Source organism: Candidatus Enterococcus testudinis (genome assembly GCF_002140915.1).
GTDB lineage: Bacteria > Bacillota > Bacilli > Lactobacillales > Enterococcaceae > Enterococcus_D > Enterococcus_D testudinis.
The window spans coordinates 2,616,130-2,673,800 of record NZ_NGKU01000001.1 but is presented as its reverse complement, the minus strand read 5'-3'; the positions used below and the strand labels follow the sequence as shown (position 1 = coordinate 2,673,800).

General features: G+C 40.4%; 55 protein-coding genes and 1 pseudogene (1 of these 56 running past the window's edge). 45 read left to right on the top strand and 11 right to left on the bottom strand.

From position 1 onward, the window contains the following. The 6 genes from A5886_RS13020 to A5886_RS13000 all read left to right on the top strand — a co-directional run. On the top strand, positions 1-309 hold part of the coding region annotated (locus A5886_RS13020; protein WP_179190040.1) for a WxL domain-containing protein (this coding region is incomplete at its 5' end). Its footprint begins 864 nt before the window's first position; 309 of 1,173 annotated nt are visible. Positions 310-684: 375 nt separating this feature from the next. Then, positions 685-1,395, top strand: coding sequence for a class I SAM-dependent methyltransferase (locus A5886_RS13015; protein WP_086275526.1), 711 nt, complete (start codon positions 685-687; stop codon positions 1,393-1,395). 87 nt (positions 1,396-1,482) lie between these two features. Further along, positions 1,483-1,806, top strand: coding sequence for a periplasmic substrate-binding domain-containing protein (locus A5886_RS13010; protein ID WP_143353794.1), 324 nt, complete (start codon positions 1,483-1,485; stop codon positions 1,804-1,806). After that, a complete protein-coding gene (locus tag A5886_RS13005) occupies positions 1,806-2,015 on the top strand; it encodes a hypothetical protein (RefSeq protein ID WP_086275524.1) in 210 nt (69 codons plus the stop codon). Before A5886_RS13010 ends, A5886_RS13005 begins: the two co-directional genes overlap by 1 nt. Positions 2,016-2,022: 7 nt before the next feature. Beyond that, positions 2,023-2,157: a hypothetical protein gene (locus A5886_RS16100; RefSeq protein WP_256926224.1), complete on the top strand. Its 135-nt coding sequence runs from the start codon at positions 2,023-2,025 to the stop codon at positions 2,155-2,157. Further along, the gene (locus A5886_RS13000) at positions 2,150-2,827 is read left to right on the top strand and encodes an ABC transporter ATP-binding protein (protein ID WP_256926223.1); all 678 of its coding nucleotides are present in this window, start codon (positions 2,150-2,152) and stop codon (positions 2,825-2,827) included. Before A5886_RS16100 ends, A5886_RS13000 begins: the two co-directional genes overlap by 8 nt. Before the next feature lie 113 nt (positions 2,828-2,940). Here A5886_RS13000 and A5886_RS15910 read toward each other — a convergent pair whose 3' ends face one another. Beyond that, entirely contained in the window at positions 2,941-3,108 is a 168-nt protein-coding gene (locus A5886_RS15910; RefSeq protein WP_179190039.1) for a hypothetical protein, read from the bottom strand. 120 nt (positions 3,109-3,228) lie between these two features. Between A5886_RS15910 and A5886_RS12995 the strand changes: the two genes are divergently transcribed. Next, positions 3,229-4,110, top strand: a complete 882-nt coding sequence (locus A5886_RS12995) for a PhzF family phenazine biosynthesis protein (RefSeq protein WP_179190038.1) — start codon at positions 3,229-3,231, stop codon at positions 4,108-4,110. Between the two features lie 58 nt (positions 4,111-4,168). Further along, positions 4,169-4,561 (top strand): hypothetical protein, encoded by a 393-nt coding sequence (locus A5886_RS12990; protein ID WP_086275521.1) that lies wholly within the window; start codon positions 4,169-4,171, stop codon positions 4,559-4,561. A 99-nt stretch (positions 4,562-4,660) separates the two neighbouring features. Here A5886_RS12990 and A5886_RS12985 read toward each other — a convergent pair whose 3' ends face one another. Beyond that, positions 4,661-5,422 carry a MurR/RpiR family transcriptional regulator gene (locus A5886_RS12985; protein ID WP_086275520.1) on the bottom strand — a complete coding sequence of 254 codons (762 nt, stop codon included), beginning with the start codon at positions 5,420-5,422 and terminating at the stop codon, positions 4,661-4,663. A 169-nt stretch (positions 5,423-5,591) separates the two neighbouring features. Here A5886_RS12985 and A5886_RS12980 point away from each other — a divergent pair, with 169 nt between their 5' ends. The 4 genes from A5886_RS12980 to A5886_RS12965 all read left to right on the top strand — a co-directional run bounded on the left by A5886_RS12980 (position 5,592) and on the right by A5886_RS12965 (position 10,344). Continuing rightward, positions 5,592-7,175, top strand: coding sequence for an alpha-glucoside-specific PTS transporter subunit IIBC (locus A5886_RS12980; protein WP_086275519.1), 1,584 nt, complete (start codon positions 5,592-5,594; stop codon positions 7,173-7,175). A 40-nt stretch (positions 7,176-7,215) separates the two neighbouring features. Beyond that, entirely contained in the window at positions 7,216-8,547 is a 1,332-nt protein-coding gene (locus A5886_RS12975; protein ID WP_086275518.1) for a 6-phospho-alpha-glucosidase, read from the top strand. 162 nt (positions 8,548-8,709) lie between these two features. After that, positions 8,710-9,882 carry an MFS transporter gene (locus A5886_RS12970; protein WP_086275517.1) on the top strand — a complete coding sequence of 391 codons (1,173 nt, stop codon included), beginning with the start codon at positions 8,710-8,712 and terminating at the stop codon, positions 9,880-9,882. A 3-nt stretch (positions 9,883-9,885) separates the two neighbouring features. Then, positions 9,886-10,344, top strand: a complete 459-nt coding sequence (locus A5886_RS12965; protein ID WP_086275516.1) for a PTS sugar transporter subunit IIA — start codon at positions 9,886-9,888, stop codon at positions 10,342-10,344. A gap of 38 nt (positions 10,345-10,382) precedes the next feature. On the opposite strand, the gene A5886_RS12960 is transcribed toward A5886_RS12965, so the two are convergent. From A5886_RS12960 to A5886_RS12950, 3 genes are read right to left on the bottom strand one after another with little or no spacing between them, the layout of a single operon-like run. Next, entirely contained in the window at positions 10,383-11,156 is a 774-nt protein-coding gene (locus A5886_RS12960) for an ABC transporter permease (RefSeq protein ID WP_086275515.1), read from the bottom strand. Between the two features lie 4 nt (positions 11,157-11,160). Beyond that, on the bottom strand, positions 11,161-11,964 hold the full coding sequence (locus A5886_RS12955; protein WP_086275514.1) for an ABC transporter permease: 804 nt from the start codon (positions 11,962-11,964) through the stop codon (positions 11,161-11,163). Continuing rightward, complete coding sequence (locus A5886_RS12950) at positions 11,961-12,935, bottom strand: ABC transporter ATP-binding protein (protein ID WP_086275513.1); 975 nt, start codon at positions 12,933-12,935, stop codon at positions 11,961-11,963. The genes A5886_RS12955 and A5886_RS12950 overlap by 4 nt, the downstream gene beginning before the upstream one ends. Before the next feature lie 295 nt (positions 12,936-13,230). Here A5886_RS12950 and A5886_RS12945 point away from each other — a divergent pair, with 295 nt between their 5' ends. Further along, the gene (locus tag A5886_RS12945) at positions 13,231-13,896 is read left to right on the top strand and encodes a CPBP family intramembrane glutamic endopeptidase (RefSeq protein ID WP_086275512.1); all 666 of its coding nucleotides are present in this window, start codon (positions 13,231-13,233) and stop codon (positions 13,894-13,896) included. Between the two features lie 151 nt (positions 13,897-14,047). Here the strand turns inward: A5886_RS12945 and A5886_RS12940 are convergent, their stop codons facing one another. Then, entirely contained in the window at positions 14,048-14,191 is a 144-nt protein-coding gene (locus A5886_RS12940) for a putative holin-like toxin (RefSeq protein ID WP_256926222.1), read from the bottom strand. A 320-nt stretch (positions 14,192-14,511) separates the two neighbouring features. Here A5886_RS12940 and A5886_RS12935 point away from each other — a divergent pair, with 320 nt between their 5' ends. The 11 genes from A5886_RS12935 (at position 14,512) to A5886_RS12885 (ending at position 24,052) form a co-directional block, all read left to right on the top strand. Further along, positions 14,512-15,573, top strand: a complete 1,062-nt coding sequence (locus A5886_RS12935; protein ID WP_086275511.1) for a DUF1002 domain-containing protein — start codon at positions 14,512-14,514, stop codon at positions 15,571-15,573. 56 nt (positions 15,574-15,629) lie between these two features. After that, positions 15,630-16,004, top strand: coding sequence for a YccF domain-containing protein (locus tag A5886_RS12930; protein ID WP_086275510.1), 375 nt, complete (start codon positions 15,630-15,632; stop codon positions 16,002-16,004). A gap of 250 nt (positions 16,005-16,254) precedes the next feature. Then, positions 16,255-17,007: an amino acid ABC transporter permease gene (locus A5886_RS12925; protein WP_086275509.1), complete on the top strand. Its 753-nt coding sequence runs from the start codon at positions 16,255-16,257 to the stop codon at positions 17,005-17,007. Between the two features lie 35 nt (positions 17,008-17,042). Continuing rightward, a complete protein-coding gene (locus tag A5886_RS12920; RefSeq protein WP_086275508.1) occupies positions 17,043-17,855 on the top strand; it encodes a transporter substrate-binding domain-containing protein in 813 nt (270 codons plus the stop codon). Positions 17,856-17,867: 12 nt separating this feature from the next. After that, positions 17,868-18,578, top strand: coding sequence for an amino acid ABC transporter permease (locus A5886_RS12915; protein WP_086275507.1), 711 nt, complete (start codon positions 17,868-17,870; stop codon positions 18,576-18,578). Continuing rightward, positions 18,575-19,321 carry an amino acid ABC transporter ATP-binding protein gene (locus A5886_RS12910; RefSeq protein WP_086275506.1) on the top strand — a complete coding sequence of 249 codons (747 nt, stop codon included), beginning with the start codon at positions 18,575-18,577 and terminating at the stop codon, positions 19,319-19,321. The genes A5886_RS12915 and A5886_RS12910 overlap by 4 nt, the downstream gene beginning before the upstream one ends. Positions 19,322-19,344: 23 nt before the next feature. Beyond that, on the top strand, positions 19,345-20,565 hold the full coding sequence (locus tag A5886_RS12905; RefSeq protein WP_086275505.1) for an aminotransferase-like domain-containing protein: 1,221 nt from the start codon (positions 19,345-19,347) through the stop codon (positions 20,563-20,565). A gap of 11 nt (positions 20,566-20,576) precedes the next feature. After that, entirely contained in the window at positions 20,577-21,548 is a 972-nt protein-coding gene (locus A5886_RS12900; protein ID WP_086275504.1) for an NAD(P)-dependent oxidoreductase, read from the top strand. A 26-nt stretch (positions 21,549-21,574) separates the two neighbouring features. Further along, positions 21,575-22,327: an amino acid ABC transporter ATP-binding protein gene (locus tag A5886_RS12895; protein ID WP_086275503.1), complete on the top strand. Its 753-nt coding sequence runs from the start codon at positions 21,575-21,577 to the stop codon at positions 22,325-22,327. Positions 22,328-22,341: 14 nt separating this feature from the next. Further along, positions 22,342-23,511, top strand: coding sequence for an MFS transporter (locus tag A5886_RS12890; RefSeq protein WP_086275502.1), 1,170 nt, complete (start codon positions 22,342-22,344; stop codon positions 23,509-23,511). 94 nt (positions 23,512-23,605) lie between these two features. Then, positions 23,606-24,052: an Lrp/AsnC family transcriptional regulator gene (locus tag A5886_RS12885; protein ID WP_086275501.1), complete on the top strand. Its 447-nt coding sequence runs from the start codon at positions 23,606-23,608 to the stop codon at positions 24,050-24,052. A 66-nt stretch (positions 24,053-24,118) separates the two neighbouring features. Here the strand turns inward: A5886_RS12885 and A5886_RS12880 are convergent, their stop codons facing one another. Beyond that, positions 24,119-24,550, bottom strand: a complete 432-nt coding sequence (locus tag A5886_RS12880; RefSeq protein ID WP_086276061.1) for an Lrp/AsnC family transcriptional regulator — start codon at positions 24,548-24,550, stop codon at positions 24,119-24,121. Positions 24,551-24,708: 158 nt separating this feature from the next. On the opposite strand from A5886_RS12880, the gene A5886_RS12875 reads away from it, so the two are divergent. Beyond that, complete coding sequence (locus A5886_RS12875) at positions 24,709-26,052, top strand: aspartate ammonia-lyase (RefSeq protein WP_086275500.1); 1,344 nt, start codon at positions 24,709-24,711, stop codon at positions 26,050-26,052. A 102-nt stretch (positions 26,053-26,154) separates the two neighbouring features. Here the strand turns inward: A5886_RS12875 and A5886_RS12870 are convergent, their stop codons facing one another. Then, the gene (locus A5886_RS12870; protein ID WP_086275499.1) at positions 26,155-27,009 is read right to left on the bottom strand and encodes a MurR/RpiR family transcriptional regulator; all 855 of its coding nucleotides are present in this window, start codon (positions 27,007-27,009) and stop codon (positions 26,155-26,157) included. 158 nt (positions 27,010-27,167) lie between these two features. Between A5886_RS12870 and gnd the strand changes: the two genes are divergently transcribed. Next, positions 27,168-28,064: a phosphogluconate dehydrogenase (NAD(+)-dependent, decarboxylating) gene (gnd, locus tag A5886_RS12865; RefSeq protein WP_086275498.1), complete on the top strand. Its 897-nt coding sequence runs from the start codon at positions 27,168-27,170 to the stop codon at positions 28,062-28,064. 445 nt (positions 28,065-28,509) lie between these two features. Here the strand turns inward: gnd and A5886_RS12860 are convergent, their stop codons facing one another. Continuing rightward, entirely contained in the window at positions 28,510-29,289 is a 780-nt protein-coding gene (locus tag A5886_RS12860) for a helix-turn-helix transcriptional regulator (protein ID WP_086275497.1), read from the bottom strand. 259 nt (positions 29,290-29,548) lie between these two features. On the opposite strand from A5886_RS12860, the gene A5886_RS12855 reads away from it, so the two are divergent. The 4 genes from A5886_RS12855 (at position 29,549) to A5886_RS12840 (ending at position 34,360) form a co-directional block, all read left to right on the top strand. Then, entirely contained in the window at positions 29,549-31,165 is a 1,617-nt protein-coding gene (locus A5886_RS12855) for a glycoside hydrolase family 43 protein (RefSeq protein ID WP_086275496.1), read from the top strand. Further along, a complete protein-coding gene (locus tag A5886_RS12850; protein ID WP_086275495.1) occupies positions 31,162-32,487 on the top strand; it encodes an ABC transporter substrate-binding protein in 1,326 nt (441 codons plus the stop codon). The genes A5886_RS12855 and A5886_RS12850 overlap by 4 nt, the downstream gene beginning before the upstream one ends. 127 nt (positions 32,488-32,614) lie before the next feature. Further along, complete coding sequence (locus A5886_RS12845) at positions 32,615-33,526, top strand: carbohydrate ABC transporter permease (protein ID WP_086275494.1); 912 nt, start codon at positions 32,615-32,617, stop codon at positions 33,524-33,526. Further along, positions 33,527-34,360, top strand: a complete 834-nt coding sequence (locus tag A5886_RS12840; protein ID WP_086275493.1) for a carbohydrate ABC transporter permease — start codon at positions 33,527-33,529, stop codon at positions 34,358-34,360. A 52-nt stretch (positions 34,361-34,412) separates the two neighbouring features. On the opposite strand, the gene A5886_RS12835 is transcribed toward A5886_RS12840, so the two are convergent. Further along, complete coding sequence (locus A5886_RS12835) at positions 34,413-35,591, bottom strand: ROK family transcriptional regulator (protein WP_086275492.1); 1,179 nt, start codon at positions 35,589-35,591, stop codon at positions 34,413-34,415. Positions 35,592-35,819: 228 nt separating this feature from the next. On the opposite strand from A5886_RS12835, the gene xylB reads away from it, so the two are divergent. The 3 genes from xylB to A5886_RS12820 all read left to right on the top strand — a co-directional run bounded on the left by xylB (position 35,820) and on the right by A5886_RS12820 (position 39,659). After that, positions 35,820-37,322 (top strand): xylulokinase, encoded by a 1,503-nt coding sequence (xylB, locus tag A5886_RS12830; protein ID WP_086275491.1) that lies wholly within the window; start codon positions 35,820-35,822, stop codon positions 37,320-37,322. Between the two features lie 87 nt (positions 37,323-37,409). Further along, positions 37,410-38,717 (top strand): xylose isomerase, encoded by a 1,308-nt coding sequence (gene xylA / locus A5886_RS12825; protein ID WP_086275490.1) that lies wholly within the window; start codon positions 37,410-37,412, stop codon positions 38,715-38,717. 219 nt (positions 38,718-38,936) lie between these two features. Continuing rightward, positions 38,937-39,659 carry an alpha/beta hydrolase gene (locus tag A5886_RS12820; RefSeq protein ID WP_373404605.1) on the top strand — a complete coding sequence of 241 codons (723 nt, stop codon included), beginning with the start codon at positions 38,937-38,939 and terminating at the stop codon, positions 39,657-39,659. A 66-nt stretch (positions 39,660-39,725) separates the two neighbouring features. Here the strand turns inward: A5886_RS12820 and A5886_RS12815 are convergent, their stop codons facing one another. After that, on the bottom strand, positions 39,726-40,820 hold the full coding sequence (locus A5886_RS12815; RefSeq protein ID WP_086275488.1) for a GntR family transcriptional regulator: 1,095 nt from the start codon (positions 40,818-40,820) through the stop codon (positions 39,726-39,728). A 163-nt stretch (positions 40,821-40,983) separates the two neighbouring features. Between A5886_RS12815 and A5886_RS12810 the strand changes: the two genes are divergently transcribed. From A5886_RS12810 to A5886_RS15905, 12 genes and pseudogenes are all read left to right on the top strand, one after another. Then, positions 40,984-41,871, top strand: coding sequence for a carbohydrate ABC transporter permease (locus A5886_RS12810; protein ID WP_086275487.1), 888 nt, complete (start codon positions 40,984-40,986; stop codon positions 41,869-41,871). Between the two features lie 11 nt (positions 41,872-41,882). Then, positions 41,883-42,749 carry a carbohydrate ABC transporter permease gene (locus A5886_RS12805; RefSeq protein WP_086275486.1) on the top strand — a complete coding sequence of 289 codons (867 nt, stop codon included), beginning with the start codon at positions 41,883-41,885 and terminating at the stop codon, positions 42,747-42,749. A gap of 19 nt (positions 42,750-42,768) precedes the next feature. After that, positions 42,769-44,016 (top strand): ABC transporter substrate-binding protein, encoded by a 1,248-nt coding sequence (locus tag A5886_RS12800; RefSeq protein ID WP_086275485.1) that lies wholly within the window; start codon positions 42,769-42,771, stop codon positions 44,014-44,016. Continuing rightward, positions 44,016-45,068, top strand: a complete 1,053-nt coding sequence (locus tag A5886_RS12795) for a glycoside hydrolase family 76 protein (protein ID WP_086275484.1) — start codon at positions 44,016-44,018, stop codon at positions 45,066-45,068. Before A5886_RS12800 ends, A5886_RS12795 begins: the two co-directional genes overlap by 1 nt. A gap of 119 nt (positions 45,069-45,187) precedes the next feature. Further along, positions 45,188-46,477: a glycoside hydrolase family 125 protein gene (locus A5886_RS12790; protein ID WP_086276060.1), complete on the top strand. Its 1,290-nt coding sequence runs from the start codon at positions 45,188-45,190 to the stop codon at positions 46,475-46,477. 296 nt (positions 46,478-46,773) lie between these two features. Further along, positions 46,774-48,894, top strand: a complete 2,121-nt coding sequence (locus tag A5886_RS12785) for a glycoside hydrolase family 65 protein (RefSeq protein ID WP_086275483.1) — start codon at positions 46,774-46,776, stop codon at positions 48,892-48,894. Positions 48,895-48,994: 100 nt separating this feature from the next. After that, positions 48,995-50,335 carry a hypothetical protein gene (locus A5886_RS12780; RefSeq protein ID WP_086275482.1) on the top strand — a complete coding sequence of 447 codons (1,341 nt, stop codon included), beginning with the start codon at positions 48,995-48,997 and terminating at the stop codon, positions 50,333-50,335. 194 nt (positions 50,336-50,529) lie between these two features. Further along, the gene (guaD, locus tag A5886_RS12775; RefSeq protein WP_086275481.1) at positions 50,530-51,882 is read left to right on the top strand and encodes a guanine deaminase; all 1,353 of its coding nucleotides are present in this window, start codon (positions 50,530-50,532) and stop codon (positions 51,880-51,882) included. A gap of 49 nt (positions 51,883-51,931) precedes the next feature. Then, a complete protein-coding gene (locus A5886_RS12770) occupies positions 51,932-53,221 on the top strand; it encodes a uracil-xanthine permease family protein (RefSeq protein ID WP_086276059.1) in 1,290 nt (429 codons plus the stop codon). 343 nt (positions 53,222-53,564) lie between these two features. Further along, a complete protein-coding gene (gene apf, locus A5886_RS12765) occupies positions 53,565-54,185 on the top strand; it encodes an aggregation-promoting factor (RefSeq protein WP_086275480.1) in 621 nt (206 codons plus the stop codon). Positions 54,186-54,371: 186 nt separating this feature from the next. Beyond that, positions 54,372-55,796 carry an FAD-dependent oxidoreductase gene (locus tag A5886_RS12760; RefSeq protein ID WP_086275479.1) on the top strand — a complete coding sequence of 475 codons (1,425 nt, stop codon included), beginning with the start codon at positions 54,372-54,374 and terminating at the stop codon, positions 55,794-55,796. Then, positions 55,789-57,671, top strand: a pseudogene (locus A5886_RS15905) (hypothetical protein); the annotation flags it as partial. The gene A5886_RS12760 and the pseudogene A5886_RS15905, both read left to right, overlap by 8 nt.

Here is a 57,671-nt window from a genome sequence, read left to right as displayed (position 1 = left end):
GAGCAGATGATGACGAGCCAAGGGGAAGCGCTGACAGGTGCCGTGATCGAATTCACGCAAGGGAATCTAGTCAGTGTCCACAATCGAACACGGCCAAGTGAATATCTCTCAGACTTTCAATTGGTCCCCGGGAAAAGTACCCAGTTGATTAAAGCAGAGGCCAATCAAGGAATGGGGACTTGGCTCTATCCTTTTGGTGATACAGCTACACAAGACCAAAGCATTCAGCTGCATGTCCCAGCAAAAACCAACCCTCGTGCGCAAACCTACGAGGCAATATTGACATGGTCGCTGGAAATTGTCCCGTGATCCATCTGCAAGAAGCAGCTTTTTGAGATAGACTATTTTTGAGCGATACGTTTCAAGAACCCCACTCACAAACGACTGGGGTTCTTTGGTGTGCAATATACCCAACCGAATAGCATGTATAGCTATCTTATTTCGATAGATTTTTTTCTAAGAATAATTTTCATAATTGTTATTTAATAAACTGTATAAAACAGTTGGTCTGTACACATCATGAAAAAGAAATAAAGAAAAAACCGATTTATATTTGTTTTTCAGCAAGACTTATTTGCGGGATTGTAAAAAAAGTTTGACAGGGTCTATATCATTTGTTATTATTCATTTTTGTAAAATGTAATCATTACTATTTGTAAATTGATATAATTTGGAGGATATAACATGACAGACACATATGATCATTGGTGGTTAGAAGGAACAAACGGGAACCAAGAGATGGAAAATGACCATCAAGAAGCATGGGAAAATATCATTACTTTAATGGATCCTAACGATATTATGGGCAAATGTATATTGGATTTTGGCTGCAACCAAGGAGGCTTTTTGCGGAAATTGCATGATGCATTGCCGTTTACAAGTGGTGTTGGGATCGATTTAGCGAGTAAAGCTGTGGCAGTCGCCAATACACGGGTAGGAACCAAGCCAATCCGCTACGTCAACACAGGAGACGCAGTCTCTGTGGGCCAACGATTCGATACGGCAATCAGTACATCTGTCCTATATTTGATTGATGATTTAGACGCGCATTTTCAAATGATCAATGATGTTTTGGTGGATGGGGGCGTATACTATGCTTCATTTGCAGATCAAACGGATAACCCTAGTTTTGATTATATGAAACGTGTGATCGATGCGTATGGCGCAACCAAAATGCAAGGAAAAACCCTGAATGAGGTCGTGGATAGTTTGGTGGCACATGGTTTTTCTGTTGAACTGATCAAAGAATACACCAAACCAACCTATGAAGTGACGGACTACAAGAAGTTCTATCTATCTGTAGCGGATTTCATCCAGTCTTGTGAGAGTAGTTACTTGATCAAAGCAACAAAAGCATCAGTGAAAGGAAACTTGAGCGGAAGTGATCGAAAATAATTTGAAACAAGCGGTGTAAATGTAACGATCAATACCTTAGACAGTGAAAGTTACTATGATGTGTTATGGACATCCAAAGACTTCGATATGATTTTATATCGTACGTATACTGATGCGCTGCTGCCATATAATTTTTTGAACTCACTCTTTTATAACACGGCAGATAGCCATGGCGTGTTGGCTGATGATGAACGGCTTTCAACGTTGCTAAATACTTACGCGGCAGCTGCTACTGAAGCGGACCAACAAAGTATTTTCGATGATATTTTTAATGAATTATCAGACGAAACGTTGGCCACTCCTATCGATTATAAAGACGAGAACTTCGTCACAACAAGTAAAATCGAGGACTTCGTCTTTTCTGGTCTATCTGATGCGCCGATTGATTATCAACAATTAGTGGTGAAATAATGAATGTTCGCATCCTTTGTCGAAAGACGTGCCGCTTCTTGCTTAGTTTGCTGCTTTTTTCAGTGTTGCTATACGGGTTGCTGTATCTATCGACTGGGAATCCGGCAATCAGTTTGTTGAGAAAGTCTGGCACATCGAATATCACAACAGATGCACTGAATCAAACACGCCAAGCTTTGGGGTTGTACCATCTTTTTCATCACCCATGATCTCGACTTGGCCCGTAGGTTTAGTACCGATCTAGGGGTCGTCAAAGATGGCCAGCTGATCGAAACTGGAAACACAGATGCAATCATACACAATCCGCAGCAAAAATACACGAAAGAATTGATTGATATATTTGATGATTAATGAAACGATTTTACAAATAGAACAATTATCAAAAGCGTATAAACAAACGATTTTTCGTCATTTGTCCTTTCAAGTGGCACAAGGCGAGTGGTTAGGGATCGTTGGAGAAAACGGCAGCGGTAAATCCACATTGATGAAAATCATTGCTGGATTAGAAAAGGCTGATCATGGCGAAATCTATTTGCATGAACAAGCCCAGTCTCACTATACAAGAAGAGAATGGGCGCAGCAGATCCAATTGGTGACCCAATATTCTCGAAAGTCATTAGATCCGATGAAGACAGTGGCCCAAATTTTGCGGGAACCGTTGCAATTGTGGCACCTCGTTCCAGCTGAACAAGTGAAGGCGCGTATCGCTGCGATGCTCGTTACCTGTAATCTGCCAGCTGATATAGTGTCGGCCTATCCAGCTGCACTAAGCGGCGGACAGTACCAACGGGTGTCTTTGGCCCTCTCGTTACTGATTGAACCGGCCATTTTGATCTGCGATGAAATGACGGCAAGTTTAGACAAAATCAATGAACGTCATTTGTTCAAATTCTTACGTACCCAAAAGCAGATGACAGTGATACTCATCTCCCATGAAGGCGCGCTGATTGAGCGCCAGTGCGACCGCCAGTGCGACCGCCAGTGCGACCGCTGTATCAGAATGGCGGATTTTAGAGAGTGATTGTGTCTATAAGAGAAGAATGAAATTAAACAAACGACGGCTGCTTTTATAGAAAAGCAGTCGTCGTTTGCTTACACAAATCATGCAAATTTGTCGTTAACGTGATTTGTGTATCATAAATAATCCGGAAAAAAGAAAATCACTGACACCAGTACCAAACTAATCAAAATCAGTCCAGATAAAGACAAGAATAGCATGCCAAATCGTTTCTTTTGATAACTGATGCGTAATAGTATCAGGTCAAGAATCAAACATAAGATGAAAATAAGGGAAAAGCCCATAAAAGGTCCTCTTTTACTTTTTTTTCTATCTTATCAAAGAATCCAGTATTTTCCTAGGTGAAAAAAGTACTTTGACAAATTTGTATTCATCTGGTTAGATAGTCAAAAAGGAGTGGGATAATGGTCAATGTGAAACAATATGATGCTTTTACGACGGTTCCTGGCAAAGGAAATCCGGCGGGGGTTGTTTTGGCAGCGATAGGCCTCTCAGATACTGAGATGCAGTACATCGCGGCGGAAGCCGGATATAATGAAACGGCGTTTGTTTTGCCATCTGAAAAAGCAGACTATCGCTTTCGATATTTCACCCCTGGACATGAAATGAATCTATGTGGACATGGAACGATTGCTTGTATCCAAGCCTTGGTCGATGCGGGCTGGATCACAGCAGGAACAATCACGATCGACACCAACGCAGGGCTGTTACCCATCGTTGTGGATCTTGCTGGCGAAGAACCCATGATCACCATGCGTCAAGCTATACCACAATTTTTGCCATGGACAGGTGATTCAGCAGCTTTGTTGGCTGCAATTGGTCTAACGATTGAAGATCTTGATACGAGATATCCAATCGTTTATGGCAATACCGGTATTTGGACATTGCTCATTCCCATTAAGGAACGCCGTCGCTTTGCGGCTATGCAGTCTGATAATCCACTGTTTCCAGCGCTACTGGCTGAAGTACCCCGCGCGTCAGTCCATCCTTTCACACTTGATACCCAAAGTGCAGATACCAAGATGTACGGACGGCACTTTTCCTCTCCATACTCAGGCACCATCGAAGATCCAGTTACAGGGACGGCATCGGGTGTAATGGGTGCTTACTATAAGACCTATATCCAACCTGACTTGAAAACACCTGCCTGTTTAACGATTGAACAAGGACATGAAATCGGTAAAGCTGGCAAGGTCTATGTTCATGTAGAAGCGCTGCCGGAATTGTCGATAGCAATCTCAGGTACCGCGATTTATGTGAAAGATGTTAGTCTGAAAAATATGTGAGTTATAAGTATGAAAGTAGTTGCCACTGTCACTTCCCCCAGTCGAAGGAGTGAATCATGTGAAGCAAAAGAAAAAGAATATCCACATATCAGCAGTCAGTTGCGGTCTGCTTGTATGCGGGATCTTGTTGATCAGTTTGGTGATGCAGTCAAAAGAGGTGTCAGAGGAAATGTTGGTAGTCAAAGCAGGATACTATTGGTCGGGGATGATCGATGAGCGAGAAAGATTGACCATAGAGGAAGAAGCTGCGTATCTCGGGGATTATCTGACAATAACCGATGTCAACCAACGGGTATTTGATACGAGATACAATTGGGTTGAGGTCGGTGCTGTATCAGCACAACATGTCAAAAATGGCGATTACGTCCGAGTCTATTTTACTGGACCAATTCTTGAGCGTTATCCAGCTAAACTACATGGTGTCGTGCGGATGGATGTAGTAACAGAATAGTAAAGGGTATAACGATATCGTTCTAATGAAATAGAAACCACCAAAAGTATTTACCATGTTAATCGACAACATGGTAAATACTTTTGGTGGTTTCTAAATTTATATTAGGTGCTTTTTTTGCCAAGCATCATATTTTAACAATAAATATTCAATAACAAAGAAAAGAGCAGATGTCGTTTCAAATGAATACACAGCATTCTTGGTTGGATGAATTTCTGGATTCAGAACAAAAATTGTTTCGTCACATAGTTTTGATACCGTAGAGTTTCTGAGCTTAGTAATGCCAATTGTTTGTATATTGCGTTGCTTTAATTGCTTTGCTAGTTTAACAACTGTATTTGACTCACCATTTAATGTAATCAACAAGACCAAATCATGGGGTTGAATGACTTGATAAAACTGTTCGTTCATTGACACGCCGCCAAAGTCATATACGAGTAAGCCATTTGGTAAAAACAAAAGTTTCATATAATTTGAAACTAAGTTTTGTATATCTCCTGAGCCATAAATAAAAATGCGATTTGCGTTAGCTAACATAGTACATATCTTTGTGAAATCTTTCTTTTTTAGATTTTCTATGGTTTGGACATGATTAGAGAGGATCTCGCCTTCTATTTCTGATAGTAGTGCATTTTCCTGCATTAATTCGTTTTTCAAGTGGTATTTAAATTCAGAAAAACCATCAAATCCTATTTTCTGACAAAAGCGCATTATTGTAGTTCTCGATACTATACATTCTTTAGCTATTTCATTGATAGACATATTCAGACAATATTTCTTATGACTAGAGATATAGGACCAAATGAGCAAATCATTCTCTGTTAATTTTGACTGGTATGTGGTGATGCGGTCTTGTATCATGCGTGTCCTCCTTCTATATTCTTGTTGTGACGATTCACAATATATGTGAAATTTTTTTTTACTTTGTGATAAACTTTTAAATATTAGAAAAGGCTTTCATTGATTAATTTTAATAGTAAAATGAGAATCAGTAAAGCGCTGAACTAAAAAACGTGAAGGACGAAAAATTATGATGAAGAAAGTTCAAAGATTCGGTGGGGCGATGTTAGCACCAGTAATGCTGTTTTCTTTTTTTGGTATTGTTATTGGTTTTTCATTATTGTTCTCGAATCAAACGATCATGGGGGATATTGCAGCACCCGGTACACTTTGGTTTAAATTTTGGAATGTGATTGCAGCTGGGGGCTGGACACCATTTTTCCAATTACCAATATTATTTGTAGTAGGTCTGCCCATTAGCTTAGCCAAGAAGTACGCGGCTAGAGCATCAATGGAAGCGTTGGTTATCTATATTGCTTTTAATTACTTCGTAAATGCTATTTTAACTTTATGGCCTAATTCTTTTGGTGTCGATATTACACAAGCTGCGACTACTGGATCCGGTTTAACGACAATTGTAGGCATAGTTACATTAGATACAGGTATGTTGGGCGCATTGATTATATCAGGAATCGTAGTTTATCTCCACAATCGATTTTTTGAAACAGAATTGCCAGACGTGCTATCCAACTTCAGTGGGTCAGTTTTTGTGACGATGATTTCATTTTTTGTGATGGTACCTGTTGCTGCTATCATGTGCTTTGTTTGGCCAACTATTCAAGAAGGTATGAGAAGTATGCAAGGTTTCTTTATCAATTCCGGAAACTTTGGTGTTTTTATCTATCAGTTTTTGCAAAAACTATTGATTCCTACAGGGTTGCATCATTTTGTATATGCGCCATTTGCGTATGATAATGCAGTGGTAGAAGGGGGAATGGCTGCTTACTGGGCATCTCATATAGGCGATTTTCAGACAAGTGCACAAACATTGAAAGAGCTTTATCCATTTGGCGGATTTTCTTTATCAGGTATGTCTAAAGTATTTGGAACTACAGGATTGAGTTTGGCTATCATTCAAGCTGCTCGACCGGATAAAAAGAAAAAAGTGATTGCTTTGATTGCTCCGGCAGCATTGACAGCTATACTAACTGGAATTACAGAGCCAATTGAATTTACCTTTTTATTCATTGCGCCGGTTTTATGGGTCGTACATGCATTCTTAGACGCTTCTATTGCAACAATTTCTTATGCGTTTGGTGTAGTGGGAGATTTTGGTGGTGGATTGATTAATTGGTTAGGTTTAAATTGGTTGCCCTTATGGAAATTTCACAGTTCTACGTATATCACCCAAATCATTATTGGCCTACTATTTACAGCTATTTGGTATTTTGTGTTCACTTTCATGATTAAAAAATTTAACCTAAAAACACCTGGCAGAGAAGATGATACAGATACGATGCAACTTTATTCCAAGTCAGATTATGAAACAAAAAAAACTGAGAACAAAAGTAGCAAGAATATACCGAAGCACGTCAGACAAGCAGAGGCTTATATGGCTCTGGTTGGAGGAAAAGATAATGTGGTAGACGTCACTAATTGTGCCACTCGCTTACGTTTAACTGTTAAGGACACAAGTAAAGTTGCCCATACGTCTGAATTTCAAGCCGCTGGAGCTTCTGGTTTAGTGAATACTGGAAGTGGCGGTATTCAAATCATTGTGGGATTGACTGTTCCTACTGTTCGAGAATCATTTGAAGACTTAATGACTGAGTAATTCTTTTAAAAATTTGGAAATTTATTGGAGGAAAGAAAGTATGTCTAAGAAAGAAAGTTCAATTTTAATTGCGGGCGGAGGAAGTACGTACACACCATCATTGGTCATCATGCTATTAGAAGGACGGGAGAGGTTTCCTGTAAGAAAAATCAAGTTTTATGACAATGATGAAAAGCGACAGGAAATAGTTGCAAAAGCCTGTGAAATTATTATTTCTGAAAGAGCGCCCGAAATTGAATTTGAATATTCGATTGATCCTAAAAGTGCTTTTTCAGATGTAGATATAGTGATGGCGCAATTGAGAGTCGGAAAATATGCTATGCGTGAACAAGATGAAAAAATACCTTTCAAGCACAATGTTGTTGGACAAGAAACATGTGGACCTGGGGGCTTAGCTTATGGATTAAGATCAATCGGCCCAATTCTAGAAATGGTAGACTATATGGAAGAATATTCCCCAAACGCATGGCTGTTAAATTATTCTAATCCGGCTGCAGTAGTCGCAGAATCCACGAGAAGATTTCGTCCAAATTCTAAAATTATCAATATTTGTGATATGCCTGTTTGTTTGGAAGATATTATGGCGCGAGTGATTGGATTGAAAGATCGAAAATCGTTTGAAACCACCTATTTTGGTTTAAATCATTTTGGTTGGTGGACAAGTATTAAAGATCATGAGGGGAATGATTTAATGCCTCTTATCAGTAAACATGTAAAAAAATATGGATACACTGAACAAACCCAAAAAGGTCAGCATAAGGAAACAAGTTGGTTAGAGACGATGTTTGCAGCGAAAGAATTACATGAGATAGAGCCTGAATTCCTATCAAACACATATTTAAAGTATTATTTAATGTCAGACTCGACAGTCGATCATGCAAACAAAGAATATACGCGGGCCAATGAGATAATCGATGGTCGGGAAAAATTTGTTTTTAATGAATGTACGAGAATTATCAATGAAGGAACTGCAAAAGACACTACATTTGCATCGAATGAGCATGCTTCATTTATTACAGACTTGGCTTGTGCGTTAACCTTTAATACCAAAGAACGAATGATTTTAATCGTAGAGAATAACGGTGCTATTGAAAACTTCGATTCAGATGCGATGGTTGAGTTACCTTGTATAGTAGGGAAAGATGGTTACGAAGTTCTATCAATTGGCAAAATTCCTACTTTCCAAAAAGGGTTGATGGAACAGCAGATTGCTTCAGAAAAACTGGCTGTTGATGCATGGGAACAAGGCTCCTATCAAAAATTATGGCAAGCGTTTACTATGAACAAGACAGTCCCTAGTACACAAGTAGCGAAAGCTATTTTAGATGAGATGCTTCTAGTTAACGAACCATATTGGCCAACGTTAAAGTGAAATCTTCTCAAAATCGATTTCGAAAGGACACGTCTTCATAGGCGACTAACTGTAATTACTCGAGAAATATGTTTAAAAATAAAGGGAATTTTAAATGCGATAATCGATTTCTCGAGTAATTATTTTCTGGTGCACTTATGAAGCAAATACCATTAAAAAACCATGAAGAACAAATACAGTTTTCAAGTTATTTACTTTAGTCAATATGTAATTATGGCTATTCTAATGACGCAAATCGTTCCATTTCTGACTTTTCAAGGGTACAACGCTGTACAACGGGGATGGTTTCTCGCCTCTTACAGTATTACCACCATTGTCTTCCAAATTGCAGTTGGTTTCTATTCTGATAAAAGAAATGATTCAAAGAACATTTCGTTATTTTTGTCTATTTTTCTAACCATTGCAATCATTTGTTTTTATTGGTTGGGAATGAGTATGTGGCTTGTGCATTTAATAGTAATGGCAATCGCGGGTGGGTTGGCTAATACTGCAGCAGCTACATTAGATAATTGGGTACTTTCAGATAAAAAATCAGTATTGTACTTTTCAACCATAAAGTCGACTGGCTCCCTCGGTTGGTGTTTAGCGAGTTTGATGATACCTTTGATTGTAGCAAATGGTAATTATCAAATGTTGAGCGTGCCATTATTATTTTTTTTCAGTTTAAATGCAGCTTTCGTTAGGAAAATACCCCAAAATTATGATGATCATAAAACCAAAGATATTGCGGTCCCTCACTTGAGTTTAAATATTAAAGATGTATACAAGTTATGTATCAACAAACCGTTTATCTTATGTAATATTATTTTTTTTATGATCTATTTGACGATTGTTGCCAATAATACTCTTGTGATAGATAAGTTATTAACATTTGAAAATGGGAATGAAATGGTTGGATTTAAGTGGTCAATTCAATCTTTTTGCGAAATCCCTGCTTATCTTCTATTAAATCGAACTGTCTCTAAGTGGCGTAATGAGCGACTCATTGTGATTGCTGGATTTTTCCTAATTTTACAATTTTTGATTTATGGATTGTCTAATAATGTATGGATTTTTCTATGCGCTAGCTTATTTCAGTTTTTCACAGTCCCCGCTTTTACAGTCGGTTCGCGCATGTTAATCAGCGAAATTACACCTAGAGAAGTTTTTTCTTCTGGTCAGTTGATATCAGTCAGCTTTTATATTGGGATTTCCTCTTTTGTTGCACCTATTATTTCCGGCACGTTGTCTCAATATGTATCTATAAACGTCGCAATCTTTACTTTCGGCATTTTTCCATTAGTTGCATTTCTTGTATACATTATTTTCAAAAAAGAGATATTCCATAAGGGGTGAGTCATGTTATTTTCGAAAAAAATCAAATATATTAAGGCACCTGCTACAGGAACGATTATTCCCATTGAACAAATTCCAGATACAGTCTTTTCTGCAAAAATGATGGGAAATGGTTTTGCTATTGCAAACCACAATGGAAAAGTTTATTCCCCAGTAACTGGAATAGTCCAAACAATTTTTTCTACCAAACATGCAATTGTTATAAAAACGAAGAATGGGCCGGACATACTTATTCACATGGGTATTGATACAGTTGATTTAAACGGAGTGCCTTTTAAATTAACTGTTAAAAATAATCAACAGATAAAAACTGGGGATTTACTTGCTGTTATGGACCTTGCAAAACTTAAAGAATATGACAAGGAAGATATGATTATTGTTATTTTGGTAGATATGCAAGAGGGGGATATTTTGGAATCATTTAAGATTATTGAATATGGAGAAAATGTATTTCGACTGTAAAAAAGCATCGCCCTGATTTATTCAAGGCGATGCTTTCTTCATGACCCCGTGGATACATAATTCTTTAATCCAAACCGCCAGAACCAGATAGCTGGCAAAGCAAAGACCAAGCATACCAACGGCGATAAACTCCACCATGGATTGGTCAATTGACCGATGAGATAAAGAAAAGGATAATATTGAAACCAAGCCATCGGAATCACAAAAGTCAATAAACGCAAGACCTGTTTCCCATAAATGCTAAAAGGATAACGCCCGAATTCCCGCGCACCATCCGTAAAAATATTCATGAATTCCAAGCCTTGAATCGTGAAAAATGTGATAGCCGCATAGACAAGAAAAAGTAGACTGAAAAAGATACTGCCGCAAATGATCATCAAGCTAAGTGTCACGATCGCGCCAACATGCCAATCTACCCCGCTTCTAGGGATCGCATAGATGAAAACCAGCACAGCCTGAAGAAAACGGCCAATCCGAGAAAATTCCATCTTAGAGGCCAATACTTGAAAAATCAGCGACCGAGGTCTAACCAATGCGCGATCAAACTCACCGTTGCTGATCATTTGAGGAAAGAGATCGAATCCTCGTCCGAAACATTCAGCAATCGAATAAGACAACAAGACTGTCGCAAAACAGAGTAAGACCTCTTCAAAGGCAAAGCCATCAACTTGGTGAAAGCGGCTGAACATAAACCAAATCCCTAAGAAGGCAGTGAGGGACCCAAGAAACTGGCCGACCGCCATAAAAATAAAGGAAACTTTATACTGCATTTGACTTTTTAAATGAATACAAAGATACTGCCAATAAACCATCGAATTATCCTCCTTGCACCACGACCCGTTTGAGGGCTTTTTTTAACCACCATTTGCCGATCAGCAGCAACGTGATCAACCAAAAGACTTGCAACAACAAACTTCGTCCTGCATCAAATCCTTGTAAATTTCCGCTGTAAATACGCAAAGGAACATTTTGCATGGCAGCAAAAGGCAAAAGTTCAGCTAGTTGTCGGATTGGTTGCGGAAAGAACGGAATGGGTACAATACCGCCAGCCAGAAATTCGCCGATTGCACCAACGACCACCCGAACACCAACGGAGGACAACGTATAAAAGGTTGAAATATAGATCAACTGAGATACCGTGACCACAACGCCCAAACTAAGGAGTAAAGACAAAAGGAATAGCCAAAAAGTTGCTAGATTTGCAGGTAACACCAATCGATACGGTGCAGGCAGCAAGAAAGCAATCGCGAAAATCGGTACACACCGTAAGAGGGCTTTTGCCAGACGATTGGCGATTGATTGACAAAACCATTTATCATAAAGATCCAAAGGTCGAGCCAGCTCATAAGCAATGGCTCCGCTCGTGATGGCTTCAAAAATCTCGCTCTCAAAAAACCAAAGCATGAACAAGGAGAGAAATGCTTGCTGCATCCAAATATAAGAAACCGTCTGCTGAATAGTCATCGGAAAAGCTGAGGCTTCTGTTTGATAAAAGGCATGGAATGCGAGAATCTCCATCATGCCCCAGACAAACTGTGTGGCCATCCCCGCAATGGCCGCAGAGCGATATTGCAATGTATGAATGAAACGAATGCGAAACAAAGCAGCGTATTTGTTCATATGTGATACTCCTGATACATCTTCGCCACCATTTCTTCGGCAGTGATACTGGCAACAGACAAATCTGTAATGGCAACATGCTGACTCAAAAAATTGATCAATTGAGGAACAGGAAAGGATATAGGATCGACTTTTAGAACAATTCTACCAACGGATTCTTCGACTGATTGGACAGAGAGAGGCAGAGAGGGTAATGTACCTGTGTAATCAAGGGTGACCGTTTTTACATCGGAAAATCGCTGTTTGAGTTCATCTAACCGTCCATCCAGCAAAATCTTTCCTTTACCAATCAATAAAATGCGCTGGGTCAACGCTTCGATATCCTGCATGTCATGGGTGGTCAGAATGACAGTGGTCCCTTTCTCCTTATTGAGGCGTTTGACAAATTGACGTACAGCGATTTTGGAAACAGCATCTAAACCAATGGTGGGCTCATCTAAGAAGAGAATCTTTGGATCATGCAGCAAAGAAGCAGCGATTTCACACCGCATACGTTGCCCAAGGCTTAAGGAGCGCGCGGGCGTTTTGAGCAACTCACCTAAGTCCAAGAGCGCAGTGAGTTCGTTCAAATTTTGTTGATAACGTTGGTGATCGACTTGATAAATATCTCTGATCAAATCGAAACTGTCGATTACCGGGACATCCCACCAAAGCTGGCTGCGTTGTCCGAAAACCACGCCGATTTCTTTGACATGTTGTTTCCGCTCACGCCAGGGGATGCGCCCGTTGATGAGGCACTGACCTTCATCAGGGGTCAAAATACCGCACATCATTTTGATTGTGGTACTCTTGCCAGCACCGTTTGGTCCGATGTAACCGATCATCTCGCCTTCTTGGATCGTGAAACTAACATCTTGCAAGGCGTGGATCTGGGTGGTTTCTCTAGAGACAAAGGCCTTTGTGGCAGACCAAAACCCACTTTGTCTTTTCGTGACATGGAATGTTTTGCTGAGGTGTTCTACTTGGATCATTTGGCATCACTCACTTTCTTTCGACAACAACGCGACAAAAAGAGCATTCGTAATCGAATACTCGCAACGAGATGGTCCAAATGAACATGGTTGGGGCAGCGGTTCATCAGCCAAACAAAAGTAGAAACAGTGTATCATAACAGAAATGTGAATACAATCCGTAGTTGTCAAACGCTTTTAAAAAATTTGATTCACTAGAGAATTGGCTTGAATCACATGTGAATAATCGGTACTATAGAATGAAGATGGAAATGAAGATGTTCAGTCTTAATATGGTTAACGAACGGGAGGGTTTATGAAAATAGTCAAAAAAGTGTGTATCGTTATTGGATTATTTATACTAAGCCAAGTCAGTATGACGATGTTTGGCTTGGTGAAGACGCATTATTTTGATATGGGTGAAGCGTATTTGCCAAGTCTGATTGCGTATGGATTGATCGCGATGGTGCTCATGAATATTGGTTTGCTTATGTGGTTGGCAAAAAAATTAGGATTGGCTAGTTTTAGATTTGATTGGTCTACGAAGAAAAATTGGCTATGGATTATTGGTGCCTTTGTGCTTGGAAGAGTGATCGCTATTGTCGGTACGCTCTTTTTGCAAGCAAATACAGGACAGCAGTCGACGGCCAATGATACGCTGTTAAATAATGTCTTCGCAGGTGAAAATCCGCTGTTGATTTTCTTATTGATTGCTGTTGCGGCACCAGTGATGGAAGAGATTGTTTTTCGCGGGGGAATCATCGGATTTTTATTTGAAAAGTATCAAATGATTGGCATTGCTGTCAGTGTGATATTATTTGGCCTCGCGCATACGGCGACCAGTTGGATCGAGTTTGCTATCTATGCGCTGATTGGTTTGCTGATGGCACTTGTTTATAAGAAGACGAAGCGGTTAGAAGCAGCCGTTGCGGTTCACTTTTTGAACAATGTCCTCGGCGCTATCGCACTGATGTTTTTGTAGAAGAACATTGCCAATAGATGGTTGAGAAAACTGCTCGATTTTGCTATAATAAAAATGAAAAAGGAGTTGCGTCAACAACTCCCTTACAGCATCGCTTAAGACGGTGACAGTTTGATACAAAAAAATAACCATCACAGTCTAAAGTCGACGGTTATTTTTTTTTGTCATTTTTCGCTGCAGATAGGATGCCAAAGATCAGTATCGCGATCAACGATCCGAAACTAATCATAAGGCCCAATGCTTCAGCTATAGACAAAAGGCTTCTCCTTTCTAAAGAGTCAGTCCTTACTTCCATAAGCACCACCACCTTCCAAAAGATAGCCACCGTCACAAACTATACTGTAGATTTATTTTACCATGCTTCTATTGAATGCATGTTGATCAATCAGCGTTTTTGCCATTTTGTGCAATAAAACAGCCTTAATTAATCAAGATAAAGGCAAGTGCCTTTCTTTTTTTTGTTTTTTTAATGAATTTTCTTGCGTTCTATAAGTTTTCCTTCAAATCGTACCTTCGGCGTAGGTACTTGTTGATTGACTATTGTACAATAGATACAGTTATTCACGGTTTGTAAATAACGACCGTATCCTAAATTCGATTCATATGGAGGATCTTATGAAAAAACAAACACGTAAACCAATCACGATGATCGCTGCGCTTTTGGTATCGAGTCAAGTTTTACTCGCTATTCCAACTGCCTTTGCTGAAGAAACGGCAACGACAGAGAGTGCTGTTGTTATTTCAGAAACACTTGATTCATCAATCACAGAAACCGATACATCGACAGCGGATACTACTGAACGTCTGCAAGTCAATGCGGTAGCAATCGGCAATGCATTGACAAGCGACCAAGAATCGTACACTTTAGATAAATTAGGCATCAAAGGCGAGACGCCTATTTATACTACTTCTGGGACTGATTTGATGACGTATATCCCTGATGGCGGCTTTACCTCAGATTGGGCTGTGTACAGCTCTGTCCGAATGCAGACGTTAGATGAAGGGGCAGGAATCACTGTTGATATTGCAACACCAGACAATATAACCAAAATCACTGCTGCACAGTATCAAAATGCAGCGTTGACAGCGGGGATTACTGATGCAAAACTAACGGTCGCTTCTGCAGTACCAATTGATGGGTCAGGCGCATTAGCAGGTGTTTATAAAATCGTGGAAGAATCTGGTGGGGTCATCAATCAAGACCGCGTCGCAGTCGCGCAAGATGAAATGGATGTTTTATCGACGATCACAGAAGAAAATAAAGACAAAGATGGCTATTCAGATGATGCGTTGAACGCAGCGCAAGAACAAGCAAAAGCAGATTTAGCGGCGCAAACAGCTGATGGCTCAAATCTAACGCAATCCGATATTCAAGAAACCGTTGAAAAAGCATTGAAAGACAATGGATTAGACGGAATCGTTACTGAAAGCCAAATCAGCGAGTTGACGTCTTTGATGAGTGATATGAAAGACAAAAATATTTTTGAAGACTTTGTGAATGAACTGGATTTGACTGAAGCACGGAAACAAATTGAAGAAAAATCTAAAGGTTTGTGGGAGAATATCAAGAGTTTCTTTAGTGGTTTGTGGTCATCGATCACCGGTGTGTTCGGTGGGGATGAAACCAACACGACTACCGATACGACTACGAGCGAGTCAACAAGTACGGTAGAATAAAGCAACATCAGATGGCCAGAGGGTAAAAAAGGAACTAAATGAAAGGAATTAGATGAATGAACGTTCTCGGTAATATTATTTGGTTTATTTTCGGTGGTTTGGTAGGTGCAATTTCATGGTTTTTGGCAGGTTGCATATGGTGTTTCACAATCATCGGGATTCCGATTGGCCTGCAATGCTTCAAATTTGCTTCCCTATCATTGGCACCTTTTGGCAAAGATGTTGTCTATCGTGGCGGTGGCGTTTCTTTGATTCTGAATATTATTTGGTTGATCGTCTCAGGATTGCCGATCGCATTTGGTCATTTAATAAGTGCCTTGTTTTTGACGATTACGATCATTGGGATTCCTTTTGCCACCCAATCGTTGAAAATGGCACGGTTGGCATTGATGCCCTTTGGTGCAGAAATCGTTTCTAACCGCTGGAGATAGTAGAATAATCTCATCTGTCGTGTGAATGGCTGCCATGCCGTTCCGCGGCTTTTTTGGTGTTGCTTCTGCCGACGTAAAAAAAGATGGTGTCGCTTTCTTCCTTTTTTTATTTGGTAAATGAATTGAATGACAAAATATTCATAGTTAAACCAAGACGGCTATTGTCTAAATCATGGTGAATAGGGTATTGTTATGAAAATTCAGAAAATTCTGAAATATGGTGTTGGTTTTAATTAAGGGAGGGAACGATATGTCCGCATTTTTTCAATGGCAATTGGTTTGGGAATATTTCCCGAAAATTTTAAGTGCATTGCCCGTGACCTTGATGATCGTTGGTGTGGCCACGATCGTCGGTCTGATTTTTGGGATTCTACTCGCCTTTATACGTGTCGAGAAGGTGCCTATTCTGAGTCAGCTGGCTGCGGTATTCGTCTCATTTATTCGCGGGACACCAATTTTGGTTCAACTTTATGTAGTGTATTATGGCGTACCTGCTTTACTGCAAATGATTCAAGTCGATGTGTCATCTTGGAATAAAATTATCTTCATCTATATTACCTATGGCTTGAATACAGCTGCTTTTCAATCAGAAACCTTTAGAGCGGCAATTTTAAGTGTCCCTGTAACACAAAAAGAAGCCAGTATCGCTTGTGGGCTAACGAAGACACAAATGTATCGCCAGGTGATTTTACCACAAGTTGTTCGTGTCGCATTGCCAGCCTTTGGGACGACCACGATTGCGTTGCTGCAAGATACCTCACTGGCCTTTACGATCGGGGTGGTGGATGTTGTCGGCAAAGCCCGTGCAATTGGTGCAGTGACTTTCCATACTTTAGAAGGTTATGTGGGTGCGGCAATTTTATTTATCACCTTAAGTTTTATTCTAGAACGTGTTTTCACCGGTCTTGAACGACGGATGAGTTTTTCGAAAACAAAACAACCAGCTGCAAAAATACCGCTGATGACTTGGTCAAAAAAGCAGCAGAAAATAAAAACAACATAGGAAAATTTTGGGTAGAGGGAAAGGGAGGAATTCAAATGAAAAAAACGATAATAGGTGCAAGTGCCCTGCTGACAGCTTTGGTTCTAGGTGCTTGCGGCAGTAGTTCTGCGGATACGACCAGTAGTGATGCCAGTGATGCGACAGAGATCAAAGTTGGGACTGGTAACGAGGCATTGCCGTATGCCTATTTAGATGAAAATGGCGAGTATGACGGCTATGATGTATCTGTCGTAAAGGCAATTGATGAAAAATTATCTGATTATACCTTCACCTTTGAAGGCGCAGATTTTCCAACGACATTGTCTAATCTAGAAAGCAATAAGGTCCAAATGGCCGCTTATGAATATGAAGTCAATGATGAACGGAAAGAAAAATTTGTCTATGGTGATGTGGGGTATGTAGTGTGGGATACCTATATCGTATCTGATCCGGATGCCGGTACGGTCTACGACAGCTTTGATGATTTAGCTGGCAAAAAAGTCTATGTCACAACTGCCACGAACCAAGCGGCAATGGCAGAAGCCTATTTAGCAGAAAATCCAGATGCCTTTGAATTGGTCTATGGTGAATACAACAATGAGCAAATCGTACAAGCAGTGACGTCAGGTGCGGTGGATGCGACGTTGGCACCAGAATATCAAGTGGACAACTGGAATAACTCTTTTAGTGAAAACTTAGAAATCGGCAGCGAACCTGTCCACAATTCTGATGCCTACTTGTTATTCAATAAAGAAACTGATCAAGACTTCATCGATGCAGTCAACACGGCACTTGAGGAGTTGAAGGAAGACGGTACGATCAAAGAATTATCTGAAAAATATTTGGATGGGGATTATGTCCCTGAATAGGGAGGAATGGCGATGAGTTTTCAATTTTCTATTATGATCGATGCGCTGAAAACAGCTAGCCACTATATCGGCACCACACTCTTTATGGCAATCACCGCATTGGTGATCGGCCTTGTAATTGGTCTTGGGATTGCCTTGATTCGTTTATATCGGGTCAAGGTGATTGCACCGATTTTGCAAGGAATAGTGACGATCTTGAAAGGCGTGCCGATTGTGTTAGTGATCTTAGCGTTGTATCTTGTCTCAGCAAAACAGTTCGATATCTGGGCAGAATCCATGCACTGGCAGCTGCGCTTCAAAGATTTCAATATGGTTTGGATTGCGATTGCTGCCTTAAGTTTACTGTCGGCAATCAACAGTAGTGAAATTTTTAGAGGAGCTTTTGCAGCGGTCAAAAAAGGACAATTTGATGCAGCCAAATCGATAGGTATGACGAATCTGCAAGTGATTCGCCGTGTATTGCTTCCACAGGCATTGCCAATTTCAATTCCGATGTTCAGCAATTTGCTGATTTCATTGGTTAAGGCTTCAGCATTGGCGTCAATGGTCAGCGTCGTGGATGTGTTTGCTGCAGCCAAAATCACTGCCCAGCAAAACTATCGCTTTTTGGAAGCCTATGTTGCTGTTGCTATTATTTATTGGATGATTAGTTTGGTCATTGAAAAAGGTGCGCAATTATTGGAAGAACGGATGTCACGTAAATTAAGGAGGGCGACATTATGATGAAGGTGACGGATGTTCATAAGCGTTTTGGCAAACAAGAGGTGCTAAAAGGCATCGACCTTGATGTCGGCAAAGGAGAAGTGGTGGTTCTTTTAGGTCCGTCAGGTTCTGGTAAGACGACTTTTTTACGATGTTTGAATATTCTGGAACGTGCGGATCAAGGTCAGATTCAATTGGGTGAGACCCAAACATTGCTGCATAAAGCCAACAAAAAGGAGATTTTGGCACATCAGCGGCAAACCGCCATGGTCTTTCAAAATTATGCTTTGTTTCAAAATAAAACGGCCAAAGAAAATATTATGATGCCATTGATCGTCACAAAAAAACAAAACAAGGAGGAGGCCCAACGGACAGCGGAAATGCTGCTTGATCAAGTGGGGTTGACGCAACGACAGGATTTCTATCCTAGCCAGCTTTCAGGTGGACAACAGCAGCGGATCGGTATAGCGCGGGCATTGGCGTTGAATCCCAAGGTTATTTTGTTCGATGAACCTACATCGGCTTTAGATCCTGAATTGGTGGGACAAACGTTAGCGCTGCTCAGAGATATTGCTGAAACCGGGGCCACTATGGTCTTGGTCACCCATGAAATGAAGTTTGCGTATGAGGTGGCGGACAAAGTCGTCTTTATGGAGAATGGTCATATCGTGGAGCAAGGTACACCACAGCAAGTATTTGAACAAACCAAAGAAGAACGTACCAAAGCCTTTTTGGCCCGTTTTACGAACCAGCTGGCAGGCTGAAAAACAACGAGGGAGGAACCAGAATGAACTATCAATTTGCACAACGAATCAACACTTTAGAAGCATCTCCATTGAGAGAGAATGCGAAAAAAAATATGGCCTCTTCATCAGCTATTTCATTTGCGTATGGCTTTCCTCCAACAGAGGCTTTTCCAATGGCCGTACTGAAAGAAATTTCGCAAAAATTATACACCGAAGCAGATCCGGAATCTTTTTTGCAATATGGCGCGTCAGAAGGATATCCACGATTGCGTACATTGATCAAAGAACGGTTGCAGCAATTGTCCGCAATTGATAATGAGGAGGAGGTGCTCGTGGTGTCAGGGTCGACCCAAGCAATGGACTTGGCTGTCAAAGTGTTCTGCAATGAGGGAGATGTCGTCTTATGTGAGGAACAAACTTTTTCAGGCGCTGTTAATGCAATCAAAGGGTATGGTGCGATTCCCGTACCCGTGCCGATGGACCTCACTGCAGAATCAATGGATCTTGATGCTTTAGAAACAATCCTTAAAACAGAGCCACGGGTAAAAATGCTGTACCTGATCCCGACATTTCAAAATCCATTAGGTACGTCGATGCCGTTGGATAAGCGCAAAGCAATCTACGAATTGGCCTGTCGCTATGATATTTTGATTTTTGAAGATGATCCGTATGGCGAATTATTGTATGAGGGTGATCCGATTCCTAAAATGAAAACGATGGACTTAGAAGGTCGGATCATTTATGCCGGTTCTTTTTCAAAAATTCTCGCACCTAGTAGTCGTATTGGCTTTATGATGGCGGCTGGCCCAGCTATGGAAAAATTGATTTTGGCCAAACAGTCTGCGGATTCTCATACCAATTTTTATTGGCAAGTGGTTTTGGCAGAGTATATGGACCATTATGATTTTGAAGGTCATGTTGCACAGCTTACGTTGATGTACCAAGAGAAATATACCCGCATGCTCAACGCGTTGCAGGCATTGCCTAGTGATAAGCTAACCTATATCAAACCAACCGGCGGCTATTTCATCACGTGTTTTTTGGCGACAACAGTTGATTCTGAACGGTTCTATGATTATCTTGATGAAGCAAAAGTGGCGGTCATTCCTGGCAATATCATGAGTGTGGCAGGGAAAGGTTATGAGCTCTCGTTTCGCTTGAATTTCACCAAACCGACGTTGGCACAAATCGATGAAGGGATCACGCTCATTGGTGATGCATTGGATTATGCGTTGGCACCAGCTTATGAAGGCGTCATTTAGGAGGTATGTAGATGCAATTGATTTATTATGGGGTCAGTGAAGAAGAAATCCCTTATATTGAGCGTTGGGGTTTTATTCATAAAACAGCTGTCACAATTGTCAGCGAAGGGCTTGATCACGACAATATCCATCTTGCCTCAGGTCACGATGGGATTTGTCTTTATCCAAGTGTGGCTATGCGTCAAGATGAATCCCTCTATCAACAGCTCCATGAGATGGGGATGCAGCAATTGTCAATCAAATCAACAGGAGTTGATGGGGTCAATTTCGCTTGGGCTGAGAAGTATCAACTGACAGTGACGAATGTTCCTTCCTATAGTCCGACGTCTGTAGGACACTTTGCGGTAATGTCGATTTTGATGGCGTTGCGACGTATCCCTTCGATGGTCAAAGGCAATCTTGATCGCCGCTCTGTCATTGGACGAGAATTACAAGATGTGACGGTGGGCATTTTAGGGACTGGTCGCATCGGTGCCGTGGTAGCAGAAGCCATCCATCAAATGGGGGGGCATGTAATCGCCACAAGTCGCAGTGAGAATGCCCGCTTAAAAGGAATCGTGGACTACGTGTCCTTTGAAACATTGGTGGCTTCATCCGATGTGTTGTCCATCCATGTCCCATTGACGCAAGCATCTGAGAAATTATTTTCGGCAGCTGTTTTTGCACAAATGAAGCCTGATAGTTGGCTCGTCAACACCGCACGAGGAGGGATCGTTGATACCGATGCGTTGATTTTTGCTTTGGCAAACGGCAAGTTAGGCGGTGCAGTATTGGATGCCTTGGCGAACGAAGAGCGCTATTTTGCTGTTGGCTGGGATCGAAATCCCTATTATCAACAATTGAATCAATTGCCAAATGTCCTATTAACGCCTCATATTGCTTATTACACCCATTTGGCAGTACAAGAGATTGCGGAAACAGCTTTGAATAATGCCAGAGATATCTTACTGGCAGGGCAGTCAGCGAACACAATTGCACTTTAAAGGATAGATAAGAGAGGGTGAAGCCTATGTTGCAAGCAGAAATCAAAGGATTAAGAAAATCTTTTGACAAACAAGTGATTTTAAAAAATGTTGGGCTGCAAATTGATCGGGGGGAAGTCGTTTGTATCATCGGACCTAGCGGATCTGGCAAAACAACGTTCCTGCGCTGCTTGAATTTATTGGAACAACCCGACGCTGGCAGTTACTCTATTGGTGATTTTCAGTACGATCTAGCCCATATTGGCAAAACGCAGCGCTTAGAAATTGCTCGGAAAACGGCAATGGTGTTCCAGTCTTACGAGTTGTTCAGTCACATGAATGTCTTACAAAATGTGGCAGAAGGGTTGCGCGTCCCAAGACGCTTTCCCAAAAAATTAGCAGAAAAAGCTGCATTAGCCGCGTTGGAAAAAGTGGGCCTGGCGGATAAAGCATCGATGTATCCCGTTCAATTATCTGGTGGACAGCAACAACGTGTCGGTATCGCCAGAGCCATGGCGTTAACGCCAGAACTGTTGTTATTTGATGAACCCACTTCAGCGCTTGATCCAGAGTTGGTTGGGGAAGTGCTGAAGGTCATGAAACAGTTAGCCGATAGTGGTCAAACCATGATTATTGTTACCCACGAAATGCAGTTTGCGCAGGAGGTTGCAGATAAAGTGATTTTTATGGCAGATGGTGTCGTGGTCGAAGCAGGCACGCCAGAAGACATTTTTGAGTATCCGCAAGAAGAACGCACCCAGCAATTTTTGACACAAGTGCGTTTTCAAACTGCGGTTTAGCAGTGAGGTGATGTATGGAAAAGGTAACCAGTAGCAGTCGACTCTGGTCGAAAGATTTTTATTTGGTGATGGTTGTTACAGCATTAGCGATGACAGCTATCACTACTCAGATGGGCACGTTACCGTTGTATGTGGCTTCTCTAGGCGGCTCTAAAACAATTTCCGGTGCCATTGTTGGCGTGTTGGGAATAGCGGCGCTTTGCTGCCGTTTACCGATTGGTGTGGCGATAGATCGTCATGGACGCAAAGGATTACTCTGTTTGGGTTTAGGGATACTACTTCTTGATTTCGGTTTATTGAATCTGTTTCAAGGACTGTTGGTACTGTTTTGCTTGAGGATCGTCCAAGGTGTTGGCAACAGTATACAAGCAACAGCAGCGGCAACGATGGCTGTCGATACGATTCCAGAGGGTAAATTAGCAGTGGGCTTGGGCTATTTCAGTATCGCCCAAGCTGTTCCTAGTGCGATTGGTCCATTGATTGGTCTCACGATCGTAGAACATTATGGGTTTCCTGCTCTTTTTCGGGTGTCCGTTATATTATGTGGGACAGCTTTTTTATTGAGCTTCTTTTTGAAAGAGCAGCCATTGTCCCACCTATCATCGGGGATCCAAAAGAAACAAGGGCAGATGCAAGATATTTTGCGTATTAAAGCAGTCTTGTTTCCCAGCGGGATTTTGTTTCTGATTTGCTTTGCCAACTCTGGCATCGTTGCGTTCATCGCACAATATGCGCTTGAACGCAATATCGTCGGGTCAGGGTATTATTTTACTGTGATGTCTGTGATGACTGTGTTGACGCGAGTCATCTTTCCACGCCTGCTTGAGAAGATTCGAACCGCGCCTTTGATTTACGGTAGTCTGCTATTAATCCTGGCATCCTTTTGTTTGCTGCCATTTGTCAGTCGTTTGTCTGGATTGCTTGTCGCTGCTGCGTGCTATGGAGTAGGCTATGCGGGTTTGTTGCCAGTGATGAATACAATTGTCATAGAAGCCGTGACAGAGGAGGAACGAGGGCAAGGAACGGCTATATTCTCTGCAGCTTTGGATGTAGCCTATGGCAGTGGCGCTTTTTTGTGGGGCTTGATTGCCAGTCTTTTTGGCTTTCAGGTTATGTTTTTCGGTTGTGGGATATTTGCAGTTGCTGCACTCATTCTTTATCGCTATTTTCGCTACATTGAATAGGTATGTGATGAAATGTCACATGAGATGTGATTTCGAACTTGCACTTCTGCGTTTTTCTCGTTAAACTGAGAAAAAATGAGAACGGGGGACGATCATGGATAATTTAGACCGAAAAATAGTAAACATCTTGCAGAAAAACGCCCGAGTGACAGTGAAGCAAATCGCGGAGCAATGTTTTATTTCTTCGCCCTCCGTATCTGTAAGAGTGCAAAATCTGGAACAGTTGGGGTACATACGATCCTATCAAGCGTTGATTGATTATCAGAAACTTGGTTATCTAATCAAAGCATATGTGCATTGTGCGGTAAATGCCAAAGACAAAGATGCTTTTTATGCCTATATCGCAGCTATTCCTAATGTGATTGAATGTGACTGCATTACTGGGGATTATTCTATGCTCTTGAAGGTTTATTTTAGTGATACGGTTGTTTTAGATCGCTTTATTACCGATCTGCAATTTTATGGAGATACAAAAACCCATATCGTTTTTTCGACAAGTGTTGGGCCACGAGGCCTGCAAGTACCCATCAGTGAAGAGTGAAGGCATCAAATAACGTCCCCGTGAAAAATGACGGGGACGTTATTTGGCGTGGGTCCTTATATATTGTCAGAATTGAAAGCCTCTTGAAGGGACAGGTGTCGAAAAGACGATTTGTGTATTGGTTCGACCAAATTTCTGTAAATCATTGATAAAATGATCTAATGCTTTGGTGGAGGGGAAGACTACTTTGATCAACATTGAATAAGGCCCTGTGACGCAATCACATTCAAGCACATTGGGAATGGCTTGGATAAAAGGATAAAAGCTGGCTTTTTGCTGAGGTTCAATCGATAGATGGATGAAAGCCTTAATTGGCAGACCGGCTTGTTCATAGTCGACAGTGGCTTGATAATCCACTAAATGACGGGTTTCTTCTAAGTGTTTTAACCGTTGTGATACAGCGGGTGCTGTGATGAATAAAGCTTCACTTAATTTTTTGATCGATAAACGACCATTTTTCTGTAGTAGGTTCAACAATTTTTTATCTAGTTCATCCAATCGCTTTCCTCTTTTCTGTTTTTGGATACATTCTTTTTGTTTTGCAAAGTCTAAGGGACAAATTTCAGTGATAAACAAAGACATGGCGAAAATGACTCGTCTATTTTCAACTTATGTGATATTTTATCACATATAAAACAAAAAGGGGCGTTTTAATCATGATGAGGATCGAATCTGATGCAATTGGCAGTTTACCAATCTATGAGGAAGCTTACTATGGCATTCATAGTTATCGAGCAAAAGAAAATTTTGCCTTTAGTCAACAAAAAGTAGATTGGTTATTGATTCAGCAAGTGGCGCGGATCAAGGCGGCAGCGGCTATTGCCAATCAACGCTCTGGCACATTATCCAAAGAAAAAGCGGCAGTGATCGTTACTGCAGCTGAAGAAATCATGATGGGCAAATGGCAGGATGAATTTATAGTGGATACCTTCCAAGGGGGAGCGGGCACATCGACAAATATGAATGTCAATGAAGTAATCGCCAATCGCGGTTTAGAGTTATTGGGGCACAAGAAAGGAGACTATCACTATCTACATCCATTAGATGATGTCAATCAAAGTCAATCGACCAATGATGTCTATCCCAGTGCTGGACGGCTGACATTACTTACTTATATGGAGCAGCTGACGGATGCCGTCAATCTTTTGATTGATGCGTGGCAAAAGAAAGCAACTGCATATCAACATGTGGAGAAAATGGGCAGGACACAGCTTCAAGAAGCGGTACCAATGATGGTAAGTGATAGTTTTTCCGCTTACGCGAGCAGTTTGATTCGTTGTCGTGAACGGTTGCAGCACCTCTCAACAGAACTATTGACATTAAACTTAGGTGGAACCGCGATTGGGACTAGTCTCAATGCTTCTTTTCGATATCAAGAATATCTGTATGAGGAATTGAATCGGCGTTTTTCGCGCCCGCTGCGCCCGGCCAATGACCTGATTGATGCTACACAGCATGCAGATACGTTCGCTGCTTTGTCTGGTGTCCTCAAGACCCTTGCGATTGCATTGACGAAGAGTGCCCATGACATGCGTTTGCTTTCCAGCGGACCACGAACGGGTTTCCATGAACTGAACTTGCCTGCTAGACAAGCAGGATCATCGATTATGCCAGGCAAAGTCAATCCTGTGATTCCCGAAGTTGTCAGTCAAATTGCGTTTCAAGTTGTGGGGAACGACGGAGCGATCACTTTCGCAGCAGCTTCTGGAGAATTAGAATTGAATGCGTTCGAACCGGTGATTTTTCATAATTTATTTGAGTCATGTCAACTATTGACCAATGCTTGTTGCATTTTTGCAGAAAAATGTGTGACAGGCATTACGGTCAATGAAACGGTTTGCCGGCAAGCAGTGGCTTGTAGTACAGGAACGGTTACAGCGCTTGCGCCTGAAATCGGCTACGAAAAAGCCAGTGCCCTTGTCAAAGCCGCATTAGCCGCCAATTGTTCGGTCGAGGAACTATTGGTTCAAGACAATCAATTAAGCGCAACCTATCAATAGGATTCATCGACAAAAAAAACTTACCTTTAGCAGCCAATACGCTATTTCATGCGGGCAATGGCAAGGGCTATTGGTAAGTTTTTTTGTCGCAAAGTAACATAATCAATTGTTTTCTTTGATTTTTGAAATGGACTGGCGAATTTTTTTGATCGACTTTTGGGCATCTTCCCGGTTGATGAACATGAGAATCACATATAGGGCATCCATAATACTTAGCTGTGAAATTCTTGAGGCCAACGCTTCAGAACGAAATTCAGTTTCTTCTGAAATGGAAATAAACACCACGTCGCCTAGCTTGGCCAATGGGGAACCAGCGTGACTTGTGATCACAATGATTTTCGCACCCGCTTCTTTCGCAATCTGCGCCATCTCGATTGTTTCTCTCGATTTTCCAGTATGAGAAATAAAAATGGCACAATCATCAGAGGTTAACAAAGATGCCTCCATTAATTGAATATGAAAATCTGTACTATGATAAACAGCGATTGGAGACCGTAAAAATTTGTGATAAGCATCTGTAGCAACAATCTCTGAACCCCCTACGCCAAAAAAGTACACGCGTTTGGATCCGTCAATCATCGTTACTGCATGTTTGAGATTTTCCTCCGTTAATAAATTACGGGTATCCGTCAAAGTCGTCATATTGGAATCAAAGACTTTTTGCGCCATGGTCAATTCATTGTCAGTCTGCTGGATATTTTCGTGGAAAGAAATAGCGGACAAATCATTTTCTTGCATCAGCATGGCCATTTTAAATTCCTTAAAACCGTTATAACCTAGTTTTTTTGTGAATTGGAAAAAAGTCGAATCTGCTACACCTAAAGTATTGGAAAGGTCACTAATTGAACTATGACTGACTGTGCTAGGGTTTTCTAGGATATAGTCAGCAATTTTTTGTTCTTTCAAACTAAAGTCTTTATAATGTGTTTTTATTTGTAAACGAATAGACACTGTCATTGAAGGTCCTCCTTTCAAGTAAATGGTTAGATTATGATTAATTTATCATAAAGAGTTCCCTTTTCCTATCAAAAAGTAAATAAAAATATTTTTTATTTTTTATATTTACAAAAAAATATTTTTTTGTATAATAGAGATATAGGAATGGAGGCGCTGATATGGAGGTCGGTATTATCGGTCTAGGTAAAATGGGACTCAATCTGGCAATGAATTTGACAGACAATCAGTATCAGGTTATTGGAATGGATATCTCTGAAGTGGCGCAACAAGCAGCAAGAGAGGCAGGAATCAGTACTGTACAATCTGTGGATAGGTTGGTCCAAGCATTTTCGGGTAGACGTATTTTTTGGTTGATGCTGCCTGCGGGGGAACCAACTGAGCACGTACTAAAGGAATTGTTTACGCATGTAGAATCTGGGGACATCATTATTGAAGGGGGAAACACAAACTACAAAGATTCCATTCGTCGTGCAGCATGGTTTAAAGAAAAAGCAGTATCTTATTTTGATTGCGGGACATCTGGAGGCATATCAGGAGCCAGAAATGATGCCTGCTTGATGATTGGTGGAGAAGAAGCTGCATTTCGTGAGATTGAAGGCCTCTTCATAGATATCGCTACTGAGAACGGTTATTTATATGCGGGACCTTCAGGAAGCGGACATTTTTTGAAGATGGTCCACAATGGCATCGAATATGGCATGATGCAATCGATTGGCGAAGGTTTTCAACTGATTGAACAAAGTGCATATGGATTTGATTTAGCAACAGTGGCAAAGGTTTGGAATCACGGATCAGTGATCCGCAGTTGGTTGATGGAGATTGCGGAAGCACAATTCTCGGATAGTCCGCGTTTAGCAGAGTACCGGGGAATCGTGGCGGCTTCAGGCGAAGCCAAATGGACCGTTGAAACAGCACTTGATATGAATGTAGCTGTTCCGACGATTGCCATGAGCCTATTTATGAGAAATATCTCTCAGGAAGAAGATAATTTCTCGGCGAAAGTAGTGGCTGCACTGCGCAATGGGTTTGGCGGGCATGAGATGGTGAAGAAATGAGAGAAATAAGCGTTAGGTAACTTTTTGAAAAATACAATTGCTGAATAAAAATTTATTGGCATTTCATTTGTGATGAAACATGTGATATTCGAAGCGATGCAAGCTAATATCTTTTAGCTTCATGGCTTTTTCACTATGTACTTAAACCTTTCGAGAAAAAAATAGAATATGTATCCGTACTAGGAGAAATAGTTCATAAATCAAAAAGATTTTGTATCTGTTCAATTTTCGAACATGGCACAAAATCCATAAATAGCTATTGTACACTTTGTTAAAAGAGTGGGATGTCAATGATCATTGACACAATTGTATTAAAATATGTTTTATCGTTCTTGCTTGAAGCGATATGGGCTTATTTACCATGGAATCAGCAGATACAAGAAATCTGTAAATAACACAAACACAAATAACCTGATTTGTGTTTATGTACTATTCTATGTCACGCTTACAAATTTGCGTTGTGTTTTAAGCGGTATTCTTTAGGAGTCATAGATTTTAATACTTTGAAATTTCGATTGAATGTCCGAACGTTTTGAAAGCCCGCTTGTTCTGCTACTTCTGCAATAGACAATAGACTATGGGTCAGCAAGAAGGAGGCATGGCGAATTCTTGCTTGATTCAAAATCCGAGGAAAAGTACTTTTTAATTTATCGGTAATCATTCTGGAAACGTAGACGCTGCTATAGCCTATATTGCTGCTTAATTTTTCGAGGGTCAGCTCTTCTTTGAAGTGTGATTCGATATAAACAAGTAGCTGAATTAGGATATCTTCTTGGTTTTTGGCTGGAAGTAATGTCGTTTGGTGTTCAAAGAGATAGAGGACTTGGTACAGTGCGGATTTTCGTAAATAGAGAGAATCCGTTTCAAATAAAGGATAGTAGAGTTGCTTAGCAATAGACCTATCGATAGTGATTACTGGGTCGGATAAAGAGAAGTCCTTGGTTTTAGCGAAAAAATCAGGAATATACTCAGGAGAAAAAACAAGAATATGTAATTGTGATTCCTTAGGTGTTTCAATGGCATGGGTCTGGTAAGGCATGACTAATAATACTTGACCCGCCATAAGGACATAGGGACTTTCTTCGATTTTGACAATGGCTTCGCCATCACTACAAATAAGTAATTCAAAGGAACGATGAAAATGTTCTATGTAATTAAGAGAGTAAGGATGGTAACTAGAAACGCTTAGATATTCGCCAAAATGGTATTCTTCTAAAATGGTCACGTAAACTGCCCTCCGTTTTTTGTCTATCGATGTGTGGAAATCGTCCTGTGAATGATAGCGATTTCATTTTATAATTATGACAGTTCATCTGAATAAAGTAAATAGGGCAATGATTCTGGTTTATTTTAAAAAGGTTCACATCAATAATATTTTTATTTAGGTATATTAGTAAATAAAACTTACTAACTCTAATATGCTCATTAATATTGATTTTCAGTTGAATTGCAAAATACCGAAAATTGAAAGAGGAGGAATTTTTTTGATTACCAATCCGATATTAACAGGCTTTCATCCAGATCCGAGTATCTGTCGTGCAGGGGAAGATTATTACATTGCCACGTCAACTTTTGAATGGTTTCCGGGGGTGCGTATCTTCCATTCGAAAGATTTGAAGAACTGGCGCTTGATCAGTACGCCCGTTAATCGTGTCAGTCAGTTGAATATGCTGGGAAATCCAGATTCTGGTGGCGTTTGGGCGCCAAACTTAAGTTATAGTGATGGTCGTTTTTGGTTGATATATTCAGATGTCAAAACGCAGTCCAATAGTTGGAAAGATGTAAACAATTATTTGATTACATGTGAAACCATCGATGGAGAATGGTCGGAGCCAATCTATATGAATTCTTCCGGTTTCGATCCTTCTCTATTTCATGATGAAGACGGCAAAAAATATTTTTTGAATATGGTATGGGATTATCGCCCCGCAAATCACTCTTTCTATGGTATTTCCCTCCAAGAATTTGATTGGCAAACCAAGAAATTGGTAGGTCAGTCCAAAGTCATCTTTAAAGGAACGGAGCGAAAATTGACTGAAGCGCCGGTCATGTATAAAGTTAACGGCTATTATTATTTATTGACAGCAGAAGGTGGCACCAAGTTTGAACATGCAAGTACAATCGCTCGTTCTACTCACATTGATGGACCGTATGAGGTTCATCCCCAAAATCCCCTGATCAGTTCATGGAATCAGCCAGAGATTCAGCTGCAAAAAGCTGGTCATGGTTCCTTTGTTCAAACTCAGACTAATGAATGGTATTTTGTTCACTTGACTGGACGGGCGTTGAAGTATCCACAAACGCCACTCTTAGAAAATCGTGGCTATTGCCCCTTGGGAAGAGAAACAGCGATCCAGTCTGTTTATTGGGAAAAAGATTGGCCGTATATTACAGGAGGGAACTTTCCAAAAGATGAGGTCCCACAGCCACAAATAACCGAACATCCATGGGAAATAGAAACAGGTTTTGATGATTTTGAAGATAATTCATTGGCACCAGTATTTCAAACATTGAGGATTCCATTTTCTGAGGAGATTGGTAGCTTGACAGCGCGACCAGGATACTTGCGATTATATGGGCGAGAGTCTTTCAATTCACTATTCCATCAAGCTTTGGTGGCAAGAAGATGGGCTGATTTCTGCTTTGAAGCAACGACAGCCGTCGAATTTTTACCGGAATCTTTTCTGCAGTTGGCAGGCTTGACGAATTATTACAATACACAAAACTGGTCAGCTATCTACATCACTCATGATGAGACTAAAGGAAGAATCATCACTGTACTGTCGAGCGAAAAGGGACAACTGAAGATGAAAATTGAACAAGAGGTTGCAATACCTGCAGAAGTACAAACTGTCTATTTCAAAACAATCGTCAATTATACCACCTATCAATACGCTTATTCATTTGATCAAAAAGAGTGGCAAGTGTTTGATCAGCTATTTGACAGTTTGTTATTATCAGACGATTATGTGGCAGAACATTATGGCGGCTTTTTTACGGGGGCTTTTGTGGGGATGTTTACGATCGATACGACTGGTAATCGTCTCCCTGCTGATTTTGATTCATTTGACTATCAAAAAATCGAGGAGGAAGAAAGATGAATAATTGGAAACGAGTGCTTCAAACAGCAGCAATGATTGGCTTAACTGCTTTGATACTTATTGGCTGCGGCAATGGTTCAGAAAACAGTGGATCAGAAAACGGCTCATCAGAGAGCGGCGGAAAGGATGAACTCGTTGTTTGGACCTTTACCTCGGAATTATCAACCATGATCAATGATTACTATTTGCCGGAACACGAAGATTTAGCATATGACATTCGTATTGTGGAGATTCCTTCTGACCAATTCGAGACCAAACTAGACCCGATTCTCGGTTCCCAAGATGCACCAGATGTGATTGCTTTAGAATCTGCCTTTGTCAAAAAATATGTGGAATCAGGTATGATGGCAGACCTTGGTTCACTGGGGCTTGATGAAGCCGCGGCAGATACGTATCAATATGTCAAAGACGTAGGGACTTCAAAAGACGGGGTTCTTCATGCGTTGGCTTGGCAAGCTGCTCCTGGCGGGTTTTATTACAGGGCATCGATGGCAGAAGAGCTGCTAGGGATCGATGATCCAGCGGCTGCGCAAGCGGCATTGTCAGAATACGATAAATTCTATGAGGAAGCCAAATCAGTCAAAGAAAATAGTGGTGGAACCACCTATATGATCTCTAGTGTTCAAGATTTGGCGAAGCCTTTTTATGGTCAACGCGAACATGGCTGGGTTGAAGACGGCAAATTAGTCATCGACGACAGTTTGTATGACTTGTTGGATGTATCGCGAAAATTTGTTGAAGAAGGCTTGACTCAAGACATAGAAGGACAATCAGAAGCTTGGTTCGCTGGGATGAATGGCGATAATGTGTTTGGCTATAGTTTGCCTACATGGGGACTGCATTATTGGTTAAAACCAAATGCGACAGCTGCCGATAACTCCAGTTCAACAGAAGGTGACTGGCGCATGATCCAAGGACCATCGTCTTGGTTCTGGGGTGGCACATGGATAGGTGCCACGGCAACTTCTAAAATGCAGGAAGAAGCGGCGCAGTTAGTGGCATATTTAACCACAAATCAAGAATTTTTAAAACAATGGGCAGAAGATACCGGTGATTTTGTATCGAATGAGCAAGTTGTTGAAGAAATTAAAAGCGAATACGAAGAAGATTTTTTAGGCGGTCAAAACCACTATGCAGAATTTGCAGATATGGTACAAGACATCAACGCGAAAATTCTGACAGAGTATGACCAAACGATTGAAACACTCTTTACCGATAGTTGCTTGACACCATACTCAAAAGGAGAAGTCGATAAAGAAACGGCTATCCAAAATTTTAAAAATGCGGTCATCAACGCATATCCAGATATTCAAGTAGATTAGGTGTTCCTGAAACCGGCACCGAATAAAGGAGTCGGTTTTAACCTTTTCTCAGTAATAGTAGGTTAACTAAAGCACCTGTCTTAACTAGCAGGAAAAGTAGTAGAAAAAATCATGCAGGGGGATTACGATGCAGAATAAGAGGAAATTTGAACAGTATCATCGCTATGGGCTATTATTTATCGCACCATTTTTTCTAGCATTCTTGGTTTTTCAACTTTATCCAATTCTTTATACGATTTATCTGAGTTTTACGGATCTAAAAGGGTGGAACCCTGCTGCTAATCTCGTGGGACTGGATAATTATTTTGCGATTTTTCGCAATCCATTATTTTTAAAATCGATCAGCAATACCTTTATTTTGTGGGGTGTAAACTTCGTTCCTCAAATTGGCTTGGCTCTCTTACTGGCCGCATGGTTTACTAACATCAAGCTGCGCTTGCGAGGGAAAGGTTTCTTTAAAGTCGTTTTTTATTTACCAAATATTATTACTGCAGCTTCAGTAGCAATCCTATTTTTCGTTTTATTCAGTTTTCCATTGGGGCCGATCAACCTTGCCTTGCAACATTTCGGTGTTTTGGATCAGCCATTTGATTTTTTTCGCAGTGAAACGGGGACTCGGCTGATCGTTTCCTTTATCCAATTTTGGATGTGGTATGGTCAAACAACGATTGTTCTGGTTTCGGGCATTTTAAGCATTGATGATGCTCTTTTTGAATCAGCTATGGTCGATGGAGCCAATGATGGACAGATTTTTCGCAAGATCACGCTGCCTTTGTTGAAACCAATACTACTTTATACATTGGTGACTTCCTTGATTGGCGGCTTGCAAATGTTCGACATTCCTTTCTTACTGACAAATGGCAATCCTAACAATAGTGTCTTAACGATCACGATGTTTATCTACAATCAAGCATTTACCGGCAGTAGAAATTTCAACGTTGCCGCAACAGCGTCGGTGCTGTTATTGGTGCTTTCAATCGTATTAAGTACGTTATTGTTTCAATTCTTCAAAGAAAACAGCAAAGTGGGGCGAAAATAAATGGAAAATAGCTATCGAGTAAAACGATTGTTGATCTATGTCTTTTTAGTGTTGCTGACCATTCTAAGTATTTTTCCTTTTTGGGTCGTCTTGGTCAACTCGACACGTTCAGCGGAACAGATCCAGCAAGGGCTATCCCTATGGCCGGGCGGTAATCTACAATACAACTGGTCCGTCTTAATGGGCAGAGGATTCAATGTTTTCAATGGATTTAAAAATAGCTTCTTGATTGCTGCTGGAGCCACCGTTCTCAATGTGTATTTTTCGGCATTAACGGCTTATGGCGTGATCGCTTATGAATTTCGTGGGAAGAAAGTCCTTTTTGCTGTCATTCTTGGACTGATCATGATTCCTCAGCAAATCAGTATGATCGGTTTTTATCAATTTATGAATCGTTTAGATCTCTTGAATAATTTTCTGCCATTAATTTTACCGGCAATCGCTTCACCAGCTAGCGTTTTTTTCTTAAAGCAATACTTAGAAACAATCTATCATCCTGATTTGGCAGATTCCGCTCGTTTAGACGGAGCTAGCGAAATCAAAATTTTTCATCGAATCATGTTGCCACTAATGAAACCAGGATTAGCCACCATGGCAATCTTTTCTTTTGTGACTTCGTGGAATAATTTCTTGATGCCGTTGATCCTAATCAACGATACAGAAAAGTATACTTTGCCCATGTTGGTCCAATTGCTAAAAACTGATGTTTATCGAACTGAATTTGGCAGTATGTATCTAGGAATCTCATTAAGTATTATTCCGTTATTGCTGATTTATCTATTTCTATCGAGATACATTGTGGGCGGTGTGACGGCTGGAGGAATCAAAGGCTAGCGAGAAATTTTTATCAAAAAAATCTGGACTGAAGAATCAGTCCAGAATTCATTTAATGGATCGCTTTGGATAAATCAATCGATGTAAAGCGTAGATCATTAATATTTAAGAAGTGTTTGGCAACTAGTACAGTCCCGCCAAACAACGGGGCTTGGTCACCTAGTGGACTGTTTTTGATTTTGGCGTTTTTAGTGAATTGGCTTGTCAGTTTTTGTTGTAGAGCGATAAGTAGACTTGGAATTTTACGATAAACGGAACTGTTGATATAAACTTCTTCCGGATCAGAAAAAGTAATAACGTTATTCAAGCCAATACTAAGAAATTCAACATTCTGTCGCGCCAATTCGATTGCTGCTTTTTCTCCGGCATGATAGGCTTCTGCAAAAATGTCAGAATTGACAACGTTAGTTTTTGTATATTGACCATATGTATCAAATAGTACTTTATTTGAGGCATATTGCTCTAAACAACCTCGATTGCCACAAGGACATAAGTTGCCGTGAGGAAATAGCGTAGAATGGCCAACTTCTCCAGCCATGCCGTGGGTACCGGTTTGCAATTGACCGTTAACGACAATCCCGACACCTATGCCGCTATGGACACTGACGCTCAATAAATTTACTGAATCAGAAGAAAAACAATATTCGCCTAAAGCAGTTAAATTGGCTTCGTTCTCAATATAAACATCAGTATTATATTTTTGGCTGAGAGGGGTAATCAGGTCAAAGTTTTCCAAGTCATAGTAAGGTGTAAAGGCAATGGTTCTATTGTGTACGATGCCATGGATTGCAAGACAGATTCCGACTAAACCGTGAGGCGTTTTAGGCATTTGTGACCAGAATTTTTTCATCATTGCATCGATCGTCGCCAGCACATTTTCTTTTGTAATCAATTCATTGGAGTGATTGGCTGAAGCAATCATTTCTCCATTGATATAAGAAAGCATCCCACGAACATAGTTATAACCGATGTCAAAAGTCACAGCTAAGCTGCTGAGATGATTAAATTGCAATTGAATTGGTTTTCGTCCACCAATCGAAGTCGAATCGCCAATACCGACTTCTCTAACGAAATCTGTTTCAATTAATTTTTTAGTGATTTGAGAAACAGAAGCTTTATTTAGATTGGTCAAGTTTGAGACTTCAGCCCGTGAAACCAGCTCATTATCAATGATTGTCTTCAATACTGCTGCTTCATTTTGCTCACGAATGCCCATTTTGTTAATAATCATGTATTCTCCTTCTCGTACGTGTGATTAGTGTTAGTTTACCGTGCAAATTAATATTATGCAAGTTCAAGAACAAATAAAATAATAGAATAAAAATGACGCATATATTTTTTTGAAAGCGCTTGACATAATAATATTTATCCTTTACTATCCAATTAGTTAGTTTTGAAAGCTAATTAACCTATCGATAAAATGAAGCTCGGTATTTAAAATTGAGAAGGGAGAGAAGATATGGCTTATTTTTTAGGGTTGGACCTAGGAACAAGCGCATTAAAAGGTTTAGTTTTTGATCAAACTGGAGGACTACAGGCAACAGCAAGCTCAGATTATCCACTGTCCTCACCTAAACCAGGGTTCAGCGAACAAGAACCTGAACATTGGCAAGAGGCCGCTGATATAGTGATTCGAAAATTGATTCAACAGCTTCCCCAATTAAAACAAGAGTTGATTGGTATCAGCTTCTCTGGTCAGATGCATAGTTTGGTTTTACTGGATGAATTGAACCATGTGGTTCGACCAGCAATTTTGTGGAATGATGTTCGCACAACGAAACAATGCCAACAGATCATGACCTCTTTTGGCGATCAGGTAAAATCAATCACCAAAAATATCGCTTTAGAAGGATTCACTTTACCCAAAGTTTTGTGGGTCCAAGAGCATGAACCCGAGAACTGGCAGAAAGTCCGTCATTTAATGTTGCCAAAAGACTATCTCGCTTTCTGGCTGACTGGCAACTATTCAATGGATTACTCGGATGCGGCGGGTACATTGCTACTAGATATTGAAAATAAATGCTGGTCTGAAGCGATTATGGAAAAGTTTGCGATAGACCCAGATGTGTTGCCACCGCTTTTTGATTCGACAGCACATGTAGGTAAGATGCGGACTGAGTTGCAAGAAGCTTTTGGGTTTGAACAAGAGATAACGATTTATGCGGGCGGAGCAGATAATGCCTGTGCGGCATTAGGATCAGGTATTATTGCAGAAGGTATCGGTATGGTATCCATCGGGACCAGTGGTGTCTTCTTATCCTTTGAGGAAGCGCAGAATGTTGATTATCAGGGCGATTTGCACCTATTTCGTCATGCAGTTACAGACAAGCTTTACTCAATGGGTGTCACCTTAGCAGCAGGAAATTCATTGAGTTGGTATCGTGACACATTTGAACCACATCAAGAATTTCATGAGTTGTTGGCAGAAATCAGCGAAGTGAAACCTGGATCAGAAGGCCTGCTATTTACGCCATATATTGTGGGAGAACGTACCCCGTATATTGATAGCCAAATTAGAGGAAGCTTTATTGGCATCGATACTAGACATCGTGCCAAACACTTTAGTCGAGCCGTTTTAGAGGGGATCACCTTCTCTTTGAAAGATTCTCAAATGATTATGGAAGAGCGGGCCCATCGTAATTTCTCCCACATTATTTCAGTAGGAGGCGGCGCCAAAAATGATGACTGGTTACAAATGCAAGCGGATATTTTTAATGCAGAAATGCTCACACTAACGACGGAGCAAGGACCGGGAATGGGGGCAGCCATGTTAGTCGCTATTGGTAGCGGCATATATCCAGATGCATCATCTTGTGTAAAATCTTTCGTTAAATATGGGAAAGCCATAAAGCCAATTCCTGAAAATGTCCAAAAATATCAACAAATTTATGACATCTATCGCACGGTTTATTCGCAAACTGCACCGATATGTCACGCGCTTGCAAAAATTGAGAGTGAATAGAATATCTGTAGTACAAGTCTCGAGAGCATAAAAACGAGTCACGTAAGTTAGTTTGTTACACTAAAAAACAAAAATGGAGGCAATACAATGACTTATTTCCCAGAAATCCAAAAAATCCAATATGAAGGACCAACTACCGAGAACATGTTTGCGTTTCGCCACTATGATGCCGAAGAAGTCGTCTTAGGCAAAAAAATGAAAGATCATCTTCGTTTCGCGATTGCTTATTGGCATACAATGACGCAAGATGGTTCCGATCCATTTGGTGCACCGGTCAACAAAAGGACGTGGATCGGTGATACCGAAATGGAAACAGCGAAAAATCGAGTAGAAGCCTTCTTCGAGATTTGTGAAAAATTAGGCGCAGAATTTTTCTGTTTCCATGATGTAGACGTGGCACCTGCAGGAGATACTTTGGAAGCGTTTTTTCAAAACTTAGACGAGATCACAGATTTGATCAAAGAAAAAATGGATCAAACGGGCATTAAATTGTTATGGAATACTGCGAATATGTTCTCTCATCCGCGTTTCAATAATGGCGCTGCTTCAACCAATCATGCAGAAGTCTATGCTTATGCAGCAGCACAAGTCAAAAAAGGCTTGGATATCTCGAAAAAATTAGGCGGCGAAAACTATGTTTTCTGGGGTGGACGCGAAGGTTATGAAACCTTATTGAATACCGACATGAAGTTTGAACAAGTCAATATTGCCCGCTTATTCAAAATGGCGATTGCCTATGGCGAAAAAATCGGACATAAACCACAATTTTTACTTGAACCTAAACCAAAAGAGCCTTCAAAACATCAATATGATTTTGATGCGGCTACTACAATGGCTTTCATTCAACATTATGGTTTAGAAGGTGATTTCAAATTGAATTTGGAAGCCAACCATGCAACATTAGCAGGACATACATTCGAACACGAAATTGCAGTGGCTCGCAGTTATGATGCACTTGGCTCTCTAGATGCCAATCAAGGGGATATGTTGTTAGGATGGGATACAGATGAGTTTCCAACGAATGTCTTTGATTCAACATTGGCACTATATGAAGTATTAGAAAACGGAGGCATCGCACCTGGTGGTATCAATTTTGACTCAAAAGTTCGACGTTCTTCATTTGAAATGGAAGATTTATTACTCGCTCATATCGCTGGTATGGATACGTATGCGCGGGCATTAAAAGCGGCCGCGAGACTAAAAGAAGACCGTTTCTTAGATGATCTGAAAGAAAAACGATATGCATCTTTCCACGAAGGAATTGGTTCAACAATTTTGGCAGATAAAGAAGATTTGGAATCGTTGACCGAATACGCGTTAGGTCATGATCAAATCGAATTGGAATCCAGTCATATCGAATATGTGAAATCTCGATTGAATGATTATCTGTTTTAAACTATTGACTACCGCTTGTATAAGCGGTAGTTTTTTTGATAACGATTTAGTGTTAGTATTACAGTGTAAATGAATGTGGTGAGTATTTAAGAATAATCTGTTTTTAAAATTACAATGAAATGAGGCAGCCTCGTGTTACACAAAAAAATTGATGGACTAAGACCAGATAGTCAAGCTGTTTTAACTACGTATATTATTGAAAATGCACCTGAAATAGACATGGATCGTTTACGACCGGCGGTGATTATCTGTCCCGGAGGCGGGTATGAAATGTTGTCTGACCGTGAGGCGGAACCAATTGCGATCAAAATGATGAGCTACGGCTTTCAGGCTTTTGTCCTTCGCTATAGTATCAAACCAGCGGTCTATCCCTTGGCGCTGACAGAATTAGCGGCAGCTGTCCAATTGGTGCGCAGCAAGCAAGAGGAGTGGCATGTGGATCCCAATAAGATCATCGTTGCGGGATTTTCAGCGGGTGGTCACTTAGCAGCCAATCTTGGCGTATCATGGCAGGCACCATTTTTAGAAGAATTGCTTGATGGGAAAAAAGAAGACTGGCAGCCCAATGGTTTGCTGCTCAGTTACCCAGTTTTATCAAGTGGTGAATTTGCCCATGAAGGCTCATTCCGGGCTCTTTTAGCAGAGGAATATTCGGTGAAACATACCAGTCTTTCCCTGGAACATTTAGTGACGGAGCTAACACCGCCAACTTTTCTTTGGCATACTTTGGAAGATAGTTTGGTCAAGGCTGAAAATAGTTTGCTATTTGCGGAACAGTTGCGGCAGTACAACGTACCATATGAGATGCATATTTTTCCTAGAGGCGGTCATGGGTTGAGTCTGGGCACCAAGGAAACAGCGAATGGTGGCGTTCATAATATTGAACCATCGGTGGTACGCTGGCCAGAATTGTTTGCGGACTGGGTGGAGTGGAATATTTGAATATATAGTTAAAATTTGAGAATAAGCACATGAAGCATGCAATCACTGAGGTGAAGGCATGCTTTTTTATTCTAAATTTTTCACAGAGTGACCTGAAACCAGTTTATAGTCTAGGTTAACTTTCTCTATTAGTTTTGGGTCAATCATTTTCTTTTTTAATACCTCAACAGCATGCTTTCCGATCGCAGTTTGGTCTTGCTCAATATGTGTAAACACAAATGCATGAAGATCAAATATATTCGCTGCTGGATGGTCAAAGCAGACAATTGAATAATCTTCTGGGACTTGCTTTTCCATTTCTTCGATTGCGCTTTTGGCAAGAAGCGCAATATTATACTCAGTTGTAAACAGGGCGGTAACTTGTGGATTATTCATCAAAAAAGTACGTATAATACCAACATCCTCCTCGATGCTTCGAGAAGAGTTTGGTACAACAGAGTCAATGAGAGACAATATTTGATTTTGACTAACAGCACGGTTTTGGTCAATATGAGCAGCTAAAAAACCATTGATGCGTTCATCAATAGTTGAAACGCTATTATCTGAAGCAATCAGTCCAATCTTTTCGTGTCCTTTGTTGAAAAGGTAATTGGTTAAATCTTTTGCAGCATTAAAACTATCTGTTTGTACACTGCATATGGGCAGATTTGCCATCAAACGGTCAATTACAATAATTGGAAAGTTTTTTGAAATCAGTTCAAGAATTTTTGGGGATGTATATTCTGAAGACGTGGGTAATAGAACTAATCCTTGTACACCGATTTCCAATAATTCTTGAATCAAGATATTTTCTGTTTCTTGATCTCCATAGCTGATTTTAACGATGAAATGGATTTCTTCTTCTTGGCTCTTTATGATAGTTCGTAATATTTGTGCGCCAAAAAAGTCTGTAAAGTTCGTGATCAGCAGACCAACGATTTTTTTTGTTTCTGTGTAATCAGTTTTTTGGTTATTGATGACAACCGAGCCCTTTCGAGGTTTACGTACAATAAACCCATCTTCTTTTAATAGGTCTAATGATTTTTTTACAGTGATCGTGCTCACGTTATATGAATTGGCCAGTTCTTTTTCAGTGGGTAAGACTTGATCAATAGAAATAACGCCCGATTCGATTTGGTCACGCAATGTTTCATAGATAGCTTGATAAAGTGGTTTATTCAATCATATCCCTCTTTTCTTACTTAGAATCTTTAATTATATATTAAATATATTTAATAATAATTGCAAGTATAAAACGACTAAATATCTGTCTCTTATACACATCTAGATGTGTATAAGAGACAGGTTTAATATGTATTAATGGTTTATTGAAGGAGGTCGGATAATGGAATTATCGAAGAAGAAAAAAGGAATTAACGAGCAGCAAAATATCGCGTATCTGTTTATTTTATTTCCTGTCATTCTGCTAGTCGTTTTTGTGATTATCCCAATTATTATGGCGCTGTACTATAGTTTTACGGATTATAACATTATAGAAAAAGCAAATTGGGTTGGATTTTCAAATTTTACCAGAATTTTTCAAGATGAATTCTTCTTTATATCACTTAGAAATACTGCTGTGTATACACTATTATATGTCCCGTTAGGACTCATTGTGTCTCTGATAGCAGCTATGTTGCTCAATCGAAAAGTACGGACATCCAGTATGTTTAGAGTATTTTTTTATTTTCCCGTATTATGTTCCTCAGTTGCTACCGCAACAATTTGGTATTGGTTATTGAATCCTCAATATGGGTTGTTGAATCAATTGCTAGGTCTGATAGGTATTAACGGACCGGCATGGCTTTACAGTTCCAATTGGGCGATGACTGCCATCGTGATCATGAGTGTGTGGATGAGTTTTGGGGGCAATATGATGATCTTTTTGGCTGGTCTTCAAGGAATCAATCCTGCTCTTTATGAAGCTGCAGATATCGAAGGGGCCAATGGATGGCAGAAATTTAAAGGAATCACTTGGCCTCAACTATCAAAAACAACCTTCTTAGTTAGCACGCAATTGGTAATTGGCGCATTTCAAGTATTTGATCAAGCTTATATGTTGACGAAAGGAGGACCAGGGAATTCAACCATAACACTCGTTTACTATATTTATAATAAAGGCTTTGGTGGTTTAGAAATGGGTTATGCTTCGGCACTTTCATTTATATTATTTATGATTATATTTGTTTTTTCATTGATTAATATGCGGATAACCAATAAAGAAATCAATTAAGGAGGTGCACCATGGCTAAAACGAAACGTATACGAGGAATCATGTGGTATGTGATGGTTATTTTGATTAGTATGACTACTGTATTTCCATTTGTTTGGACAGTATCCACATCATTGAAATCGAATAGTGAAATATTAAGTGGTGCAATGAATGTGATTCCCAAAGAATTTACACTTGATCACTATCGAGAGGTGTTCGCCACGATGCCTTTTTTAAATTATTTAAAAAATTCATTGATCTTAGCTATTGGAGGCGTACTTACCAACTTATTTTTCGGTTCTTTGGCTGGCTATTCTTTTGGACAACTCAAATTCAAAGGGAAAAAGACAATCTTCTTGATATTCTTAGCTTCTATGATGATTCCCGGAATTGTGACGATGATACCCACTTTTATTGTTTTACGAAGTTTTCCTTTGGCGGGTGGCAATGATTTAATGGGTGCTGGCGGATTAGGACTGATCAATTCCTATTGGGCTATTCTATTACCAGGTGCTGCAGGGGCGTTCTCAATTTTCTTTATGAAGCAATTTTTTGAACAGTTACCTTCAGAATTAGGTGAAAGTGCGCGAATTGACGGAGCGAGTGAATTTGCTATATTCTGGCGCGTCTACTTTCCATTAGCGAAGCCTTCTTTGACAACACTGGGAATCATGACTTTTCAAGCGGGGTGGAATGCTTTTATGTGGCCGATGATCGTATTGAACTCTGATGAAATGAAAACGGTTCAAGTTGGGTTGGCAGCATTTCAATACAATTACAATACAAATTATGGGCCGTTAATGGCAGGAACGATCATGGCAACCTTACCCGTATTGATTTTATTTATCTTTGCCCAACGAAATTATGTTCAGAGCATGGCAGATGCCAGTATCAAATAAAAAAAAAGGAGTGAAAAAAATGAAAAAAGTAGTAAAAGGATTGATAATGGTCGGCGCAGCAGTATTATTAAGTGCTTGTGGCGGTGGAAGTGACAATACGGATGATAGCGGCGCTAAAAACATCACTTTTTGGGGTTCTTGGAGTGGTGACCAAGTTGCGCAGTTGAATGAATTGATAGGACAATATAATGAGAGCCAAGATCATTACAAAGTGACTTATAAAGTACAAGATAATGTCGAAGAGAAACTTTTGACAGGTATGGCAGGCGGTGAGATACCAGATGTGATTTTATGGGATCGGGTCAATACATCCATGTATGCACAAAAAGATGCATTGTTAGATTTGGATGAGTTGATCAGCCAAGACGATATCGATATGAGTACCTTTTATGAGGAAACGGTCAAAGAAATGCAATACGAGGGTAAGCAGTACGGGATTCCATTGCTGGTTGATAATCGCTCGCTTTTTTACAATAAAACACTTCTTGATGAGGCGGGGGTTGAACCGCCTACAACATGGGATGAGCTCATCGATGTAGCTGAAAAGACTACTAAATGGGAAGGGAATAAACTAGTTCAAGCAGGTTTCTCAATGGATGATGTTGGTTTATTCAACATGTGGATCCAACAAGCAGGAGGCAGTATGTTAAATGACGATTATACAGAAACGGCATTTAACTCCGAACAAGGTCTGGAAGTGCTGAATTTCTGGGATCAATTAATGAATGAATCAAAGGTCTATCAACAAGGATTTAATGATGGATCCGATGCATTTGCTGCCGGGAAAGTGGCGATGATGTATAACGGTCCATGGGCACTGTCCGACTATGATAAAGTTGACGGTTTAGAGTATGGTATCGTACCTCCAGTTACAGGTCCAAATGGAGATAAGGGAGCATTGACAGGTGGATTTGGTTTAGTTATTCCTAAAACTGCCAAAAATCAAGATGCGGCATGGGATTTCATTAAATGGTGGACAACGAATCCAGATGTTGGAATAGAATTTGCAAAAATATCGACGTGGTTGCCGGCCAATATGGAAGCAGCCCAAGATCCTTATTTCACAGAGAATGATCAATATAAAGCGTTTGTAGAAACGATGGAGTTCGCAAAAATTCGACCTACTGTACCTGGTTATTCTGATGTGGAAAGTTTGGCTTTGATTCCACAACTTGAAAATGTGATGGCTGGTAAGACGACACCAGAAAAAGCTTTAGAAACCGCGCAAACACAAGGAAATAAAATCCTCGAAGAAGGGGCCGAATAATGACCGATTATAATGAATATGCAGAACTGGCACAAAGTAGCACCGATTATTTTTACAAATCAAAAGATCCTGTCCAATATGTGAACAACGTGTATCCTTTAAGCAACGAAGAAGAAAACGAGGTATTCAATTATTGGTGGATAGCACATCTTGTAGATGTAAGAATCGATGCGTATCTGCGCACGAATGATACACGTTATTTAGAACAAGCAGAAGCTACGTATCATTACAATAAAGCTAGAAATAAAAATACGTTGCTGCATGAATATTATGATGACATGCTTTGGAACGCATTGGCTGGATTGCGCCTGTTTAATATTACAAAGAAAGTTGGATATTTAGATGATGCCAGAGAGGTATGTATAGATATTTTTGATACCGCTTGGAATGATCATATGGATGGCGGATTCGCGTGGAAACGCACGCAACTTGATTATAAGAATACACCAGTCAACGCACCTATCATGATTTTGGCTTTGAGATTGTATCAAATTGAAAGTGATGCCCGCTATTTAACAACAAGTGAAAAAACTTTAGCTTGGATGAGGAAATATCTGATCAATCCACAGACACAATTTGCCGAAGATGGAATCAATAGAAATGGCGATGGAAAAGTGGATACGCAATGGCAATTCACGTATAACCAAGGGGTATATATCGGTGCGTTAATTGAGTTTTATCATATCTCAAAGGATGTGCAGTATTTGAAAGATGCTTTAGAATGTGCAAAAACATCTATTGAAGTGATTGCGAAAAATGGTGTCTTTGATGATCAAGGTGACGGTGGAGATATCGGTCTGTTTAAAGGAATAGAATATCGATATTTGAACTTATTAGCCAAAGAAACGCAAAAGGTTGGCCTTGATTCCAATTTTATCAAAGAGTTTATTCTTTCCAGCTGTGAAATTCTTATAGAACATAGTCAGAAAGAAAAATATCTTTTGTGTTATCGTGATTGGCGCGTAGAACAATTACCTGAGAGCATTTTCTTATCAGATCAATTATCAGGTGTGATGGCATTAGAGAGCGCTGCAACAATTGAGGAACCATAGTATTTTTCACAATTGATTAATCGATAGTGATAATAGTTTTTGCAGATAATCACTATCGATTATGCAAATGTGATTAAGAGCATAATCTAAAAATGAATATTTTGTATGAGGTGAAACAAATGGTATATAAGGAAATCCCCCCAGTGATCCAATCGTTTATGGACAGAATTACAGATCTTTGTGGCGACACCCATTCTAAATGGGCCGTAAATTTCAATGCGGCGTTTGCGAATACTGTATTAACAACGGTAAAGCAGCATTCAGATGGCACAACTTTTGTGTTGACTGGTGATATACCTGCAATGTGGCTAAGGGATTCAACAGCACAAGTAAGACCTTATTTATGCCTTGCAAGTGAAGATCAAGAACTATCAGATATGATTGCTGGTTTGGTCAAAAAGCAATTTCAATATGTATGTATTGATCCATATGCGAATGCGTTCAATGAATCGGAAAATAGTGCAGGGCATCAAGATGATGAGACTGAGATGAGTGGTTGGATCTGGGAACGAAAATATGAAATAGATTCCTTATGTTATCCAATTCAGTTGGCCTATTTGCTCTATAAAAATACGGGACGAGTAGATCACTTTGATGAGTCATTTAAACAAGGCGTCAAAAAAGCAATCGACGTTTTTCAAGTGGAGCAAGACCACGAGCATTCACCGTATTCATTTATTAGACATACTGATCGACAAGAAGACACGTTGCCTTTTGATGGTAAAGGTACACCGGTTTCAAAAACAGGAATGACGTGGTCGGGATTTCGACCAAGCGATGATGCATGTATGTATGGTTACTTGGTACCTTCGAATATGTTTGCGGTAGTTGTTCTTGATTATATCCAGTTTATTTTTTCTGAAATATCACCGGACGATCAAATCGTTATACAAGCTCAACAGTTGCGAAAAGAGATTCAAGAAGGAATCGATAGATATGGGCGGACAAAGAATCAAGCGGGTGACATTATCTACGCTTATGAAGTGGATGGAAATGGACATGCAACGGTCATGGATGATAGCAATGTCCCTAATCTGATTTCGGCTCCCTATCTAGGCTATGGAACATGTGAAGATCCTATCTATCAATCAACACGAAAAACAGTATTGAGTAAAGAGAATCCATACTTTTATGAAGGTATGTATGCCAGTGGTATTGGATCTTCACATACACCAGAAAACTTCGTATGGCCAATTGCGATGGCAATGACTGGTTTGACCACGACAGACAAGGAAAAAAAAGCACGTATTTTAGATCAGCTTGTGGCAATAGATGCAGGCTCACATTTAATGCATGAAGGAATCAATGTCGATGATCCAAATGACTATACTCGAGAATGGTTTTCATGGGCAAATATGATGTTTTGTGAATTAGTCATGGATTATTTTGATATTCGCGTGAAGAAGTAATAAGGAGTAGGAAATCACTGATAAAAATGATTTAACCATTTCTTTGTTACACATCAATTAGGAAGAAAGCTACATGAATAATCAAAAGACTATTGTCATCCCTCAATCGGTTTGATAATAGTTTTTTACTTTGATAAAGAAACCAAATGTCTGTTTAGGTAAAAAGTTGTTTCTTTTGATTAGTCACTGATATTCCCTGCAAGTGATCCGGCTTGCATTCATGATTGAGTCGTGTAGGATAGAGAATAAATAAGTAACACGACAGGCTAGGTAAATATCATAAAGGAGGAATTTATATGGTAGATAATCAGTCGTTTCAATTATCTGTTGAAGAATTGCCACACCAAACACAGGAATATTTAGAAACACTTTTTGCAGTAGGAAATGGACAGATTGGTGTGCGTGCTGGACACCCATTGAAAGTGAATCAGCTGTATGATGGAAATCCAGGCGTATTTGTCAATGGATTTTTTGATAGCGAACCAATCCAATATGGAGAGTGGGCTTATGGATACGCGAAAAATCATCAAACAATTTGTAAGCTACCTAATTTGCGAGGTATTGTTTTGCGCATTGGACATGAATGCTCCTCGGACAGTGAGTGGCAGACGGAAAGAACCGAAATGAATCTAGATATGGGGGCAGGGATTTTAACGGAAACATATCATGTCATTACTCCCTCAAATAAGCAATTTGACTTATCTTTGTCGTCATTTGCTTCGATGAAACGACGAGAATTATATGTCTGCCGTTATACCATTGCGCACTGTACGTTTTCGGATCCTGTTGCATTGAGTCATACCTTAGATCAATCTTTCAGCCTTATTGAAACAGATGATCCGCGAGTTGCCAATAAACATCACCAGCTAGAAAAAGAAGTGCGAGGGGAATATCAGATTTGGACGGCCCCTCATAGTGGCAAACAGATTGCGCTGAGAGCGGATTTGGGTCCCCATCAACTTACTGATGGCGCATCTATAGCATCAATTTTTCAAGTGGCATTGGTGGATGACAATCAGGCCAACTTTTTTCAAAACCAACGCGTTGATTACGCAACTCTAGTAAAAGAACAAGAGGAAAGCTATCAAGCATTTTGGGAGAAAAGTGATATTCACATCAGTGGCAACGCGCAGTTGCAAAAAGGCATACGGTTTAATCTCTTTCATTTAAATCAAGGAGCAGGCAGAGACGGAAAGACCAATTTTGCTGCAAAAGGGCTGACAGGGGAGGGCTATGAAGGGCATTATTTCTGGGATACGGAAATGTATTTGCTGCCATTTTTTATTTACACCAATCCAGAAGTAGCGAAACAATTGTTGAGTTATCGAGGCAATATCTTACCACAGGCCCATGCCAGAGCGAAAGAATTGGGACAATCGGGTGCATTGTTTGCTTGGCGGACAATTGATGGAAATGAGACGAGTGCATATTATCCAGCTGGAACAGCGCAATTGCATATCAACGCAGATATTGTGTATGGGTTTCAATTATATGAACGTGTCACTGGCGATCAAGAACTAATCGATGGCATCGGAAAAGATGTGGTATTTGAAACGGCGAAGTTTTGGTTGAATTATGGCACATATACCCGTAAACAAGGACAAGATTATTTTGGAGTCCATGGTGTAACGGGACCGGATGAGTACAGCGCGTTGGTCAATAATAATTTTTATACCAACAAGATGGTCCAAAATAATTTTTATTATGCAGCTGAACTAGCAGAGCGTTATGGGATGTATCCTGAGGAACGCAACAAGTGGCTGGCTGCGGCTGATGCGATGTATTTTGGATTTGATGAAGAACGGCAGATCACCCAACAAGATGATAGTTTCTTAGATCAGGCTGTCTGGCCTTTTGAAGAAACACCTGCCGAAAATTATCCACTTTTGTTGCATTATCATCCAATGATCATCTATAAGCATCAAGTGTGTAAGCAAGCAGATACTGTGCTGGCAGAGATGTTGTTCACGGGTGATTTTAGTTTCGCTCAATTAAAACGCGATTATGACTACTATGAAAAAGTCACTACTCACGATTCTTCTTTATCCCGTTCGATTTTTAGTGTGATGGCGAGCCGAATCGGTGACACAGGCAAAGCCTATCGCTACTTTATGGATACTGCGTTGATGGACCTCACTGATTTGCAAAAAAATGTGGTGGATGGTATTCATGCTGCGAATATGGGTGGTAGCTGGTTAAGTTTGATTTATGGATTTGCTGGACTGTATTATGATCAAGGATTACGGATGGCGAATCATTTGCCCAAAGAAATCGGGACGCTATCTTTTACACTTTCTTATTTAGGCGAGTCGATCAAAGTTACTTTAGCGCAGAACGATATATTCTGTGAACTGCAAACAGATTCATTACTGGTTGTTGAAGAAATGGATGCAGGGATTCGGATTAAACAGAGATAAATTAAAAGGGTGTATCAGTTATCACTAAATGAAGTTGACACCTTCCTCATAAAGCGTAGGATTAAAGTAAAAGCTCCCTACAAAATAAGGCGGTATATCTATGAAATCAATCAAGTCGCATCAAGCACTGTTTATCTTAAGCAATACGTTGACGATCGTTCCGTATCTCTTTTTTCTTTCAATCAGCAAAGAACAAACTTTGGCTGCAATATTGTCATTTGTTTTATATTATACTTTCAAAATGACCGGTGTTTTCTTCTTGCAAACGATACAGAGATTTTCAATAACTGCCCTCCTGACAATCAGTCTGTTGATTGGTACTATTGGCAGTCTCTTTGGTCTACTCAGTGGTGTTTGGGAGAATGCACTATTACCCGCTGCTGCTCTGTTTGGCTTGAGTGCCGCATGGCTGCCTCCCGCTGACTTCATGTATCGCCAAGCCTCTAAGAAAACAGAAGTGTCGCTTACAAACGACTGGCGCTTTGCTCTTGTTTATCTTTTATTATTGTTAGGCGCCATGCAATTACCTCATCCATGGAAAACAATAGGGTTATTTGCTGGTTACTTGCTGCTCTTTATTTCTGCCGCTTACCAAAGCAACACGATCAGTTATCGACCACAAGGCGTATGGCGGATGGTTAAACAATTAACAGGAAAGCAACTATTTCTGTATGTTCTGTTTTTTGCCCTTTTATTCGTTTTACGGACTGGTAGGTTATTGCAATCAGATGCGTTATTTGAATGGGCGATCTTCGGTTTTGGCTTTTTGTTTGCTGGGGCTATGATTACGTTGAGTTATAGAAGAAAATCTTGGGATATCCCTCTGTATTTGAATGTATTCACTTTTTTACATGGTGTTGCTGGGAATTTTGTGTTTTTGTTTGGTTCGGTCTATGTTGGTGCCCGCTTTGGTCAGTCTGCTCTGACTTCTCACGTCTATCTTCCTTATGCTATAGGATTGTTCAGCTCGATGGCTGCAGGGGCCATTTTAGAACGGAAATTATCGAGGTATGTAATCAAGACGTACATTTTAGGATTGGTTATTTGTATCCTGTTATTTTGTTTTGATGGGATTCTGCCATTTGCTTTGGTAGGAATCAGTTTCTTTAATGCAGGAATAAATCGTTGGTTGGGTCAGCAATATCAAGCGGCTACTTTTGCTACGATAGAACATAGAAGCATAGCCAAATATGCGACGCAAAGCAAAGGGAGTTTGACACACCAATTCTTATTGATGTTGCTCTTGTTTGGAATGACTCAATTGGAACGATTGCCTGAAGGGATCATTTTCCAATTGTCTAACAACACCAAATTGGTGCAACAGCAAACAATTCTAGCATTGTTAACACCAGTGAAATGGATTTCCGCTGTAAGTATCATTTTATTATTTATATGTGGTTTCTTTTATTTAAACAAAGAGTTACATCAATCACGAGGGTGAAAAAGAGGGCAGCGAAAGCTGTTCTTTTTTGCAACCGGATAAAAACCGAACGTTATATAAAAAGTTGAAGCAGATTATCTCGCTTTTTATTGCGCTTTTTTTTCTGCGCGTTAAAATAAGGTCATCCCGCGTTCAAAAGGGGAACGTTGTCCTTGTTTTGGCGCGTTTTTATCATGAATGGAGGCTTATATTGCATGACGACAGAGAGATACTTCAAAGGGGATGTGTTTCATACACCAACTGATGGACAATTAGAGTTTCTCGAAGATGCGTTGATTCAAGTTGATTCTTCTGGAATCATCACAAAAGTGACAAAAAAAGGCGATAACGATTATGAAACAGACTGTCAACTGGCTGAAGAGGTGATTGCATTAGCAAAAGGCCAATGTTTTTTACCTGGGTTTGTGGACTTGCATGTCCATGCGCCGCAATGGCCGCAAGCGGGTGTGGCGCTAGATGAACCATTGAACGTTTGGTTAGATGCATGCACATTTCCTTTAGAAGCAAAATATGCTGATCTCACTTTCGCACAAACGGTCTATGAAGATTTGGTTATGCAATTATTGGCTAGAGGCACGACGACGGTTCTTTATTTTGCGACCATCCATTTGGAAGCTAGTTTGTTGCTAGCGAAGATATGTGTGGAAAAAGGGCAAAGAGGATTGGTAGGGAAAGTTGTTATGGATGACCCTAACGCCAATCCAGATTTTTATCGGGATCAATCGACAGACAGTGCATTGAAAGAAACAGAACAATTTATCCAATCTGTCCAACAATTAGCGGAAACTGCCCATCAAGGGGTCTACCCCGTTGTCACGCCACGCTTTGTTCCAAGTTGTACGGATGCTGGGTTGGCAGGACTCGGTGCATTGGCCCAAAGGTATGATGTTCATGTCCAGACCCATTGCAGCGAAGGTCAATGGGAGCATGACTTTGTTCAAGCGCGTTTCGGTAAAACAGATACGGAAGTACTCAAAGATTTCGGGTTGTTGAAAGAGAAAGCAGTGATGGCCCATAGTAATTTTATCAGTTCAACTGATGGGGCGCACTTTATTGAAGCGGGGGCTGCAGTGGCGCATTGCCCAATTTCAAATGCGTACTTTGCCAATAGTGTGATTCCAATCAGACGATTGAAAGCGCAAGGCGTCACGATTGGCTTGGGCACAGATATCTCTGGTGGCTTTTCACCCAGTTTATATGACAATATCAAGCAAGCTGTGATGTCTTCTAGAATGCTTGAAGATGGCGTGGATGCTGCGCTGGATCAAATGGATCGTGGGGTACCTGATTCACGTATTTCCGTGATCGATTCCTTTTCACTTGCAACCAAAGGTGGCGGAGAAGCCTTGAAATTGCCAATCGGTGTGCTCAAAGAAGGATATGCCTTTGATGTGCAAGTGATCGATAGCTGTCATAAAGACAATCCGATTCCCGATTTTGGTGTCTTTACATCGCCGGAAGCGAGATTACAAAAAATCTTATACTTAGCAACCATGCAAAATATCCGTCAGGTCTGGGTACAAGGAAAAAAAGTACACGAAAAATAAGGAGAATGAACAAGTGGAAACAGCAAAAAACAAACATTTAACGATCGGTATGGATGAAGATATTCCTTTTGGACAAGCCGTTTTATTAGGCTTGCAACACGTATTAGCTATGGATGTGTATGTCCCGCCATTTATTATTGCGACAGCTGTCGCTATGACATCTTCAGATGCATCAGGACTGATTCAATCTACTTTCTTGGGGGCTGGGATTGCTTCTTTGATTCAAGTCTTATTCTTTTTGAAATTGCCAGTCTGCCAAGGTCCGTCCTTCGTACCGGTAGGCGCAATTATTGGTATTTATTTTGGTGCCAAAGGGATGGATACTGTCTTAGGTGCGAGTATCGTTGGTGCACTCGCAGTGATTTTGTTAGGATTTACCGGTATTTATAAATATATTGTTCGACATTTTATTCCAACGATTGTCAGTGGAACGATTATTATGATCGTTGGATTGACCTTGTTGCCAACTGCATTTTCCAGCAATATTTATCCAGCAACAGAAACGTTGAGTGCAAATCAAAACATGTTGCTAGCAGCAATCACGGCTGCGATTTTGATTCTGTTTTCGATGTTAGGTGATTATTTCCCAGGTTTGGGTAAGTACTTCCGTATCAGCTCTGTCATTATTGCCTTAGTGATCGGTACCGTGATTGCTTCTTTCATGGGAGGTGTTGATTTTCAATCAGTGGCAGATGCACCATTGTTTAGTCTGCCGAGATTGGCTTTTGTCAATTATGGTATTCATTTTGATGTGTCAGCAATCTTAACGATGCTTGTCATCTACATGGTTTTATTGGCAGAAACAACGGGCACGTGGTATGCGGTTAGTTCTGTCATAGAAGAGCCTGTAACAGATGAACAAATCAATAAAGGTGTGATCGGTGAAGGTTTAGGCTGTCTAGTAGCTGCAATGGTAGGCACTACGCCTGTGACTGGTTATTCAACGAATGCGGGTATTATTTCAATTACCGGCGTAGCAAGTAAAAAAGTATTTGTCATGGCATCTTGCTGGTTTATCTTGCTTTCATTCATTGGTAAGTTGTCCGCATTGATCCATGCAGTCCCGTCTTCAGTCATCGGGGGCGTCTTCGCTGTAGTCTGTGTCATCATATTGCTAAGTGGTTTTCGGGTCATCAAGAACCAAGAGTTTTCAGAGCGTGAGTTGTACATTATTGGTGTGCCTTTGATCATTGCGATTGGTCTTTTGTTTATGCCCACTGAGATCAAAGAATCAGCGCCGCAATTCTTACAATATTTACTTGATTCTCCGATTGCTTTAAGTGCAATTGCAGCAATTGTGATGAATAAGTTGATTCCAGAAAAGAAAATGCATCAATAATTTTTAAGGCAAGCACTATTAGATAGAGTGTATCTGATTGTTGCTTGCTTTTATATTACATAAATATGTTAAAGCGGTTTATTTGTAATATTTGATTGGACGCTTAGGAAAAATAGCGAATTTCTGTAAATAAATAACGTATTATTATTTGTTTTTGATGTGTAAACGCTGATTTTATAGTATATATACTTTTCTTACAAAACGTAAGGTTTTTGTCTTTTTTCAACTTAAATTGTAACGCAGTTATCACCTATGAAATATTCTTCGATGTTAGACTAGTTCATGCGGTTGAGTTATTTCGACCGGCGCACACGATGTTTAACAAAGAAGGAGATATTACTATATGAAATCTTTTAAAACTGTTTTATTCAGTACAGCTGTCTTGGCCGGATTTGGTCTTTTCTTAGGTGGTAAAGATGCTTTCGCCGATGAACAATATACAGTTCAATCAGGTGACACTTTATCCACGATCGCTTATAACTACTTCGGTTCTGCAGATGCCGTTGATGCCATTGCAGAAGCAAATGAAATCGACAATATCAATTTGATTTATGTAGGTGAATCTTTGGTGATTCCTACAGATGATGACAGCAGCTATGCAGCTTCTTCCTATGAAGGTTCATCTTCATCTAGCGCAGCAGCAAGCGAACAACCTGCACAATCAACATCTTCACAAGCAAGCAGTAACCAAGCATCAACAAGTTCAGAAAGCACATCAAGCTATACATCATCTGCTTCTGGCTCTGAGTCTTCTGCTAAAGAATGGATTGCCAATAAAGAATCTGGTGGTTCATATACAGCGACAAATGGTCAATATTATGGTCGTTATCAATTAACGAATTCATATTTGAACGGTGACTATTCAGCAGCCAACCAAGAAAAAGTTGCCGATGAATACGTAGCATCACGTTATGGCTCTTGGACAGCAGCAAAAGCTTTCTGGGAAGCAAACGGTTGGTATTAAGCAGCCAACGCTAACAGACCTTTCAACGGGTCTGTTTTTTTTTATACATTAAAACGACTAATGTTATATTAAAGCGCTTAAACACATCAGTTTGGGAAAGGGTAGGTGCAATGTATAATGGATTAAAAGGCTTAGATGTATGGTTGACAAGCAGCAGATGAGCAAGAGAGAGAGGCAAAACAAGAAATGAAAATCATTATTGTAGGCGGAAATCATGCCGGTGTTGCTGCAGCATTACGCATCAAAGAGTTGTATCCAGAAGACGAAGTGGTCTTATTTGAAAAGCGCAATGAAGTGACCTTTGTTTCGCAAACAATTCCTCTGTTTTTAATGGGAAAACAAACCTTGGCGAAGCAAGCCAATTACGTGACCCCGAAAGAATTGGCTGACAAAGGGGTAGTCGTGCATTTGAATACGGAAGTGTTAGACATTCAAAGTAAGATAAAAAAAGTCGTGTATCAAAAAGAAGGACAACGCATCTCAGAAGATATCTTTTATGATCGCTTGATTCTGGCGACAGGCTCCTACCCGTTATTACCTCCGACAGGTGGCAAGCGCAACGAGACCTTGTTTCTTTTAAAAGACCGGACAGATGCTGAAGCAATTGCAGCATTTTTGACAGAAGCCAAATCTGCAGTGGTTATCGGTGGAGGATTAGTCGGCGTGGAAATATCAAGGATTTTGACCCAAAGAGGGATAGCTGTAACTTTAGTAGAAGCCAATCCACATTTATTGACACGCTATCTTGATGACAAAGCTTCTTTGGAAGTAGAAGCTCAGTTGAAAAGGGAAGGTATTGATGTCTTAACAGGTATGCGGGCAAGCAGCTATCACACTGCTGAGCGTCGCATCATCCACAAAAAGAGTGTAACGGTCACGATGACCAATGGGAAAAAAGTGCAAACCGATGGTGTCTTCATCTCGATTGGTTTTAGACCAAGCAGTCATTTGCTGGCAGGTCAAGTGACATTAGGGGATCGAGGTGCTATTGTCGTGGATCCATATATGTATACAAGTGATCCAGATATTTTGGCTGTGGGGGATTGTGCGACGACACACTTGGATTTGCTAGGGGAAGATGTCTATAATCCACACGCCTCTGATGCTTTGAGACAGGGATTAATAGCCGGAATCAATGTCCATAGCCGAAGACAACCAATATCCTTTACAACGGGTACTTATAAATTCAACATGGACGGATATACTATAGCCAGCACCGGCATCACACTTAGTCAGGCCGTTGAAAAAGGCTATGATGCTGCTGAAGTATCTTATCATAACAGCTATTTAGCTGATGCACGTCCTTCGTATTATGACAATACTGGTTCCTTTTATGTGAAAGATCAAAAATCTGACACACCTTATATTCAGATTTTCTGCATTTATGAAAAAGGAACCAAGAAGATTCTTGGATTGCAAGTGCTAGGTACAATCGATGTATCACAATATACGAATATTATCAGCTTGGCCATTTCCCAAGGGTTGACCGCTGATGCGATCGAATTTACCGACTTTTTCTATGAACATGGCTACAAGGATCCAATCGGGTTTACCAAAATCATTGCGAAAAAAATTAGAGAAAATGAATCGGAGGGAATGGCAGATGAGTAAAGATGAACATCAAGACCACAAGGACGACGACAAACGGCAAAGACGCATCGTTGGCGCAGGGGCATTGCTGACCGTTGGTGCAGGTGCTTTTATGGCGGGGGGCTTGCAAAATAATGCCCAAGCAGAAACAACAGATGGATTGACACTATCTGAAAAACGTGTCCAAGAAGATGAAATCATCAAAGACATTGAACATACATCGGTGGATGAATTGAGTCAGTCTTTGGCAAAAGGCGAAAGCACAAGTCTAGCCACCCCCACCGGTCATATAGCCAAGATGGTAGATGAGTTGCCAAATGAAGACCAATTACGATCGATTTATGGTGGATATGCAGTCCTTGTGAGTGATGAACAGACAACTTATTCGATTGATTCAATCATGTCTATCACTGATGCAGATGTCTATTATCGAACAGAAGGATTGTCTCAAAGCGAACCGCGAGTGATGAAAATGACGCGGTATCGTGATTTGATCAAAGCCAATCCTAACATACGTGTTTTGCAAACAGAGACATACAAAACGGTATCTCCTCATCTATACGGAGATAAAAGTGACGCTTATATGGATTCAGCCAATTGGAAAGACTCTCGGGTAGTGTCAAGCAATCGTACCAAGAGTATCGCTTTTCAACAGAAAGATGCTGCACAACCAATGAATTTTACAGCAGCTGATGGTACCTTTATTGGCAATCTGGCAATTGACAGTAATTTGGGCTTAGCAGTCAAGACGGCTGATTTACATGCACCTTTAACGGATGAAATCAAGAGCGATTTCGCTGATACAATGGAGAAGAATTTTGGTATTACGTTTAATGGTGTCTTGTATTCAGCGATTTTTCATGATGAATCTGTATCAACAGATTATCAACAAAACAAGGCAGATGGTTTTTTTACATTTGCTCGAACAACGCATGGGTTACCACTGAAAGTTTCTGATCATTATGTCGTTGCTGCTGTAAATTACGGCGATACGATTGAGAGTTTACAACATGCATTAAACCTACAAGCGGTAAAAAGTATTGATCAATCTAATACATGGATCACTTCGGAAGAAACCGATTTGCCAGTCCAAGTGACTGCGACAGATTCGATCGCCGACGAAAATGAAGAAAGTTTTGAGATCCAAGCGTTGGAACAAATCATTGAATCGTTAAAATATGTGTATCAGACGGTTTCCGAAAGTGTATCTGACGTATTCGACACTGAAACTGCTTATGCGTCTGAAGTAAGCAGTGAACCGGTCGTTTATTCAGGTTCGCAAGCGGGAATCAGTCCTGGAGGGGCTGTCGATGGCTCACTATCAGAAGATGCGTCTGGTGTAGCCAGCTGGAATCAGACGGCAACTTTTTCTGGGGGCGGATATGGCGGTCATACAATCACAGTGAATTCAGCTGTGACCACAAAGTCTGATCAAGTAAATGCAACCAATTTTAATGCTGTTTTGCAAAGCTTACATTTACAAGTGGATGGTCAAAGTTATACATCCTTTGTTGCGACACCTCTAGTGATCAATGGCGTGAACTATGTCGGCTATTTATCGAGCAGTTCCGGATCGGGCAGTGACTTTACAATCGCAATCAAAGATACCAATTTTAATGTTTACCAAATGGGTGGAAATTTTGCCTATATCAGTTCTCCGATGTCGACAGGTGAGGCAACGGTTGATAATGAAACTGACGAAACCACGCCAAGCGAGGATGGCAGTACCGAAACACCAACAGCTACTGGTGAGGATACAACCACGCCAAATGAAGATGGCAGTACCGAAACGCCGACAGATACAGGTGAAGATACGACTACCCCAAGCGAAGATGGCAGTACCGAAAATCCAACGGAAACAGGTGAAGATACGACCACACCAAGCGAGGATGGCAG

Coding starts and splice junctions, on each gene's coding strand:
- A5886_RS12950 (WP_086275513.1), bottom strand. CDS start 12,935: ATGATCCAAGTAGAACACCTCAGCAAAACATTCCATGTCACGAAAAGA.
- A5886_RS12805 (WP_086275486.1), top strand. CDS start 41,883: ATGGCTAAAACGAAACGTATACGAGGAATCATGTGGTATGTGATGGTT.
- A5886_RS13000 (WP_256926223.1), top strand. CDS start 2,150: ATGATTAATGAAACGATTTTACAAATAGAACAATTATCAAAAGCGTAT.
- A5886_RS12875 (WP_086275500.1), top strand. CDS start 24,709: ATGATGAGGATCGAATCTGATGCAATTGGCAGTTTACCAATCTATGAG.
- A5886_RS12925 (WP_086275509.1), top strand. CDS start 16,255: ATGTCCGCATTTTTTCAATGGCAATTGGTTTGGGAATATTTCCCGAAA.
- A5886_RS12915 (WP_086275507.1), top strand. CDS start 17,868: ATGAGTTTTCAATTTTCTATTATGATCGATGCGCTGAAAACAGCTAGC.
- A5886_RS12910 (WP_086275506.1), top strand. CDS start 18,575: ATGATGAAGGTGACGGATGTTCATAAGCGTTTTGGCAAACAAGAGGTG.
- A5886_RS12810 (WP_086275487.1), top strand. CDS start 40,984: ATGGAATTATCGAAGAAGAAAAAAGGAATTAACGAGCAGCAAAATATC.
- A5886_RS12955 (WP_086275514.1), bottom strand. CDS start 11,964: ATGAACAAATACGCTGCTTTGTTTCGCATTCGTTTCATTCATACATTG.
- A5886_RS12935 (WP_086275511.1), top strand. CDS start 14,512: ATGAAAAAACAAACACGTAAACCAATCACGATGATCGCTGCGCTTTTG.
- A5886_RS12930 (WP_086275510.1), top strand. CDS start 15,630: ATGAACGTTCTCGGTAATATTATTTGGTTTATTTTCGGTGGTTTGGTA.
- A5886_RS12850 (WP_086275495.1), top strand. CDS start 31,162: ATGAATAATTGGAAACGAGTGCTTCAAACAGCAGCAATGATTGGCTTA.
- A5886_RS13015 (WP_086275526.1), top strand. CDS start 685: ATGACAGACACATATGATCATTGGTGGTTAGAAGGAACAAACGGGAAC.
- A5886_RS12975 (WP_086275518.1), top strand. CDS start 7,216: ATGTCTAAGAAAGAAAGTTCAATTTTAATTGCGGGCGGAGGAAGTACG.
- A5886_RS13005 (WP_086275524.1), top strand. CDS start 1,806: ATGAATGTTCGCATCCTTTGTCGAAAGACGTGCCGCTTCTTGCTTAGT.
- A5886_RS12960 (WP_086275515.1), bottom strand. CDS start 11,156: ATGGTTTATTGGCAGTATCTTTGTATTCATTTAAAAAGTCAAATGCAG.
- A5886_RS12870 (WP_086275499.1), bottom strand. CDS start 27,009: ATGACAGTGTCTATTCGTTTACAAATAAAAACACATTATAAAGACTTT.
- A5886_RS12840 (WP_086275493.1), top strand. CDS start 33,527: ATGGAAAATAGCTATCGAGTAAAACGATTGTTGATCTATGTCTTTTTA.
- A5886_RS12900 (WP_086275504.1), top strand. CDS start 20,577: ATGCAATTGATTTATTATGGGGTCAGTGAAGAAGAAATCCCTTATATT.
- A5886_RS12920 (WP_086275508.1), top strand. CDS start 17,043: ATGAAAAAAACGATAATAGGTGCAAGTGCCCTGCTGACAGCTTTGGTT.
- A5886_RS12945 (WP_086275512.1), top strand. CDS start 13,231: ATGAAAATAGTCAAAAAAGTGTGTATCGTTATTGGATTATTTATACTA.
- A5886_RS12780 (WP_086275482.1), top strand. CDS start 48,995: ATGAAATCAATCAAGTCGCATCAAGCACTGTTTATCTTAAGCAATACG.
- A5886_RS12890 (WP_086275502.1), top strand. CDS start 22,342: ATGGAAAAGGTAACCAGTAGCAGTCGACTCTGGTCGAAAGATTTTTAT.
- A5886_RS12995 (WP_179190038.1), top strand. CDS start 3,229: ATGGTCAATGTGAAACAATATGATGCTTTTACGACGGTTCCTGGCAAA.
- apf (WP_086275480.1), top strand. CDS start 53,565: ATGAAATCTTTTAAAACTGTTTTATTCAGTACAGCTGTCTTGGCCGGA.
- xylB (WP_086275491.1), top strand. CDS start 35,820: ATGGCTTATTTTTTAGGGTTGGACCTAGGAACAAGCGCATTAAAAGGT.
- A5886_RS12820 (WP_373404605.1), top strand. CDS start 38,937: ATGGATCGTTTACGACCGGCGGTGATTATCTGTCCCGGAGGCGGGTAT.
- A5886_RS12985 (WP_086275520.1), bottom strand. CDS start 5,422: ATGATACAAGACCGCATCACCACATACCAGTCAAAATTAACAGAGAAT.
- A5886_RS12940 (WP_256926222.1), bottom strand. CDS start 14,191: ATGGAAGTAAGGACTGACTCTTTAGAAAGGAGAAGCCTTTTGTCTATA.
- gnd (WP_086275498.1), top strand. CDS start 27,168: ATGGAGGTCGGTATTATCGGTCTAGGTAAAATGGGACTCAATCTGGCA.
- A5886_RS12845 (WP_086275494.1), top strand. CDS start 32,615: ATGCAGAATAAGAGGAAATTTGAACAGTATCATCGCTATGGGCTATTA.
- A5886_RS12970 (WP_086275517.1), top strand. CDS start 8,710: ATGAAGAACAAATACAGTTTTCAAGTTATTTACTTTAGTCAATATGTA.
- A5886_RS12785 (WP_086275483.1), top strand. CDS start 46,774: ATGGTAGATAATCAGTCGTTTCAATTATCTGTTGAAGAATTGCCACAC.
- guaD (WP_086275481.1), top strand. CDS start 50,530: ATGACGACAGAGAGATACTTCAAAGGGGATGTGTTTCATACACCAACT.
- A5886_RS12885 (WP_086275501.1), top strand. CDS start 23,606: ATGGATAATTTAGACCGAAAAATAGTAAACATCTTGCAGAAAAACGCC.
- A5886_RS12980 (WP_086275519.1), top strand. CDS start 5,592: ATGATGAAGAAAGTTCAAAGATTCGGTGGGGCGATGTTAGCACCAGTA.
- A5886_RS12795 (WP_086275484.1), top strand. CDS start 44,016: ATGACCGATTATAATGAATATGCAGAACTGGCACAAAGTAGCACCGAT.
- A5886_RS12800 (WP_086275485.1), top strand. CDS start 42,769: ATGAAAAAAGTAGTAAAAGGATTGATAATGGTCGGCGCAGCAGTATTA.
- A5886_RS15910 (WP_179190039.1), bottom strand. CDS start 3,108: ATGGGCTTTTCCCTTATTTTCATCTTATGTTTGATTCTTGACCTGATA.
- xylA (WP_086275490.1), top strand. CDS start 37,410: ATGACTTATTTCCCAGAAATCCAAAAAATCCAATATGAAGGACCAACT.
- A5886_RS12835 (WP_086275492.1), bottom strand. CDS start 35,591: ATGATTATTAACAAAATGGGCATTCGTGAGCAAAATGAAGCAGCAGTA.
- A5886_RS12965 (WP_086275516.1), top strand. CDS start 9,886: ATGTTATTTTCGAAAAAAATCAAATATATTAAGGCACCTGCTACAGGA.
- A5886_RS12790 (WP_086276060.1), top strand. CDS start 45,188: ATGGTATATAAGGAAATCCCCCCAGTGATCCAATCGTTTATGGACAGA.
- A5886_RS12760 (WP_086275479.1), top strand. CDS start 54,372: ATGAAAATCATTATTGTAGGCGGAAATCATGCCGGTGTTGCTGCAGCA.
- A5886_RS13010 (WP_143353794.1), top strand. CDS start 1,483: ATGATTTTATATCGTACGTATACTGATGCGCTGCTGCCATATAATTTT.
- A5886_RS12770 (WP_086276059.1), top strand. CDS start 51,932: ATGGATGAAGATATTCCTTTTGGACAAGCCGTTTTATTAGGCTTGCAA.
- A5886_RS12905 (WP_086275505.1), top strand. CDS start 19,345: ATGAACTATCAATTTGCACAACGAATCAACACTTTAGAAGCATCTCCA.
- A5886_RS12895 (WP_086275503.1), top strand. CDS start 21,575: ATGTTGCAAGCAGAAATCAAAGGATTAAGAAAATCTTTTGACAAACAA.